This is a genomic window from Peribacillus sp. YIM B13481 (assembly GCF_042787985.1).
Classification (GTDB): Bacteria; Bacillota; Bacilli; order Bacillales; family DSM-1321; genus Peribacillus; species Peribacillus simplex_A.
Window position 1 is genome coordinate 1 of record NZ_JBHZPE010000006.1, and the last position, 57,671, is coordinate 57,671.

58 protein-coding genes and 3 pseudogenes (1 of these 61 running past the window's edge) are annotated in these 57,671 nt (G+C 40.3%); 43 read left to right on the forward strand and 18 right to left on the reverse strand.

The features are described from left to right. Positions 1–104 precede the first annotated feature (104 nt). Positions 105–1,022: an RluA family pseudouridine synthase gene (locus tag ACFX4X_RS05805; RefSeq protein WP_377382414.1), complete on the reverse strand. Its 918-nt coding sequence runs from the start codon at positions 1,020–1,022 to the stop codon at positions 105–107. 193 nt (positions 1,023–1,215) lie between these two features. Between ACFX4X_RS05805 and ACFX4X_RS05810 the strand changes: the two genes are divergently transcribed. Continuing rightward, complete coding sequence (locus tag ACFX4X_RS05810) at positions 1,216–1,635, forward strand: DUF5365 family protein (RefSeq protein ID WP_125163472.1); 420 nt, start codon at positions 1,216–1,218, stop codon at positions 1,633–1,635. Between the two features lie 67 nt (positions 1,636–1,702). On the opposite strand, the gene ACFX4X_RS05815 is transcribed toward ACFX4X_RS05810, so the two are convergent. Both ACFX4X_RS05815 and ACFX4X_RS05820 read right to left on the reverse strand, forming a co-directional pair. After that, positions 1,703–2,173, reverse strand: coding sequence for a thioredoxin family protein (locus ACFX4X_RS05815; protein ID WP_284471631.1), 471 nt, complete (start codon positions 2,171–2,173; stop codon positions 1,703–1,705). A gap of 91 nt (positions 2,174–2,264) precedes the next feature. Then, on the reverse strand, positions 2,265–2,516 hold the full coding sequence (locus tag ACFX4X_RS05820) for a disulfide bond formation protein B (protein WP_375166312.1): 252 nt from the start codon (positions 2,514–2,516) through the stop codon (positions 2,265–2,267). A 293-nt stretch (positions 2,517–2,809) separates the two neighbouring features. Between ACFX4X_RS05820 and ACFX4X_RS05825 the strand changes: the two genes are divergently transcribed. The 3 genes from ACFX4X_RS05825 (at position 2,810) to ACFX4X_RS05835 (ending at position 6,977) form a co-directional block, all read left to right on the forward strand. Next, a complete protein-coding gene (locus ACFX4X_RS05825; RefSeq protein ID WP_061461865.1) occupies positions 2,810–4,357 on the forward strand; it encodes a carbon-nitrogen hydrolase family protein in 1,548 nt (515 codons plus the stop codon). Between the two features lie 152 nt (positions 4,358–4,509). Next, positions 4,510–6,240, forward strand: a complete 1,731-nt coding sequence (locus ACFX4X_RS05830; protein ID WP_377382418.1) for a phospho-sugar mutase — start codon at positions 4,510–4,512, stop codon at positions 6,238–6,240. 209 nt (positions 6,241–6,449) lie between these two features. Beyond that, entirely contained in the window at positions 6,450–6,977 is a 528-nt protein-coding gene (locus ACFX4X_RS05835; RefSeq protein ID WP_061461867.1) for an NADPH-dependent FMN reductase, read from the forward strand. Between the two features lie 117 nt (positions 6,978–7,094). Here ACFX4X_RS05835 and ACFX4X_RS05840 read toward each other — a convergent pair whose 3' ends face one another. Continuing rightward, complete coding sequence (locus ACFX4X_RS05840; RefSeq protein ID WP_061461868.1) at positions 7,095–7,349, reverse strand: YhdB family protein; 255 nt, start codon at positions 7,347–7,349, stop codon at positions 7,095–7,097. Positions 7,350–7,480: 131 nt separating this feature from the next. Between ACFX4X_RS05840 and ACFX4X_RS05845 the strand changes: the two genes are divergently transcribed. From ACFX4X_RS05845 to arsC, 12 genes are all read left to right on the forward strand, one after another. Then, positions 7,481–8,449 carry a M14 family zinc carboxypeptidase gene (locus ACFX4X_RS05845; RefSeq protein ID WP_377382421.1) on the forward strand — a complete coding sequence of 323 codons (969 nt, stop codon included), beginning with the start codon at positions 7,481–7,483 and terminating at the stop codon, positions 8,447–8,449. A 48-nt stretch (positions 8,450–8,497) separates the two neighbouring features. Next, positions 8,498–8,818 carry a DUF3889 domain-containing protein gene (locus tag ACFX4X_RS05850; protein WP_377382423.1) on the forward strand — a complete coding sequence of 107 codons (321 nt, stop codon included), beginning with the start codon at positions 8,498–8,500 and terminating at the stop codon, positions 8,816–8,818. Positions 8,819–9,064: 246 nt separating this feature from the next. Further along, positions 9,065–9,946: a radical SAM/SPASM domain-containing protein gene (locus ACFX4X_RS05855; protein ID WP_089364698.1), complete on the forward strand. Its 882-nt coding sequence runs from the start codon at positions 9,065–9,067 to the stop codon at positions 9,944–9,946. Positions 9,947–10,151: 205 nt separating this feature from the next. Continuing rightward, positions 10,152–10,994 (forward strand): MurR/RpiR family transcriptional regulator, encoded by an 843-nt coding sequence (locus ACFX4X_RS05860; protein ID WP_284471627.1) that lies wholly within the window; start codon positions 10,152–10,154, stop codon positions 10,992–10,994. Positions 10,995–11,046: 52 nt separating this feature from the next. Further along, a complete protein-coding gene (locus ACFX4X_RS05865) occupies positions 11,047–12,201 on the forward strand; it encodes a M20 peptidase aminoacylase family protein (RefSeq protein ID WP_377382427.1) in 1,155 nt (384 codons plus the stop codon). Beyond that, positions 12,194–12,988: a GNAT family N-acetyltransferase gene (locus tag ACFX4X_RS05870; protein WP_377382430.1), complete on the forward strand. Its 795-nt coding sequence runs from the start codon at positions 12,194–12,196 to the stop codon at positions 12,986–12,988. Before ACFX4X_RS05865 ends, ACFX4X_RS05870 begins: the two co-directional genes overlap by 8 nt. Positions 12,989–13,001: 13 nt before the next feature. Further along, positions 13,002–14,111, forward strand: coding sequence for an o-succinylbenzoate synthase (menC, locus tag ACFX4X_RS05875; protein WP_377382433.1), 1,110 nt, complete (start codon positions 13,002–13,004; stop codon positions 14,109–14,111). 169 nt (positions 14,112–14,280) lie between these two features. Then, complete coding sequence (locus ACFX4X_RS05880; protein WP_318687655.1) at positions 14,281–15,360, forward strand: YkvI family membrane protein; 1,080 nt, start codon at positions 14,281–14,283, stop codon at positions 15,358–15,360. Between the two features lie 169 nt (positions 15,361–15,529). After that, on the forward strand, positions 15,530–16,945 hold the full coding sequence (locus ACFX4X_RS05885; protein WP_377382436.1) for a SpoVR family protein: 1,416 nt from the start codon (positions 15,530–15,532) through the stop codon (positions 16,943–16,945). Positions 16,946–17,251: 306 nt separating this feature from the next. Then, positions 17,252–17,599 (forward strand): ArsR/SmtB family transcription factor, encoded by a 348-nt coding sequence (locus ACFX4X_RS05890; RefSeq protein WP_377382439.1) that lies wholly within the window; start codon positions 17,252–17,254, stop codon positions 17,597–17,599. An 18-nt stretch (positions 17,600–17,617) separates the two neighbouring features. Beyond that, complete coding sequence (locus ACFX4X_RS05895) at positions 17,618–18,916, forward strand: arsenic transporter (protein WP_289338093.1); 1,299 nt, start codon at positions 17,618–17,620, stop codon at positions 18,914–18,916. A gap of 32 nt (positions 18,917–18,948) precedes the next feature. Continuing rightward, positions 18,949–19,368 carry an arsenate reductase (thioredoxin) gene (gene arsC, locus ACFX4X_RS05900; protein WP_377382443.1) on the forward strand — a complete coding sequence of 140 codons (420 nt, stop codon included), beginning with the start codon at positions 18,949–18,951 and terminating at the stop codon, positions 19,366–19,368. 229 nt (positions 19,369–19,597) lie between these two features. Here the strand turns inward: arsC and ACFX4X_RS05905 are convergent, their stop codons facing one another. Further along, positions 19,598–20,398 carry a SurA N-terminal domain-containing protein gene (locus tag ACFX4X_RS05905; RefSeq protein ID WP_377382446.1) on the reverse strand — a complete coding sequence of 267 codons (801 nt, stop codon included), beginning with the start codon at positions 20,396–20,398 and terminating at the stop codon, positions 19,598–19,600. A gap of 579 nt (positions 20,399–20,977) precedes the next feature. On the opposite strand from ACFX4X_RS05905, the gene ACFX4X_RS05910 reads away from it, so the two are divergent. After that, the gene (locus tag ACFX4X_RS05910) at positions 20,978–22,183 is read left to right on the forward strand and encodes a metallophosphoesterase family protein (RefSeq protein WP_377382449.1); all 1,206 of its coding nucleotides are present in this window, start codon (positions 20,978–20,980) and stop codon (positions 22,181–22,183) included. A gap of 325 nt (positions 22,184–22,508) precedes the next feature. On the opposite strand, the gene ACFX4X_RS05915 is transcribed toward ACFX4X_RS05910, so the two are convergent. The 3 genes from ACFX4X_RS05915 to ACFX4X_RS05925 are packed head-to-tail and all read right to left on the reverse strand — an operon-like array spanning position 22,509 to position 25,114. Next, complete coding sequence (locus tag ACFX4X_RS05915; protein WP_377382451.1) at positions 22,509–23,060, reverse strand: TVP38/TMEM64 family protein; 552 nt, start codon at positions 23,058–23,060, stop codon at positions 22,509–22,511. A gap of 1 nt (position 23,061) precedes the next feature. Then, the gene (locus ACFX4X_RS05920; protein WP_317777174.1) at positions 23,062–23,736 is read right to left on the reverse strand and encodes a response regulator transcription factor; all 675 of its coding nucleotides are present in this window, start codon (positions 23,734–23,736) and stop codon (positions 23,062–23,064) included. Then, positions 23,711–25,114: a sensor histidine kinase gene (locus ACFX4X_RS05925; RefSeq protein WP_377382455.1), complete on the reverse strand. Its 1,404-nt coding sequence runs from the start codon at positions 25,112–25,114 to the stop codon at positions 23,711–23,713. Before ACFX4X_RS05925 ends, ACFX4X_RS05920 begins: the two co-directional genes overlap by 26 nt. 869 nt (positions 25,115–25,983) lie before the next feature. On the opposite strand from ACFX4X_RS05925, the gene ACFX4X_RS05930 reads away from it, so the two are divergent. From ACFX4X_RS05930 to chrS, 3 genes are all read left to right on the forward strand, one after another. Then, the gene (locus ACFX4X_RS05930; protein ID WP_377382458.1) at positions 25,984–26,718 is read left to right on the forward strand and encodes a hypothetical protein; all 735 of its coding nucleotides are present in this window, start codon (positions 25,984–25,986) and stop codon (positions 26,716–26,718) included. Beyond that, entirely contained in the window at positions 26,715–27,443 is a 729-nt protein-coding gene (locus tag ACFX4X_RS05935) for a hypothetical protein (protein WP_377382461.1), read from the forward strand. The genes ACFX4X_RS05930 and ACFX4X_RS05935 overlap by 4 nt, the downstream gene beginning before the upstream one ends. A gap of 186 nt (positions 27,444–27,629) precedes the next feature. Next, complete coding sequence (chrS, locus tag ACFX4X_RS05940; RefSeq protein WP_377382464.1) at positions 27,630–28,106, forward strand: chromate efflux transcriptional regulator ChrS; 477 nt, start codon at positions 27,630–27,632, stop codon at positions 28,104–28,106. A gap of 37 nt (positions 28,107–28,143) precedes the next feature. On the opposite strand, the gene chrA is transcribed toward chrS, so the two are convergent. Further along, complete coding sequence (chrA, locus tag ACFX4X_RS05945; protein ID WP_284471612.1) at positions 28,144–28,695, reverse strand: chromate efflux transporter ChrA; 552 nt, start codon at positions 28,693–28,695, stop codon at positions 28,144–28,146. Then, positions 28,695–29,282, reverse strand: a complete 588-nt coding sequence (gene chrB, locus ACFX4X_RS05950) for a chromate efflux transporter ChrB (protein WP_284471611.1) — start codon at positions 29,280–29,282, stop codon at positions 28,695–28,697. Before chrB ends, chrA begins: the two co-directional genes overlap by 1 nt. Before the next feature lie 272 nt (positions 29,283–29,554). Here chrB and ACFX4X_RS05955 point away from each other — a divergent pair, with 272 nt between their 5' ends. Together ACFX4X_RS05955 and ACFX4X_RS05960 are read left to right on the forward strand one after the other, a co-directional pair. After that, complete coding sequence (locus tag ACFX4X_RS05955; protein ID WP_377382467.1) at positions 29,555–29,872, forward strand: gamma-glutamyltransferase; 318 nt, start codon at positions 29,555–29,557, stop codon at positions 29,870–29,872. Between the two features lie 31 nt (positions 29,873–29,903). Then, a complete protein-coding gene (locus tag ACFX4X_RS05960) occupies positions 29,904–30,047 on the forward strand; it encodes a gamma-glutamyltransferase family protein (RefSeq protein ID WP_260398863.1) in 144 nt (47 codons plus the stop codon). Positions 30,048–30,083: 36 nt separating this feature from the next. Here the strand turns inward: ACFX4X_RS05960 and ACFX4X_RS05965 are convergent, their stop codons facing one another. From ACFX4X_RS05965 to ACFX4X_RS05975, 3 genes are all read right to left on the reverse strand, one after another. Then, on the reverse strand, positions 30,084–30,242 hold the full coding sequence (locus ACFX4X_RS05965; RefSeq protein ID WP_377382470.1) for a hypothetical protein: 159 nt from the start codon (positions 30,240–30,242) through the stop codon (positions 30,084–30,086). Positions 30,243–30,611: 369 nt separating this feature from the next. Continuing rightward, positions 30,612–31,484, reverse strand: coding sequence for a DMT family transporter (locus tag ACFX4X_RS05970; RefSeq protein WP_377382473.1), 873 nt, complete (start codon positions 31,482–31,484; stop codon positions 30,612–30,614). A gap of 718 nt (positions 31,485–32,202) precedes the next feature. After that, the gene (locus ACFX4X_RS05975; RefSeq protein WP_284471608.1) at positions 32,203–32,415 is read right to left on the reverse strand and encodes a hypothetical protein; all 213 of its coding nucleotides are present in this window, start codon (positions 32,413–32,415) and stop codon (positions 32,203–32,205) included. Positions 32,416–32,610: 195 nt separating this feature from the next. Here ACFX4X_RS05975 and ACFX4X_RS05980 point away from each other — a divergent pair, with 195 nt between their 5' ends. From ACFX4X_RS05980 to ACFX4X_RS06000, 5 genes are all read left to right on the forward strand, one after another. Further along, positions 32,611–33,810: an amidohydrolase gene (locus tag ACFX4X_RS05980; protein WP_377382476.1), complete on the forward strand. Its 1,200-nt coding sequence runs from the start codon at positions 32,611–32,613 to the stop codon at positions 33,808–33,810. A gap of 484 nt (positions 33,811–34,294) precedes the next feature. After that, positions 34,295–35,650, forward strand: a complete 1,356-nt coding sequence (locus ACFX4X_RS05985; RefSeq protein WP_377382479.1) for an APC family permease — start codon at positions 34,295–34,297, stop codon at positions 35,648–35,650. Positions 35,651–35,677: 27 nt separating this feature from the next. Continuing rightward, on the forward strand, positions 35,678–37,303 hold the full coding sequence (locus ACFX4X_RS05990) for an amidohydrolase (protein ID WP_377382482.1): 1,626 nt from the start codon (positions 35,678–35,680) through the stop codon (positions 37,301–37,303). A gap of 33 nt (positions 37,304–37,336) precedes the next feature. Continuing rightward, entirely contained in the window at positions 37,337–38,242 is a 906-nt protein-coding gene (locus ACFX4X_RS05995) for a carbon-nitrogen hydrolase (protein ID WP_377382484.1), read from the forward strand. Positions 38,243–38,810: 568 nt separating this feature from the next. After that, positions 38,811–38,951 carry a hypothetical protein gene (locus ACFX4X_RS06000; RefSeq protein ID WP_155727232.1) on the forward strand — a complete coding sequence of 47 codons (141 nt, stop codon included), beginning with the start codon at positions 38,811–38,813 and terminating at the stop codon, positions 38,949–38,951. Positions 38,952–39,450: 499 nt separating this feature from the next. Here ACFX4X_RS06000 and ACFX4X_RS06005 read toward each other — a convergent pair. Both ACFX4X_RS06005 and ACFX4X_RS06010 read right to left on the reverse strand, forming a co-directional pair. Next, positions 39,451–39,687, reverse strand: a pseudogene (locus tag ACFX4X_RS06005) (2-oxo-4-hydroxy-4-carboxy-5-ureidoimidazoline decarboxylase); the annotation flags it as partial. 320 nt (positions 39,688–40,007) lie between these two features. After that, positions 40,008–41,624: a PucR family transcriptional regulator gene (locus ACFX4X_RS06010; protein WP_377382487.1), complete on the reverse strand. Its 1,617-nt coding sequence runs from the start codon at positions 41,622–41,624 to the stop codon at positions 40,008–40,010. A gap of 404 nt (positions 41,625–42,028) precedes the next feature. Between ACFX4X_RS06010 and ACFX4X_RS06015 the strand changes: the two genes are divergently transcribed. The 4 genes from ACFX4X_RS06015 (at position 42,029) to ACFX4X_RS06030 (ending at position 46,291) form a co-directional block, all read left to right on the forward strand. Continuing rightward, positions 42,029–42,244, forward strand: a complete 216-nt coding sequence (locus ACFX4X_RS06015) for a Rieske 2Fe-2S domain-containing protein (RefSeq protein WP_167555967.1) — start codon at positions 42,029–42,031, stop codon at positions 42,242–42,244. A gap of 111 nt (positions 42,245–42,355) precedes the next feature. Further along, positions 42,356–43,603, forward strand: coding sequence for an allantoate deiminase (allC, locus tag ACFX4X_RS06020; RefSeq protein WP_284471603.1), 1,248 nt, complete (start codon positions 42,356–42,358; stop codon positions 43,601–43,603). A 14-nt stretch (positions 43,604–43,617) separates the two neighbouring features. Then, complete coding sequence (locus ACFX4X_RS06025; protein WP_377382492.1) at positions 43,618–44,880, forward strand: pyridoxal-phosphate-dependent aminotransferase family protein; 1,263 nt, start codon at positions 43,618–43,620, stop codon at positions 44,878–44,880. 31 nt (positions 44,881–44,911) lie between these two features. Next, positions 44,912–46,291: an allantoinase gene (locus tag ACFX4X_RS06030; RefSeq protein WP_377382494.1), complete on the forward strand. Its 1,380-nt coding sequence runs from the start codon at positions 44,912–44,914 to the stop codon at positions 46,289–46,291. A 163-nt stretch (positions 46,292–46,454) separates the two neighbouring features. Here ACFX4X_RS06030 and ACFX4X_RS06035 read toward each other — a convergent pair whose 3' ends face one another. The 3 genes and pseudogenes from ACFX4X_RS06035 to ACFX4X_RS06045 form a co-directional block, all read right to left on the reverse strand. Beyond that, positions 46,455–46,901: a PaaI family thioesterase gene (locus ACFX4X_RS06035; RefSeq protein WP_377382497.1), complete on the reverse strand. Its 447-nt coding sequence runs from the start codon at positions 46,899–46,901 to the stop codon at positions 46,455–46,457. Positions 46,902–47,064: 163 nt separating this feature from the next. Continuing rightward, positions 47,065–47,601 (reverse strand): annotated as a pseudogene (locus ACFX4X_RS06040) (solute symporter family protein); the annotation flags it as partial. Next, positions 47,589–47,723, reverse strand: a complete 135-nt coding sequence (locus ACFX4X_RS06045) for a hypothetical protein (RefSeq protein WP_377382499.1) — start codon at positions 47,721–47,723, stop codon at positions 47,589–47,591. The pseudogene ACFX4X_RS06040 and the gene ACFX4X_RS06045, both read right to left, overlap by 13 nt. A gap of 278 nt (positions 47,724–48,001) precedes the next feature. Here ACFX4X_RS06045 and ACFX4X_RS06050 point away from each other — a divergent pair, with 278 nt between their 5' ends. The 12 genes and pseudogenes from ACFX4X_RS06050 to ACFX4X_RS06105 form a co-directional block, all read left to right on the forward strand. Then, the gene (locus ACFX4X_RS06050) at positions 48,002–49,330 is read left to right on the forward strand and encodes a phenylacetate--CoA ligase family protein (RefSeq protein WP_377382502.1); all 1,329 of its coding nucleotides are present in this window, start codon (positions 48,002–48,004) and stop codon (positions 49,328–49,330) included. Between the two features lie 533 nt (positions 49,331–49,863). Next, positions 49,864–50,102: pseudogene (locus ACFX4X_RS06055) on the forward strand (ferredoxin). 131 nt (positions 50,103–50,233) lie between these two features. Next, positions 50,234–51,190 carry a 1,2-phenylacetyl-CoA epoxidase subunit PaaA gene (gene paaA / locus ACFX4X_RS06060; protein WP_284471597.1) on the forward strand — a complete coding sequence of 319 codons (957 nt, stop codon included), beginning with the start codon at positions 50,234–50,236 and terminating at the stop codon, positions 51,188–51,190. Positions 51,191–51,208: 18 nt separating this feature from the next. Further along, positions 51,209–51,568: a 1,2-phenylacetyl-CoA epoxidase subunit PaaB gene (paaB, locus tag ACFX4X_RS06065; RefSeq protein ID WP_061461908.1), complete on the forward strand. Its 360-nt coding sequence runs from the start codon at positions 51,209–51,211 to the stop codon at positions 51,566–51,568. After that, complete coding sequence (gene paaC, locus ACFX4X_RS06070; RefSeq protein WP_284471596.1) at positions 51,558–52,358, forward strand: 1,2-phenylacetyl-CoA epoxidase subunit PaaC; 801 nt, start codon at positions 51,558–51,560, stop codon at positions 52,356–52,358. Before paaB ends, paaC begins: the two co-directional genes overlap by 11 nt. A gap of 25 nt (positions 52,359–52,383) precedes the next feature. Beyond that, positions 52,384–52,881, forward strand: coding sequence for a 1,2-phenylacetyl-CoA epoxidase subunit PaaD (gene paaD, locus ACFX4X_RS06075; RefSeq protein WP_176432024.1), 498 nt, complete (start codon positions 52,384–52,386; stop codon positions 52,879–52,881). A 19-nt stretch (positions 52,882–52,900) separates the two neighbouring features. Continuing rightward, positions 52,901–53,206 (forward strand): EthD family reductase, encoded by a 306-nt coding sequence (locus ACFX4X_RS06080; protein ID WP_289320898.1) that lies wholly within the window; start codon positions 52,901–52,903, stop codon positions 53,204–53,206. Then, positions 53,203–53,979 carry an enoyl-CoA hydratase/isomerase family protein gene (locus tag ACFX4X_RS06085; protein ID WP_377382507.1) on the forward strand — a complete coding sequence of 259 codons (777 nt, stop codon included), beginning with the start codon at positions 53,203–53,205 and terminating at the stop codon, positions 53,977–53,979. Before ACFX4X_RS06080 ends, ACFX4X_RS06085 begins: the two co-directional genes overlap by 4 nt. Before the next feature lie 10 nt (positions 53,980–53,989). Continuing rightward, a complete protein-coding gene (locus tag ACFX4X_RS06090) occupies positions 53,990–54,763 on the forward strand; it encodes an enoyl-CoA hydratase-related protein (RefSeq protein WP_318686398.1) in 774 nt (257 codons plus the stop codon). Positions 54,764–54,786: 23 nt separating this feature from the next. Next, on the forward strand, positions 54,787–56,304 hold the full coding sequence (locus ACFX4X_RS06095; protein ID WP_061461913.1) for an aldehyde dehydrogenase family protein: 1,518 nt from the start codon (positions 54,787–54,789) through the stop codon (positions 56,302–56,304). Positions 56,305–56,424: 120 nt separating this feature from the next. Next, a complete protein-coding gene (locus tag ACFX4X_RS06100) occupies positions 56,425–57,297 on the forward strand; it encodes a 3-hydroxyacyl-CoA dehydrogenase (protein ID WP_061461914.1) in 873 nt (290 codons plus the stop codon). Continuing rightward, positions 57,294–57,671 carry the 5' portion of an acetyl-CoA C-acyltransferase gene (locus tag ACFX4X_RS06105; RefSeq protein ID WP_377382511.1) on the forward strand. It continues 834 nt past the right edge of the window, so 378 of the gene's 1,212 nt are visible here — the first part of the coding sequence; the start codon lies at positions 57,294–57,296; its stop codon lies off the right edge, out of view. The genes ACFX4X_RS06100 and ACFX4X_RS06105 overlap by 4 nt, the downstream gene beginning before the upstream one ends.

Below are 57,671 nucleotides of genomic sequence, written 5' to 3' on the forward strand. Positions count from 1 at the left end.
AATCAACGGCCAAATTGTACAACTCATAAAAAATAGACAAACTCGATTTTCATCGAGTTTGTCTACAGTCTGAAACACCGTTCCAATGGAACGGTGTTTTTCTATTATATGTGAAAATTGAATATTTCAGGTCGATCCAGGAAAGGAGCTTCAATAATCAACTTTTCCTCGGAAATGGGGTGGATGAATTCGATTTTTCGTGCATGCAGGGCTTGACGTGGGAAAGTCCTTCTTCCTCCATAAAGGGTATCTCCGGCCAAAGGGTGATTCAGATGGCTGAAATGTACCCTGATCTGGTGGGTTCGGCCGCTTTCCAAAGTACAGCTGACGAGTGTCAAGTTTTTCTTGGGATCGCGATTGAGCACCCGGTAATGGGTAACTGCGGTCTGACCTGAAGGGGAAACCCTTCGTCTCGTGGCATGGTGGCGGTCCCGGCCAATTTTTTCTTTGATTTCGCCTTCATCCTTTTTTATGTTTCCTTCGACTAAAGCAAGGTAAGTCCGTTTGATTTCCCTTGCTTCCAACATTCTATCCAGCATGGACCCAATGAGGCGGTTTTTGGCAAAAAGGACCGCACCGGTGGTATCTTTATCAAGCCTATGAATATGCTTGATCATACAGGTCTGGCCGGTTTGCCGAAGGTGGTGCGCAACTCCATTGATGAGGGAGTGTGCTTCACCTGGGAGAGAAGGGTGAGTATCCATTCCAGCCGGTTTATTGGCTATCAACAACAGGTCATCTTCATATAAGATGGATATTTCTAAGTCTGCCGTTTTAACAGTTTCATTTTCAGTTTGATCCAGCATGGGGATGCTGACCGTATCTCCTTCAGTAAGGACAGTTGACCATGTGACGGAATTGCCGTTCACTGTCACTTCTTTACTCATCCTCCACTCATGCACCAACTTCTTTGGGGCTTTCCACCGCTCCCTAAAAAGCTTTTCCAATGTTAATCCATTCCAGCTGTCCAGTACTTCTATTAATAAATGTTGGTTAGTTATATTGAAATTTTCCAATTTCATTCCTACTTTCGCCTTGTTTGGTTGTGGTTAAATGAAAAAAATAACCTTTGACCTATTGCTAAGATTTTCGTGGTGGAAATTACCACATATTTTTTACAATTTTTATGTTATTCTATTGGGAAAGAAATCGCTTGTCCTAGAGTATACATATATTAGATAGGTCTAACGGATCTGAAAAAAGGTGGTTTTTTTAGTGAAGACGGTCTTTTCTTCAACTGAAGAACAAGAGCAAGAAATAGCGAGTCTCGTTTCTCGTTTCTACGAATCTGTATTTCCGAAATACTTTACGGAAAGTGAAATCCTTCATTTTCGTGAGATTGGCGTTTTGAAGCCGAATCAGGGTTCTTTTACTTACTTAGCAACATTAAGAGATGCATTTCAAGTTATGACATGTCTTCAAATCCTCATGTCGATATTGGATAAACAGAAGAGAGAAGATTCTATAGTGATGGAATCTAAGTCTGAAGAATTGTTCCAACATAACATCACTCTATTGAATGAATGCGGAATATTCTTCCCTTTTTATTATGACCATTTTTCACATATACATCATGAAGCGGGTAATGAGATGCAGATGATGGATATCAAGGTGGCCAATCAATATTTAGTATAAGTCAAAAAAAATGAACCGGCTATAACGGGTGAAGATTTCCGTTAGGGCCGGCTCATTTTTTTCATCCTTAATTAATATCGTGGTCCTCGAACCATTTCTCGAAGGTTTCCTCTTTATTAAAGCCAACGATCCGTTCTTGTTCCTGTCCATTTTTATAGTGAACGATGGTCGGCTCCTTTTTGATGCCATAATCGCTCCAGCCTTGTTCAAACTCCAAAAGGTTGTATTGAACTAGATCGATTCCCAGCTTTTCTGCCAAAGGTGCCACGACGGGTGTGGTTTTTTGACTGATCGAATTCGAAGGACTATAGAAATAAACGGTCACATCTTTATTATCTTGAAGGTCCTGCTCCAATTCTTCAGGCAGGATCAAGTTTTGATAATTGGGATCATCCAGCTGATCGACAGTAGCTGATTTGAGCTTATCTTTGCCGTATGGATTTCCTTTTGATTTTTCTTCTTTTTTCATGTTTGTAAATACGCCGAGCAGGACAAATAGCGCGACGATTATTACTAAAATTATAGCCATTTTCTTCATTAAGCTGCAACCTCCTTGGATCTTGTCCATACGATGTAACTGCATATAAAAATAATGACGAATGCAGTCAAGGCTAGGAATGGGATGGTAATTAAACCCAATACGTTAATATATTGTACTGTACATGAAACCCTTCAGCATGCAAGGGTGTGGTCAGAAAGGATGAGACCTTTTGTATCAAATTATGGTAAGTGGAAATGAATGCACCCGATTCGGATAGTATCATGGTATAAAAGCTGATCCAATAATCTTTTCGAATGATTGCAATTCCTAAAATGATTGTAAAAGGATACATGATGATCCGCTGATACCAACAGAGCGAGCATGGTTCATATTGCTTCATTTCAGAAAAATATAAGCTTCCTGAAAAAGCAATGATGGAAGCAGCCAGGCTACAAACATAAGTTTTCCACACTGCGTTTTGTATTGTTCATGGTTCCTCTTCCCCATCTCTTTTTGCTCTCATGAAAAGTATAGTATGTATGGACTGCGTCTGTAAAATATATATTCTTTTTCTGGGACATTAAGAATGATTTTTATCAATGGAATTTTGAAAACCTTGGGTAGGTTCAGTTGTTTTAATTTTTGAATAAGGGGTATAATTCTTACGGAAGAGATTAAAGGAGTCTGAGGAAAATGCCAAATTTAGACCTGCATAAATATGAAAAAATAATGGAAATACGTAATATGAGGCTAGGAGATATAGATGAAATAATTGCTCTACAGTCGAGTTGCTTTCCTGGAATGGTTCCCTGGAAGCGAGATCAGCTTGAGAGCCATCTGGCGATTTTTCCAGAAGGACAGTTTGTGGCTGAATATGATGGTAGAGTGATTGGCTCATGTTCCAGCCTCATCATTAATTTTGACGAATATGATGATCGCCATACATGGGATGATGTAACTGATAATGGATACATCACGAATCATAATCCGGACGGTTATAATTTATATGGAATCGAGGTCATGGTCCATCCTAAATTCCGCAGGATGAAAATTGGTCAAAGACTATATGATTCAAGGAAAGAACTTGTTGCCCAATTGAATTTAAAAAGCATCATTATAGGTGGCAGGATCCCCAATTACCATAAACATGCGGAGGAATTGCTACCAAGGGAATATGTCAAAGAGGTGCAATTGCATAAAATATATGACCCAGTCCTTTCGTTCCAGCTTTTAAATGGCTTCACGCTAATGAGGATCAATCCGAATTACTTGCCGGATGATCTGCAATCCAATAAGTATGCTACTCTCATGGAGTGGAATAACGTCGATTATCAGCCGAAAACAAAACGTTATTATAAAACATCCGAACCGGTACGGATCTGCGTCGTACAATACATGCTGCGTAAAATCGATTCATTCGAGGACTTCGCGAACCAAGTTGAGTATTTCACCGACGTGGCTTCGGATGCTAATGCGGATTTTGCCGTATTCCCGGAATTGTTCACTACCCAGTTGATGTCTTTCTTAAATGAAAGATCACCAAGCTTGGCTGTACGGAAACTGTCCGATTTCACGGAGCAGTACATTGAATTGTTCACCACTTTAGCAGTAAGGTATAACGTCAATATCATCGGCGGTTCCCATTTCGTAAAAGAAGATGATGATAACATCTATAATATCGCTTATTTATTCCGTCGTGACGGGACGATTGAAAAGCAATATAAAATTCACATCACACCGAATGAAAGAAAATGGTGGGGCATCAACGCTGGTGACCGTGTTCGTGTCTTTGATACGGACTGCGGGAAAATCGCGATACAAATTTGTTATGATATTGAGTTTCCGGAACTTGCCCGGATTGCTACCGATATGGGGGCAAAAATCATATTCACTCCATTTTGTACAGAAGACAGGCAAGGCTATCTGCGCGTTCGTTATTGTGCCCAGGCCCGTGCTGTGGAAAATCAAATTTATACCGTCATCTCCGGAACGGTGGGGAATCTGCCTCAAACGGAAAATATGGATATCCAATATGCTCAATCGGGAATCTTCGCTCCATCGGATTTCGAATTTGCACGTGACGGCATAGTCGGAGAAACCAGCCCGAACCTTGAGATGGTCCTGATTGGCGATGTTGATTTGGAGATCTTACGGCGAGAACGGCAGTCAGGTACTGTAAGGCAATTGAAAGACCGCCGCCATGATATTTATAAACTGCATTATCAAAAAGGCGGAAAATAAAAGGTATACGGGCTCGTGATGTGATGAACGCTGATGCGGTTCTATTCATTACGAGCCTTTACTTCATTTATTGGAATATATATGATAATTTTGTATATGTAAGCTAGCTACATAATAATAACAAATAAGGCGTTTGGGAGGAGATGTTGGAGATGGATTGGAAATCTTTATACACCACTTGGGCAGGGTACCAGAATTTAAATGGGGAATTACGTGTCCTCCTTGAGGAAATGCAGCGGGATGAAGCAAAACTCGAAGATGCCTTTTATAAGAATTTAGAATTTGGAACAGGCGGAATGCGTGGGGAAATCGGAGCTGGAACGAACCGGATGAATCTTTATACTGTAAGGAAGGCAACGGTTGGGTTGGCCCAATATATCTCTTCGTTTGGGAAAGAGGCAAAAGGAAGAGGGGCTGTGATTGCATATGATTCGAGACATAAGTCTCCTGAATTTGCACTAGAAGCAGCTAAAACCTTGGCGACATTTGGGGTGAAGGCTTATTTATTCGATGAGTTGCGTCCGACACCAGAATTATCATTTGCCGTTCGCGAGCTGAATGCTTTTGCTGGAATTGTCATTACGGCAAGCCACAATCCGCCTGAATATAATGGTTACAAGGTTTATGGACCAGATGGGGCACAATTGCCACCGGAAGCAGCGGATCAAGTGATCAGCTATGTGGATGCCATTGAAAATGAGCTTGAAATTCAGGTTGAAGAAGCGGAAGTTCTTAAAGGGCAGGGCCTCATCGAAATGATTGGGGAGGAATTGGATGCAGCATATAATCGAGAGTTGCTCACTGTTCCCGAGAATCCAAGGCTTGCCGAGGAAATAGATGTGTCAATCGTCTTTACGCCGCTTCATGGAACGGCAAATAAATCCGTCAGGCGGGCACTGCAAAGCTTAGGGTATCAAAATTTGCATATAGTTAAGGACCAGGAACTGCCAGATCCTGATTTTTCGACAGTCAAATCTCCAAATCCAGAGGAACCAGCTGCATTTGAAATGGCAATCGAGCTTGGAAACAAAGTGGAAGCGGACTTATTGATAGCAACGGATCCAGATGCCGATCGGCTTGGAATTGCTGTGAAAAACGAGATGGGTCAATATGTTGTCCTGACTGGAAATCAAACAGGCGCCCTTTTCCTTGATTATTTACTGTCCCAGAAAAAAGAAAAAGGGAATATTCCCCAAAATGGAGTCGTCTTAAAAACAATCGTCACCTCGGAAATCGGGCGGACGATTGCGGAGTCCTATGGCTTGCAGACGATTGATGTACTTACCGGGTTTAAGTTCATCGCCGAGAAAATAAATCAGTATAACGAAAGCGGGGAACATAGCTTTCTGTTCGGATATGAAGAAAGCTATGGTTATCTGATTAAAGACTTTGCACGTGATAAAGATGCCATTCAAGCGGCTGTGCTGGCTGTTGAGGTCTGTGCTTATTATAAAAAGCAGGGTTTGACGCTTTATGAAGGGTTACTGAATGTGTTTGAAAAATATGGATTCTACCTAGAAGGGTTGCGTTCATTAACTTTAAAGGGCATTGAGGGAGCGAAACAGATTCAAGGAATCTTGAATCAATTCCGTCAAAACCCGCCTGCTCGTATAGCTGGAATCGCGGTGGTCGTTGAAGAAGATTATCAAAGAAGCAAAAAGCGTACGTTACTTTCCGAGGGTGAAGAACTGATCGAGCTTCCGAAATCAAACGTATTGAAGTATTTCCTTGAGGATGGTACATGGGTATGCCTCCGTCCTTCAGGTACTGAACCGAAAATTAAATTCTATTTCGGTGTCCAAGGTAAATCAATGCCAGAAGCTGAGTCCAAGTTATCGGGAGTCATGGCAGATTTCATGGGCAAGATTGAAGCGTTAGTTTAAAGGTATGAAAAGCTAAACGAAAGATTTCCGGTCTTTCGTTTTTTTCGTGTAAAAGTATCTTAAAGTGGCCTCTGGGAAATTTGAATGAGCAAAATTCAAGGAAATTCGGTTTCGGTTTTGGTATACTGTATTGGCAAGTGACCTCGGAAAACATCGGTAAATTATTGAATTTAGAGTGAGCGGCAATAAGGGATAATGGAGGAATATTCATGAAATTAGTAATCATTAATGGTTCACCACGTAAACAAGGGCGTACAGGGATAGCCTCACGCTACATTTCCAAGAAATACGGAGCGGAACTTATTGATTTAAGCAATAGTGAGATCCCTTTATATTCAGGTGAAGGTGAGCAATATCAATTGGAAGTGATTCAAGGCCTTCGGAAAAGCATCGGGGAAGCGGATGGTGTGATCCTGACCACTCCGGAATATCATGGTTCCATGAGTGGAGCTTTGAAAAATGCCTTGGATTTTCTAAGCAATGAACAATTCACGCATAAACCAGTCGCTTTATTGGCTGTCTCCGGCGGAGGAAAAGGTGGGATCAACGCCTTAAATTCAATGAGAACAGTGGGCCGCAGCCTTTATGCAAATGTGATCGCCAAACAATTGGTTCTGGATCCACATTGCTTCGATTATGAAAATGATGGTTTACTTGAAGAGTCTGCCGTACTTGTGGAAGGTTTACTTGAAGATCTTAAAATGTATGCAGCTGCGTATGCAACAATGAAAAAATAATGAAATGAGGGTCAGGTATTTTCATACCTGACCCTTCCTTGTTTTATAGGGTTCACCAGCCAAAGTCAAATCCCCGAAAATCAATCTTCTTGTATAAATTTTCCCGTTTTGCAAAAACTATAGTTGATTTAAGCTTGGAAGTTCACTTAAATAATCACTTGTTTTTTCTGCCGCATGATCTAGATAACGAAGCAGCGCATACAACTGGGATTGAACAATTTGGTAATCATGCTCAAACCGGTATGCGTGCAAAAAATGTTCTATTTTTTTTGAAAGAAAATGATCTTTCGTCCGAACCATCAATACTAACAAGCTGTCCCAATCAGAACGGTGTGTGTGAAACAATGCCTGATCATAATCCGCAATCCTCATGTAGTTCTCCCCCTTAATAAGGAGCTATTTGTATTTTGTTCAGATCGGACAGAACATTTCCTTACAATAAGTGGTGATGTATTTGGACCGCGGTTGTTGCTTTTTACCTGAATAAAAAAAAAGGTGAGTACATGAGAGAAATAATGGTAATTGGAGTAATTGTCCTGCTTTTTTTTCCTGAAACCACACTCGCAGAAGAGGTGTATTCTCCTGAGCGGATGGAAATGGATCTGCAAGGAATCCAACACCAGTATGAATTGGACGTTCAAATAATCGGTCAAACTGAAAAGGGAAAAGATATAAAAGCAGTCAAGTTAGGAAAAGGAAAAAAATCGATTTTGTTTGTGGGGTCGCATCATGGGCGGGAATGGCTCAGCTCCAAACTTTTAATGAGCATGCTTGAAGACTATGCAGCCGCTTATCGAGCGGGCAAGCCTGTTGGAGAATACCCGTCGGGATCATTGGATGAAGTAAGCATCTGGTTCATCCCGATGCTTAATCCAGATGGAGTCAGCATCCAGCAAGGAGATTTATCAAACTTAAATATACTTGAAAAGGCAGCAGTATGGAAAATGAACGGATATAGCAAGAATTGGTCGCGATGGAAAGCCAACGCCAAGGGCATTGATTTAAATAGGCAGTATCCGTCTGGATGGAAAGAAGTCATGAGTCATGAAAAAAAACCATCTTATCAATTTTATAAAGGGGAAAAACCACTTGAAGCAGCTGAAGTTAAAGCGCTTGCGGATTTTACAAGGGAAATCGATCCCCTTCTTGCTGTTGCCTATCATACCTCAGGAAGGGAAATCTTTTGGCATTACAAAAATAAACGGGAAAATATGGTGAGGGATTATGGGATTGCCAAAAAAACATCGGAATTGACTGGGTATGAACTGACCTTTCCGGAAAAAGAAGCGGTAGGAAGTGGATTTACGGATTGGTTCATAACTGAATTCCACCGCCCGGGAATGACAATCGAACTTAGTTATTTAGTGGATGAAACCAATCCTCCATTGAGTGTATTTCCTGAGGAATGGAAAAGGAATCGATCAGTTGGAATCATGCTTGTTAAAGAAGCGATGCAGCTGCATAACAAATGAACAATCTTACATAATAATATTAAGAGGAAAATATGAGGAGGAAGAATTTTGAAAAAAGTCATCGTGATGTTAATGGGGATTTTTTTGATTATACAAGCAGGGTCCATTTCAACACAGGCCCAAAAACCCGATTACGAAAAATACGGAAAGATTGCGATTGCCGTAGTTCAGGCAGATTATCCTGAAGTTGAGGTTACCGATTACGAATATAAGGGTAGGAAAACTGTAGCGGAAAGTCTTGTCGAAGATGCTTTCATCTTTTTAGTCGTGGATAAGGGAAATGAGTTCAATGTCATCGTGACCGTACAACATGATTTGAAAAATGAAAAATTACTTAGTTTAAAGGTCACTGAGCAAAAAAGAAAGTAAATTCAGGACAAAAATAAAAGGTTTGAATTTTAGCCAACATCTTCACCTCGAGAAGATGTTTTTTTCTGATTTCTTTAAAGGATTGTCCGGAAAATGGTGGATATCGGATTAGTTGCCACGGTGAAGTGATACCTATCCGTTCCTTGATATCCGCTGCCATGAAGTTTTCATTGCTTTTATGAGCAGCTAACCAGTATAGTTAGTATCAGATTGAAACAATAAGCTTGATTGTAGGGGTATTAGAAAATGAGAAAGTTTAAGAAAGTTTATGTGGAAATTACAAATATATGTAACTTGAAGTGTAATTTTTGTCCAAGCTCCAGCTTGCAAAGGACTCTTAAATTCATGGATCCTGAAGGGTTTACACATGTAATCGAGAAAATCAAACCGCACACCGATCACATTTATTTTCATCTGATGGGTGAACCCTTTTTAAATAAAAATTTGGGTACATTCCTGGATATCAGTGCAGAAAATGACCTAAAGGTGAATATAACAACGAACGGTACTTTGATTCAAAAGGTCAAAGAAAAGCTGCTCTCCAAAAAAGCCCTTCGTCAGGTGAATATTTCACTTCATAGCTTTGAGGCAAACGATACGAGCAATAGTCTCGACTCATATGTCAGTAATATTGCCGATTTCATAAATGAGGCAAATGAAAAAAGTGAAATGATTTGTGCCATTCGTTTATGGAATATGGATACGGATGAACTAAAAGCGAGTAATGGCCTGAACGACGATATTCTCAGCATGTTGGAGGAGAAGCTTTCATTGGACATTCGTTTAAGTGAAGCTCTTCAGCAGAAGAATAATATTAAATTGAAGGACCGCGTTTATATAAACATGGCTGAAAAATTCGAGTGGCCAGAATTGGACCGTGACATTATCGATGAGAATATTTTCTGCTATGCTCTTAGAGATCAGTTAGGCATTTTGGTGGATGGTACAGTCGTACCTTGTTGTTTGGATAGTGAAGGGAAAATTCCACTGGGGAATATATTTGAAACGTCACTTGAAGATATTTTAAATGGTGAACGGGCTAAAAATATGTATGATGGTTTTTCAAGAAGATGTGCAGTTGAAGAATTATGTAAACGATGTGGCTATGCAAAGCGTCATAAAAAATAAATAAAGATAAGGAAACCATGGAGTTCATCTTCGTGGTTTTTTTGTGATTGAGGTACTTTGATATTTCTTTTTATTAAAAATTCTGAATATTATTGTTTTATTAAAAGTCCCATGATAAAATACTCTTTATTATTGATGAAGTAAAAACTTCATATTGTCATATTAGAAGTTTTGGATTCATATCTTGCTTCAGAGGGGATTTTTTATGGAATTACAGCAAAAAGTTAAAGAAGTATTCCCTGGTTTATCAACTGGCCAAAAAAAGGTAGCAAAATACTTGTTAGTACATTCACATACATTTGCAGTCACTTCAGCTCAAAAGCTCGGGAATGATATAGGTGTGAGTGAAACGACCATCATCCGCTTTTGTTATTCATTGGGGTTAAGTGGATTTGCGGAACTTCAAAAACTTATTCGAAATCAGTTGATATTCGAGAGCAGCAGTTTGAATGAATATCATTCTTCAAAACTTGAAGCTGCGAATCAACCAAACTTCATGGCTCAAGTGATGGGGCAGGATATCGTCAGTATCGAAAAGACAATCAAAAATTTATCAAATGAAGATTTTTCTAAAACGGTTGATAAATTGGCGGCAGCCGACAATGTTTTGATATCCGGACATCGGTTATCATTTTCTGCGGCACATTGGTTAACCTTTACACTGAGGCTTGTGAGGGAGGAGGTCCATTTATATAGGCCGGATACTGATGATATTTTTTTACTGATGAATAAAATGACTGAAAATTCTGTCTTTGTAGCCATTTCATTTCACCGTTATGTGAAAGAAACTGTGAAAATTACGGAAATGGCTAAACAAGCGGGTGCATTTGTAATTGGCGTAACGGATTCTGAATTGGCTCCGATTGCTGACTACACTGACATTTTATTGCCTATTTCAACACCAAGGACTTCCACTATCGATACGGCACCGGTTTTATTTTCATTATTGAATAGTATAGTAGCTGGTGTATCGATTAAAGATGAACAGGGTTTTAAAAAAAGAAAGGCCATATATGATGCGTTCAATCAAGACGAATATTTCTTTTGAAATAAAGTCATAAGTCAAGCCAATTAAGCCGGGAGTTAAGGGGGAGACAGAAATGGATATCAAACTAACAATAGAAAAATTAAGGCCGCGTATCATCGATATCTTCGACCAGTTACACGCAAATCCTGAAACGAGTTGGAATGAAGTGAGCACGACAGCATTCATTTCCAATATTTTAATGAAAAATCAATGCAAGGTAAAATCATTCGAAGACTGTACAGGAGTGATTGGGGAAATCGGGGATGGGAATTTCACAGTCGGGTTACGATCGGATATCGATGCACTTTGGCAGGAGGTGCATGGGACGTTTCAGGCCAATCATTCATGTGGACACGATGGGCATATGACCTTGGCGCTTGGTGTTTTCCTGGTATTGAAGGAAATGGACTTTCGACCAAGAGGTAAGCTGAAATTCATTTTTCAGCCTGCTGAAGAAAAAGGTACGGGCGCCTTGAAGATGATTGAAGAGAAAGTTTTGGATGATGTCGATTTCCTTTATGGAGTGCACTTAAGGCCAGTTGAGGAAGTGAAGGATGGGCAGGCGGCTCCAGCCATTGTCCATGGGGCTGCCCAGTTCATTAAAGGAGAAATAGCGGGGACGGATGCACATGGAGCCAGACCGCATCAAGGGCAAAATGCCATCGAGATAGGAGCAGCATTCGTCACTTTATTAAATGGTATCCATCTCAATCCGTCCATCCCTTATTCAGTAAAAATGACGCAGTTTTTTGCTGGGGGCGAAAGTTCCAATATCATCCCAGGGAGAGCCACTTTCTCATTGGATTTAAGGGCTCAGGATAATGCTGTCATGGAAGAGCTCACCAAAAAGGTGGAAAAAGTTGCCGAATCCTTGGCCATTGTCCATGGAGTTGAAATGAAACTCGAACCGGGAACCAACGTTGCTGCAGCAATCGTGAATGAACAAGCCCAGGAAATAATGGCTGAAGCGATAGTCGATACACTCGGAGAAGAAAATCTGGTAGCGCCTGTCATTACAACTGGAGGAGAGGATTTTCATTTTTATACGCTGAAAAGACCCAAGCTCAAAGCGACGATGCTTGGGTTGGGATGTAATTTGACACCAGGGCTCCATCATCCGAACATGACGTTCAACAAAGATGCTTTGTTATCGGGAATTGAAATCCTGACTAAGGCCATCATATTTACTTTCGAGAAATATGGCGAGGGGGGACACCTACATGACTGATGAATTAATCATTAAATCCCTAACAACACTAGAGGACTTACAAGAAGTACAGCGTCTTGAAATCCTTGTATGGGGCATGGATTGCGTTCCTACCCATCAGACGATTACCGCAGTCAAAAACGGAGGGCTTGTTTTAGGCGGTTACCTCAATGACCAGTTAGTTGGATTTCAATACAGTTTCCCGGGATTCAAGGATGGAAGGGTGTTTCTTTGTTCACATATGTTAGCCATCCATCCGGCTCATCAAAAGAAGGGCTACGGCAGATTACTTAAACTGGCACAAAAAGAAGAAGCGCTCAAAAAAGGCTACGATCTAATTACATGGACATATGATCCATTGGAAAGTGTGAACGCAAACTTGAATATCGGTAAACTAAAAGCGGTTTGTTCAACATATATGGAAGATTGTTATGGAAATATGAAGGATACCCTCAATGAAGGATTGTCCACTGATCGTTTCATGGTGGAATGGAATATAGGGCAGGGAGCAAAGGAAGAGACGCCACTTCCTGATAAAGCCATACACATTGTAACCACAGAAATGAATGACCAAGGCTTTCCTTACATCAAGGATTATCATTTGGAAACCAATGCCGACGTGGTCGCTATACCCATTCCGACAGATATTCAAAAAATCAAAAAAGATGATCTCCGCCTTGCGATTGATTGGCGGTCGAAAACGGGCGAATTATTCAAAACGCTTTTTGCCAAAGGATATGTTGCAGTCGGAATAGCACGGGAACAAGGTGAAACCATTCAAAACTACTTATTAAAAAAACAAGAATAAGAGGGGAATCGGGATGAAAATAACAGAAGTGCGTTTACGTCATTTAAATATGGATTTGGTAGCTCCATTTACAACAAGTTTTGGAACATTTGTGGATAAGGAATTCATACTTGTAGAAGTGAAAAATGGAGAGGGGCTTTCGGGCTGGGCTGAATCTGTGGCGTTTTCAGCACCTTGGTATAACGAAGAAACCATAAAAACCAATTGGACCATGCTGGAGGATTTCCTGATTCCGCTTGTATTGAATAAAGAAATAGAGCATCCTCGTGATGTATCGGATATGTTCTCGCATATTCGTAAAAATAATATGGCAAAATCGGCAATCGAGGGGGCCATCTGGGATTTATATGCGAAAGAAAAGAATATTCCATTAAGTATGGCTTTAGGCGGGGAACTAAAAAAAATCGATGTTGGAATCAGCATCGGCATCCAAAAAACGGTACCTGAATTACTGGCGAAGATAGAAGCTGGATTGAGAGATGGGTATAAAAGAATCAAAATGAAAATACAACCAGGATGGGATGTAGATGTAATCAGGGAAGTACGCAGTCGATATCCCGATGTTCCGATCATGGCGGATGCAAACTCCGCTTACCGGCTGAAAGACATCGAATTACTGAAACAACTTGATCAATTTGATTTAATGATGATCGAGCAGCCCTTGTCATCAGACGATATTGTCGATCATGCCACATTACAGGCGGAAATCAAAACACCGATTTGCTTGGATGAAAGTATACATTCCGTGGAAGATGCAAGAAAAGCCCTTGAATTGGAAAGCTGTAAAATCATTAATATTAAGATCGGCAGGGTTGGCGGTTTAACGGAAGCAATGAAAATACATGAATTATGTAAAGAAAGAAATGTTCCGGTTTGGTGCGGAGGCATGTTGGAATCCGGTGTGGGGCGTGCCCATAATATCGCATTGACAACACTTGATAACTTCACGATGCCTGGTGATACGGCGGCATCTGCGAATTATTGGCATAAGGACATCATTCAACCAGAGGTTACAGTGGAAGATGGAGTCATAACTGTGCCAAAGGGGGCAGGCATTGGCTATGAAGTCAATTACGCTGCGGTCGATGGATTCACTTCCCATAGTAAAAGATATTCCAAATGATAAATGAACAAGAGTTGGAATAATAGCTCTACCCAGCTTCATGGGCGATGGATCGTAAAAATTACTGAAGCTGGGAAGCTATTACGGATCAGGGATTGTGATGAACGGGAAGATATTTCATTTAATCCAAATTATCAGAATAATCTTTTAATTAGGGCGGGGGTCGGATATGAAAAACAGTGTAAATCTTGCAGGGGCATATATTGGAATCATCATTGGAGCAGGCTTCGCTTCAGGACAAGAAGTATTACAATTCTTCACTAGCTTTGGAATCTACAGTGTATTGGGAATTGTGGTTGCGACAGCTTTATTCGCGTTCTTAGGCATGCAGGTTACGCAATTGGGGAGCACTTTGCAAACGCGCTCCCATAAAAGCATCATCGAACATATTTGTGGCCGCTATTTAGGCAGGGTGGTCGATGTTATTATCACATTTTTCTTGTTTGGCGTTACTGTCATCATGATTGCTGGTTCCGGAACGATTTTTGAAGAACAATTCGGGATTCCCAGTATAGTTGGTGCAATTGTCATGACAGTGCTGACGATTGGCACGCTCTTACTTAATGTTAATAAAATAATGTCCATCATTAGTGCCGTCACACCGTTTTTATTTGTTATCATGATCATTATTTCAGGTTATTCATTTTTCACATCCGATCTAAGTTTCAATGAAATCATTTCATCTTCAAGTAAAGGAAATGCTGCAACCGGAAACTGGATAATGGGTTCATTACTTTATGTTTCATATAATATGACTGCCGGAATTGCCATGCTAGCCGTAATGGGAGGGACCTTCAAGAATAAGAAGGAGGCTGGTATTGGAGGGATTCTGGGAGGTATCGGATTGGGGATCTTGCTATTGTTAATCAATTTGGGGATGATGTCCGACTTGAAGGGCATAGAAGGCTCAGGAATGCCTACCCTTCATTTAGCGAATCAGATTTCTCCATGGTTGGGATATATCCTATCAATCATCCTTTTAGGAATGATTTATAATACCGCTGTCGGGATGCTGTATGCATTCACAGCCAGGTTGGTTCCTGCCGAAACGAGACGCTTTAAAATATCCGTGATAATGGTAGGGATCCTTGCCTTCCTTGCAAGTTTCGTTGGCTTCATAAAATTGGTTGGAACGGTATACCCCGTCACAGGATATTTAGGCTTTGTAATCATTGCAGCGCTTATCATTTCCTGGATTCGGTCAAAAGCGAAAAAGGGGGCAGTGAATACGGAATTCGCAAAATTATAATAGAGTAGGGAAATTAAGATAGAGTACAGAACTGCATGAATCATTTGAACAGACATCTTCTTCATGGAGGTGTTTTTTTTATTATCGAGGATCTTTACTCATGATCACGGCATTTTTCCTCCTTTTTTTCATACATTAGTTTAAAGGCGGAAGACAAGGGGGATATCGGATGAATGGAGCGGAGCAAAAGGCTCTGGAATATGCCATTAGTGAAATTACAGAAATAGCAACTGGATTCGGGTTGGATTTTTACCCGATGCGTTATGAAATTTGCCCTTCAGAAATCATTTATACATTTGGTGCCTATGGGATGCCGACCCGTTTTTCTCATTGGAGCTTTGGGAAGCAGTTTCATAAAATGAAGCTGCAGTATGACTTTGGATTAAGTAAGATCTACGAACTGGTCATTAACTCTAATCCTTGTTACGCTTTTCTGCTGGACTCCAATTCACTAGTACAAAATAAATTGATTGTCGCCCACGTTTTGGCCCATTGTGATTTTTTTAAGAATAATGTACGTTTCAATAATACTAAGAGAGATATGGTGGAAAGTATGTCGGCCACGGCAGAAAGAATCCGTGAATATGAAATCCTGCATGGCAAAAAGGAAGTGGAAACTTTCCTCGATGCACTTTTAGCCATTGAAGAACATATCGATCCGTCACTGATGAGACCGAAGCTTGCCTGGACGATGGAAGATGAGGAAGAAGAAGAGGAAGCAAAACCGACAGCCACACAATACGATGATTTATGGAATCTTGATAATAAGGATAAACCGAAGAAATCCAACATTAAAAAAAGAAAAAAATTCCCGCCAAGGCCAGAAAAGGATATTATGCTTTTCATTGAACAGTACAGCAGGGACCTATCCGATTGGCAACGGGATATCATGACGATGATCAGGGAAGAAATGCTTTATTTCTGGCCGCAGCTGGAAACGAAAATCATGAACGAAGGCTGGGCATCCTACTGGCATCAACGCATAATCCGTGAATTGGATTTATCCTCAGGGGAAGCCATTGAGTTCGCAAAACTGAACGCAGGTGTCGTTCAGCCATCAAAGACCAGCATAAATCCTTATTATCTCGGATTGAAAGTGCTTGAAGATATTGAAGAACGCTATGATAATCCAACCGAAGAAATGATCAAGCTGGGTGTCAAGCCTGGATCTGGCCGGGAAAAGATGTTCGAAGTCAGGGAAATCGAATCGGATATTTCCTTTCTCCGCAATTATTTGACCAAAGACCTGGTCATGCGGGAGGATATGTATTTATTCCAAAAGCAGGGCAAGGATTACAAAATCGTCGATAAGGCATGGGAACAGATTCGTGATCAACTCGTCAGTATGAGGGTTAACGGCGGATTCCCCTATATCACAGTAAATGATGGAGACTACATGCGTAATGGGGAACTTTATCTAAAACATTGGTATGAAGATATTGAACTGGATCTGAAATATCTCGAAAAAGTCATGCCATATATCCATCAGCTTTGGGGCCGCTCCGTGCATATGGAATCAGTCATGGAAGGAAAAGAAGTCATGTTTTCCTATGATGGAAAAAGTATTCACAAGAAATATTTGTAAACAAAAAAACTGCCGGTAACTCGGCAGTTTTTTTGTTTCGTATGATTCCTTCACGAATTGTCATACCCTCCAACTTCTCCTTTCGCTCTCCATAAACGATACTTTCTTAACAAAAATTCTATATTTGATTAACTGCTATTCGCTGAGCAAGAAAGGGACGTTTTTGGGTAGTCAAACCAGAGTAAAGTTATATTAAATAAGATGTATAGTTTTTACTTGAGTATATAAGAATATGCTTATATAATGATGAGGAATTGATTTCATATAAGCATATACTTATTTAACTATTGAATAAGGGGGGGCAGTATGCAAATGAATGAAGCTTTGGATTTGGAAACCACCGCAAACATACTTAAATTACTAGGTGATAAAACCCGTTTGACCATGGTTAAGATCATGTCTGAACATGAATGCTGTGTCTGTGAATTTGTGGACCTGTTCGAAATGAGCCAGCCAGCTATCAGCCAACATTTACGAAAGTTGAAAGATAGTGGAATCGTGAATGAAGAGAGAAGGGGACAATGGATTTTTTACTCGTTAAACAAAACATCCTCATATCATTCATTTATTCTAACGATCATCGGGGATTTGCCAAGTCAAAACTTTAAATTAGAAGAATTAACAGCACAAGGAAAACGGATTTGTTGGGACTGACTAGGAGGTACAACTTAAGTGGGATCAGTTATTTTGGCAGTTATCATCTTTTTATTAACACTCATTCTCGTCATCTGGCAGCCAAAGGGACTGTCGATCGGATGGTCAGCTTGTGGCGGTGCTGTTTTGGCTTTACTTGTGGGAGTGGTGGATTTTGCTGATGTCATTGATGTGACATCGATTGTCTGGAACGCGACACTCGCCTTCATTGCCATCATCATCATCTCGCTCATTTTGGATGAGATAGGATTTTTTGAATGGGCAGCACTAAATATGGCTAGGGCAGCCAAGGGAAACGGAGTGAGGATGTTTGTTTATGTAAGTATTCTGGGTGCGCTTGTTGCTGCATTTTTTGCAAACGACGGAGCGGCCCTTATCCTTACACCAATTGTATTAGCGATGGTTCGTGCCTTGAAGTTTAGTGATAAAATGATTTTTCCATTTATCATCGCCAGTGGTTTTATTGCCGATACAACTTCATTACCTTTAGTGGTAAGCAATCTTGTAAACATAGTATCTGCAGACTTTTTCAGTATCAGTTTTGCCGGGTTTGCATCGAGAATGATCGTACCGGACATCTTTGCATTGGTAGCTAGCATCTTGGTTTTATATTTGTTTTTCCGTAAAAGCATCCCAAAGAATTATGATGTATCACAACTTAAGAAGCCAGTGGAAGCCATTCGGGATCAAAGAATGTTTCGATTGTCCTGGATTGTTCTGGGAATTTTACTTATTGGTTATTTTTCAAGTGAATTCATTGGGGTACCTGTATCCATCATTGCAGGCATCGTCGCCATTTTCTTCCTGATCATGGCTAGTAGGAGCCCGGCAGTCAACACGAAAACGGTTATTAAAGGCGCACCATGGGCAATCGTATTTTTCTCGATTGGCATGTATGTTGTGGTTTACAGCCTGCGGAATGTTGGATTGACGAATGTATTAACGGATTTAATCCAAGTTGCCGCCGATCAAGGATTATTTGCAGCAACGATTGGAATGGGCTTCATTGCCGCCATTCTCTCTTCGCTTATGAATAACATGCCAACCGTGATGATCGATGCACTTGCCATTTCCGATACCAATACTACCGGCGTTATCAAGGAAGCCCTTATATATGCAAATGTCATCGGTTCGGACTTGGGCCCGAAAATCACTCCGATCGGTTCTTTAGCTACATTGCTGTGGCTGCATGTACTATCGTTAAAAGGCGTGAAAATTTCATGGGGAACCTACTTTAAAACTGGAATCATCCTAACCATCCCAACATTGTTCATCACATTAGTTGGTTTATATATTTGGTTGCTCATCATACACTAAAGATTACTCTACTCATGAAGGAGAGAAACAGCATGGCTAAAAAAACACTATACTTCTTATGTACTGGTAACTCTTGCAGAAGCCAAATGGCAGAGGCCTGGGGGAAGAAATATTTAGGTGAAGAATGGCAAGTGCTTAGTGCAGGGCTCGAAGCACACGGGTTAAATCCAAAGGCCGTAAAAGCAATGCGTGAAGCGGGATTGGACATCACCAATCAAACATCAGATACCATCGACACTGACATATTAAATAATGCGGATTTTGTGGTTACTTTATGCGGTGATGCGGCAGACAAATGTCCAATGACGCCACCGCATGTTAAACGGGAACACTGGGGCTTTGATGATCCGGCAAAAGCGGAAGGAACTGATGAAGAAAAATGGGCTACCTTCCAACGTGTCCGTGATGAAATCAGAGAAAGAATCGAACGGTTCTCTAAAACGGGCGTATAAAAAATGAAAGGCCGTGAGTGATGATTGTCGATAAAAAAGTATAAATTGCTTGATTCATTTCATTTCATCAGCACTTTTCTTCAAAAGGATTTGAGTCAATTTATCAGAATAGGGGACTTTGTTGCAGTTTTGTTAGTAGGATGTCCATTAATCAAAAAAAACTGCACCTCCAATTGTTAATGCTGTCTAACAATTGGGGTGCAGTTTTTTTTTGCAGCTCTTTTAGTCATTAAATCTTAATATCGACCTTAGCATTTTTCTTAAGTTCTTCCACACGTTTTACAAGCATTTCTTGTTTCTTTTGCTGCTTTAGCTGTTCCTTGATTTGCGGCTTCATTTCTTCAAGTTTCTGTACCTTCTGCCCGCTTGCCTTAGCTTGCTTCGCATACTGGTCGTAGGACTTTTCAATTTCTTCGTCAGTTGGTTCATCCACTTTAATCTCTTTTTCAACATACTTCGTATATGGAATATTCTCTGCGATCTGAGCATTCAACATTTTTGAATTCAGGCCTGCCTTTTTCATCGCTTCCTTGAATTTCTCTTCATTTCCATATTGGTCTTTGATTTGGGCAAGTTGCTTTTCGATTTCAGCCTTGGAAGCTGTATAGCCCTTTTTATCAGCAGCCTGAAGAAGCAATGTTTGCCCTACTAAAGAGTCGAGCGTTTGCTTTTTAATTTGTTTGGCTCCCTCTTTTGATGTTGGGTCTTGTCCGAATTGCTGCATCTGCATTTGTGTCGTGGACAAAACGGTATTATATTCCGCACCTGAAATTTTTTCGTCATTGACGATGGCCACGGTTTTCTTTTCATCCACCTTTTGCTTGTCTAGTTCCTTCTGCATTTCTTCCATCTTTTTTTGCTGTTCCTCAGTTGCTTTAGCCGTTTCTTTCTCATCATTCTTGTTTTGCTGTTCCTCAGTTGTTTTAGTCTCTTTCCCGCCACTTTTTTTATCAGCTTCATCGTTCGAACCACAAGCTGTTAGAACAACTGCCAATAATCCAATAACGATTGGGTACAATAGTTTCTTCATATTCAGTCTCCTCTCGTATTCAGTGCTAAAAAAATCATCTAATGCGCATTATAAAGGAATTCCCCATTAAAACACAATATATTCATTCTTTTTTCCAGAAAACAGGAAGATAGTATAGGCATTTTCTCATTATATTCGGTATAAGATTCAAGGAAATGAACCAATTTACCCTGCATCGATTCAATAGCTGAAAAGAGATAGTCAGACTGGCATACACGACAAAAGGGAAAGCACTTCGATCCATCCATAGCGGAGACAACCCTCTATTACCATATATCCCCGATGAACAGTAAGGATTTTTTGATATCTTACACATTCCTTCTTCTATTGTTTTTTTACTTATCTTTCATATAACATTAATACCCCACTAATACTTTCATCTTATTATGAAGTAAGAACTGACCTTTATAGGGTGATTTTCGAAAAAATGTAAGTTTGTAATCATATATATACAAATCCAATTTTTTGTTTACCATAATGGTTTTTTGAATTGGAACTACATAGTTAATTTGCTCCACCATCGTATCGATAGCTTGATCCCTATAAAACAGTTACTAGAAGAGAATGGGAGTTTTATTAATGAATAATCAAGAACCACATGAAGGGTTGGATAGACGGGATTTTATCAAGATAGGAGGAATGAGTACACTTGCCTTAACACTTGGATTCTCTGGACTTTCAGATGATTTATTTAGCACTGCAGCACTGGCAGAAGAAAAAGATGACATGGCTCTTCAATTTAATCGTAATGGAAAATTAAAAATCGTTCAATTTAATGATACACAAGATGATGAACGTATTGATCGTAGAACATTACAGCTTATGGAGAAAGTGCTTGATACAGAAAAACCTGATTTTGTTGTGATTAATGGAGACATTATTACGGGTGGATGCGATACATCTATGGAGATGAAGCAAGCCATTAACAATGTCGCACACCCTATGGAACAAAGAGGAATCAAGTGGGCCATTACCTTTGGAAATCATGATGAAGATTCTACCCCGAAGGGCGGTCTTAATGAGGAAGACATGCTCAAAATCTATCTTTCTTATAAATACAATATGAACAAGCCTACCGTCGAAGGTATTACTGGGACAGGTAACATGAATTTACTTATAAAGGATTCAAAAGGAAAAAAGGCAGCTTTCAACCTCTGGCTTCTTGACAGTGGAAGATATGCGCCAAAAACCATTGCAAATCAAGATTTCCAAGGATATCCGACTTGGGACTGGCTTCGTATTAATCAGGTGAATTGGTATTATGAGACGTCAAAAAAATTAGAGAGAAAATGGCAGAAAAAAATTCCTTCACTCGCTTTCATCCATATTCCTCTGTGGGAACATAGGTTTATGTGGTATGCGAGCGTAGATCAAAGAGCTGACTCCAATCATGAGGTAGCCGTTAAAAAGCATAATATAGTAGGAGAAAGAAATGAAGAAGAGTGTATGGGACCAATTAACGGGGGGCTGTTTTCAGCGATGCTGGAGAGAGGCGATGTCAAGGGCGTTTTTTGCGGACATGATCATATAAACACTTATGTAGGTAATTATTACGGAATCCTGCTTGGTTATGCGGGAAGTACCGGGTTCGGCGCTTATGGTCTGCCAGGAGCTGAAAGGAACAGACTGCGCGGCGCCAGAGTATTTAATTTAGATGAAAATACAGCTGAGGTTCTAGTAGAAACGCACATGGTATTCGCAAAGGACTACGGGATCGATTTGACAGCTAATGATCAGAGTATTGATCCTGTGCCTCTAGAAAACAATAAGAAAGTAAAAATGTAAAGCGGTAAAGAGGTTTTAAGAACATTGATTGCATTTACTAGATTTTGTACAGAATTGTGTATAAGGTAAATTTTACCGATTGGTTGATCGTTAAATAAAGTAGCAATTCTTTAATTTATATTTATAAGCTGAAAATCGGGCGCATTTCTTGAATAACGAAATTATTGATTTATCCGTGTCAAATCATAATGTTGTAATACTACAAATAAGGATAGATAAAGCTGATTAGGTTCAATTTTTATCTATCCTTATATAATGTTTAACATTATTTATTTTAATGAAAATATCAAATAGTCTTCTTTTTACATGGTCTTCTACTATTTCATTACATTTCTTTATTCTTACCTCTTTTAAAGTAATACAAGAGTGCGATGATCAAAATCAATAATACTAGAACGATCTTTACATCGTTTGAAGCCTTCATTGCTTGTGTCACCGAGTACGCCTCGACAAGGAGGGCAGGCAGTTTTCCGATGGATGTGGCGAGGAAGAAAGTCATCACGCCCGTCTCGCTTAATGCTGCTGTAAGGTTGATCACGCCGGATGGTATAAAAGGTAGGATTCTAAGCATCAGAATCATCCAAAATGCATGGTAGCCTTGTGACTTTTGCAGCTGCATGACCCACCGGTTCTTCATGAATTTGGGTTTGAAAGTTTGAAAGCCCTTTCGATATAACCAAAAGCTGACTACTGCTCCGGCAATTTCTCCCATGTAAGAAAGGATCAATCCCTTTTCAAATCCAAATGCGGTGATATTGGCAGCCGTGATGAATACGCTTGGAATAAAACCAAGAACGCTAATCAATATGTTCAATACTAAACTTACAGCAATGAAAAAGGGTCCGCTGGTTGCTAATGAGTCAGAAATGAAATCCATATCAATCCACAGAACTCCATTTATATCCGATGCCCCAGACCGTTTTCAAATGTTGGTCTACTGGAAAACCTGCATGGCGCAATTTCTCTCTAATATTGCGAATATGGGAATCGATTGTCCGATCTTCCGTATCCGTTTTAAATCCCCATATGGTCGAAAGCAGGTGATCCCTGGAATACACTTGGTCAGGGGATTTTAAAAACAAGCACAACATGGAAAACTCTTTTGGCGTTAATGGGATGGTTTTGGAATCATAATGCGCTTCATAAGCGGATTCATTTAAATGTATCCCCTTAAAGAACACACCTTGGTGATTATGTACTCTTCGTGTAACAGCTTCAATTCTGGCAAGTAAAACATCTTCATTAAAGGGTTTCGTTACATAATCGTCCGCACCCTTTTTCAACCCTTTCACCATTTCTTCTGCAGCATCCCGGGCGGTGAGCATGATTATGGGAATATTGGAAAAACCCCGGATCCCTTCACATGTTTCCCATCCATCCATCTCAGGCATCATTACATCAAGAATGACAATGTCAGCATGTTCATGCTCTAAGAACAGTAAGGCTTCATGTCCAGATTTCATCTTAATGCAAGTATATCCGTGAGGTATAAGGTATAGCTCTATAAGATCAAGCATTCTCTGTTCATCATCGACCAGAACCACTGTCTTCATATTTTATCTCCTTAAATGTGATAATGAAGCACGTTCCTTGCTCCAAATTGCTTTTAACGGAAATGGTTCCACCTTGAACTTCCACTAATTGCTTGACGATGGAGAGCCCCAATCCGAATCCACCGGTATCTCTAGCGCGTGATTTCTCGACACGATATAATCGGTCAAAGATATGGGGTATATCTTCACTTGGAATGCCAACCCCTTGATCGATTATAGAGATGGAAATACTGCTAAGCGATTCAGTGGCTTTGATGGTAGTGACTGTATATTCGTTCGAGTACTTCAGTGCATTATCCAGCAGGTTAAGAATAACTTGCTCAAACCTTGAGGGATCAATATCTAAAAATAAATGATCCTTGCATACCAGGTGCAATTGAATTTTTTTATTTGTAAAAGCTGGTAACACTTTTTCATGAATGGTTTGCAGGAATGTAGAGAGCTGTACGGTTTCTTTTGAAATCGTAAATGTATTTACATCCATTCTAGCCATATTGAATAGTTCGTCCAATAATCTATTTAATCGTTGGGATTCATCATGGATGATCTCTAAGTATCGTGATCTTTCGGATGCATCCAATTCTTTTCGGCGGGCAATATCAGCGTAGCCCTTTATATAAGTTAGCGGCGTTCGCAGTTCATGAGAGATACTTGCCAAAAATTCATTGCGTTCCTTCTTTAAATAGTTCAATTCATTAGCCAAGCTTTGAATGGATTGGGCAAGTTCCCCAAGTTCATCATGAGATCGTACTGGTACAGCCACTGAAAAATTCCCTTTACTGAGTTTGGTGGTCGATTCTTTCATCGCAATAAGCGGTCTAGTCAAAGCTTTTGAAAGAAAATAAATGGTGATAATCATGAAGAAAAGGAGCAAAACAATTGCAAAGAGGAAATGTCTATTCAATTGAGCGATTAAATCTTCAACATCCCTCGTATCTTTGAACATATAGATATAGCCTTCATTTTTTTTATCACTGATAAATGGCGTAACGGTGGCTATATACCTTTCATCCTTCCAACTTGATTGGATGATGAGACCCTTTCGTGGTACTTGGGGGAGGTTTTTTTCTAAGATTTTTTTCATTCCCCCATTTACCTTTTCGGAAGATATCAGAATATCTCCTCTTGTATTCATTATCACGACATCTGTATCTGTATGTGATTCCATCAGGGCGATATGCTGAAGGGTTGAGTTTGAATAAGTGATTTCCAACACATCACGATGACTATTGCCACGGGCCTTCAGTGATTCCAATTCTTGATTGATACGGGAATGGATCACTTTATTATGTAAGTAAATCATGGAAACGGTTTCCATCAAAAAAATGCAAACAAAAATACATAGTCCCAACTTAAAGGAGATTTTCAAAATATTCACCTTCTTATTTGATGGAGTAAGTTTAGCAAAAAAGTATGAAGAAAGTATGCAGTTTTTTTCAATTTCTTCGCATCCTCTTAAACAACGATAATCCGAATGATGACAGGTTGCAAGAAGGACTTTAATGGACCCGAACCGCCATTTTTTTGTTTTGATATATGGACATGGGAATCAGTTTGTATTTGGGCACTTCCTACAAATAACAAACTATGAATTTTTTTGTGCAAAATCTACTGGGGAATATATAACACTTTGGATAGTAACGGACCATTATCTTCCATGCTATCATTCATTATTTTTAGAATCGGTGAGAAACCTTCTACAGCAAGGGGAATTCGAGAGCCGAATTTTAGAAGAAGTTTCACAGCTTTTTCAGGTTCAAGGTTACCACGGAACAGGTTTGAATAAAATTTAAAAGAACGCGGCGAACCTTATTTTAATCACGTATTACTGCCGATAAAAAACGGCAGTTTTTTCATTTTAGTCTACACAAAATGTTTTGTGTATAGGAAACATTTTGTTGCGATTGAATACTATGTAAAAAAAGGAGCTGATTCATATGAGTTGTACAAACCGTACACAAAAAAAAATAATGGCTTATTCCGCAATATTCAAAAAAATGGGCATTCTCAATGATGAGGAATACAAAAATATCACGAAGACCTTTCAAACAAAGGATTGATGATGGGTACATTGATATTCATAAACTTTTATCTCGCATTAAACGGGCTGTAAAACCCCCGCCTTAAATTGATGAGGAGGGGGTTTGCAGTCATACTTTATTGCCCTTTAGTTACAAAAAAAGGGATATATGGTATAGTTAGGGGTTCGTGTGAAGGAAGTCGATTAAAAGGAGAGTATTAGATAGAATGAATGGAATATTTGACGCAGAGAAATATATGCATGCACCCTCTTTAATCCTTATTGCATTCAGTTGCATGCTGATTGGTATAGCATTTGCCATTATTTATAAAAAACAAGAAAGTTCTCCTAAGGCATGGAAGGCTCTCGTTGTGTTTGTACTAGGAATGATCACTTTTAGTTTTACTTTTAATCTATCAGATGAGGTGGTTAGTGTACCCATTATCCCTATAGGAGTTGCTCTCTTATCATGGTTATTGAGAAGGAAAGGAAATGAAGGGCGGTGGCAGCGATTCCGTCGATTTGCCTGGCTCGGATTCTTATCGAATTTCATCTTTTTGGGTGCTTCACTTTTAGCCATACCGCTGGATGAAATGATGTATCCTAAGGCTGACATATCTACATATATGATGGACATTAAAAGGGCTTCGCTGATGGCGACGCATCCGAACTCCAAAGAAGTCACTTTGAATAAAGAAGAGCTGGAAAGACAAATGAACAAGATGAAACAAAAAAAGACCGAGAGTGAATCTTGGTATTACGGAATCAATGAAGATAGCGGGTACAAAGAAATGTTCCCTTATATTTTGACAGGTACCGTTCCTAAAAAAGGAAGAGGTCTTGAAACACTCATTTTCATTGAAGAAGATGGAAAGGGTCTACTGATTACACCTAATAAAGGGCATCAGGTTTACTACAGGCTAGAGGAATCCATTTTGACTGGAGGTGCGTTAGAAGGATGACTAAAAAAACAAAAATGATTGTTTTCATTACAGCTGTTATATCGATTGGAGGTATCCTTTTATTTGTTCGATTTCCAAAAGAGCCGGAACCCTTCATATCGGACAGACAAGTCATCGAACGAATAAACTCAAACTTCTCTGAGGCTCAGCCTAGGGTCATACAAGATCAAATATTTTTGGATAATACACATGTGTTTGTCCCCTTTATTAACGTAGATAATGGGTATGGGATGAGCTTTTGGGTCTGGAAGGGCAATAAATGGAGAGTGGCTTCTGTGGAAAATAGCGGTCAGCCACAGGTTTGGAATGGAGAAGAAAAATCTTTGATCATGTGGAATATGGATCCGAAAGATGACATTTCCGAAATCAGGGTTTTTATGAAAAAAGATAGAGGTTTTATGGTATCGGATGGCATAGCTACCTATCAACCTGGAATAGAAATGATGCACAGCATTGCGCTTAATGGAAAAACGTACGGAGTCGGGAGGTATCCTGAAAATTGGAGGGAGCTTATGGATCAGTATGTAAAACTTCAGGTAGAAGATCGGCAGAGTGACTTCCCTGAATTTAACAACCTGATACAATTGGCTATAAATTTTTATGATAAGGATGGGAATGAGACATTTCCTGAGCACTCCTTAAACGGAAATGGCTATATGACAGGAGATAACTTTGTGGATGTTCCTTTCCTTGTTCAAGCGGATGAGTTGGAGGGAGCCTATTGAAAAGGGGCTGCCAAAATTAGCTTGCCATTACACGTATCAGTTTTTATATATTTGGCTATTGATCATTCATAAAATCCGCCGTTTTCATAATGAAGCTTAATTTTGAAAGTAAAAAGGAAGATTGTTGTGACCCGCTGGTATTCTCTGCGATAATGGAATAAAGAAATCGAAAAGGAGCTACGTAGGATGGCAGAGGACTTTAAGATTCCCAGCTTGAAAGTTGATGAGATCGATAAGAAAATCATATCGGTTTTACATGAAGATGCGCGAATTTCGTATACCGACTTAGCGAAGAAAGTGGAGCTCTCCAGGGTTGCGGTTCAGATGAGAATCAATCATCTTGTTGAAAACGGTGTGATTGAGAGGTTCACTGCGGTCATAAATCCAGCTAAGGTCGGCATCCATGTTTCGGCATTCTTTAACGTTGAGGTTGAACCTAAATATCTGGAATCAGTCGCACAGCAATTAGAAAGTGAACCGGCTGTAACGAGTTTATATCATATGACCGGTCCGAGTAAACTCCATATGCACGGAATCTTTACTGATAACCAGGAGATGGAACGTTTTCTCAATCAGAAGCTGTATGCGGTCGGCGGTGTTGTCAGCGTTGATTGCCAAATTCTCATTAAACGTTATAAAAGCCGGATGGGCATGAAGCTTTAAATGAAAAAATCCCCCTATATAGGTGGATTTTTTATTATTATGTGAGCGGGATGATAAAGCCGCCGTACGCAAAGGCAAGTATGATTACGAAGGCGGGGTGGATCTTGAATTTACCTAGGGCCAAAAAGGCCAATCCAGCGATGACGATTGAATGGATGTAGCCGATGGAACCTACGGCATCCTCGGCCATATTCCAGGTGAGCAATAACATCATGATCGCGATCACGGGCTGTACGAGCAGGGACATGCCTTTTACGATAGGCGATTGCTTGTATTTTCGTAGGATTTTTAATAAATATATCAAAGCCACGGCTGAAGGGATGATCGTGCCTGCCAATGCGACTAGAAATCCTGGCCAGCCATATACATCATATCCGACATATGCGGCTATTTTCGTGGCGATCGGCCCTGGGAGTGAATTTCCTAAAGCAAGCATTTGTGAGAACTCGGCATTATCAAGCCAGCCATAACGGGTGACGATTTGATCATACATAAGCGGAATCGAGGCTGGACCTCCGCCATAACCAAGAATATTGGCAATGAAAAACGCTAGAAAAACAGCAACTCCTATTGGGATAATAAGACCCATTAAGCGGATTCCTCCTTCCTATTAACCTTTTTATTTTTCAATCTTTCCTTTAATTTAAAATGGAACGCCCCATATAAAAGGAAAATCATAATGACGATACCCGGATGCAGGGAAATGACCTGCAGAAGCAAAAAGGAAATCGCAAAAAAGGTGATTCCGAGCACCTTTCCTAACCCTTTTACCGCCTTTTCGCCAAACTCATAAGCCATTTGACCAAGCATGACAGCGACAACCGGCATTACAGCAGCGATCATATTACTGATCATTGCCGAATTACTTAAAACATTAATGAATGCAATCAAGAAAACCATCGCAATGCATGAAGGTAAAACGTGAGCGGCCACGCTGACGATGGCTCCAGGCCAGCCTTTTAATTTATAACCAAGATATGCTGCCATCTTAGTGGCAATCGGTCCTGGGAGTGTATTGGCAATCGCCAAAGTGTCCCCGAATTCATCATCGTCGAGCCAGTGATAACGGGAAACTGCTTCGTGGCGGATGAGCGGGATGACAGATGGCCCGCCGCCGAAACCTAAAATCCCCGTCCTCATCATCCCAACAGTTAATTCCTTATATGGATTTTTCAAAACGATTCCTCCATGTTTTAAAATTTAGGATTTATTTCCAGGATCATGGATTAATGATAACAAAAGTGCTTTCGAAATGTATATAAAATTTTAATAATAATTACGTAACGAACGAAATAACTATCTTTTTTTAATAAAATAGGCTGATGAATTTAAAAAAACGCACTTTTTGTCTTGGAAACTAAAATTTGAATTACGTAAGAACAAGAACAAGATATAATACAATTGTCATAAATTTTCCAAAATATAAAATAAATAAAAAGAATAAATGCATGACCCAATCGATAATTGGGACGAAAATTAAGGTGGAAAGCCCTTTTGCATCGATGGCAGGAATTAAAATTCTTGAAAAAGGGGGGACTTTTAATTCGGCAGTGGCAGTCAGTGCCTGTTTGGATGTAGTTTATCCGCATATGACCGGGCTTGGTGGAGATACTTTCTGGCTTATATATGAAAAGAAGGACGGAAAACTCGTGCTAATAATGGAAGCGGACGCTCCAGAAGAAATGTCAATCTTGAAGCATATAGAGGGGAAAAGAAGATCCCTTTTCGCGGGGGAAGAAGCGCACTTACAGTTCCTGGGATGGTAGACGGTTGGGGTGAGATATTGAAGGAACACGCATGTTAGCTGAAGTTCTAGAGCCGGCGATCGAGTATGCTGAAGATGGTTTTCTGATTACGAAAAATCAAGTAATGTGTACCGAAAGAAATTGGGATTGGCTTTCGAAGGCACCGACGTTAAAGAAGGGAGTCTATAAAATATAAAAGAAACAACGGTTGTTTTTAATGAGTACCATTGTTTTATTTTCGTGAAAATAAAAGAGTGCTTAAGGCAATAAGTAAAATCAAGCCCCCTAGAGCTGCAGGGATCATTCCGAAACTGCCGCTTAAATAAATAAAGGTAAATACGGGAAACACCAAAACCAAAAACACTTTAAAAACATACGTATTTTTTGTCATAAAATACCTCCCTCTATAGAATATCACAATAATAGGGGAATATAAGCCAATTAGCAATATCCTAAACTTTTACAAGCAGTATGGACTTACCCCCATCAAATAGATAGCTTAAAAAAAGACTAGGCTACCCTCATTATTTAATAATTTTGGACAACCTGAATCTTGAATTCTTTGAATAAGTTTGAAATTTATCCCCTTTTTTAGCCATAATTAAAATCCCCTCCAAGTAATAGTGTAACATCCATGTTTTTTCATGGACTTTTTACACTGTCTACTTTAAGGGGATAATATCAATAGGCAGCCCTTTTTAAAGTGACTGCTCTATAGGGTACATTTTAAAATATAACTTCTAATAAACTTTTTAATATGTCATTCTTCCCGAATGACTAATAACACACCAATAAAAATTAATATTGTACCTATCCAAAAAGACAAGCCGATTTGTTCACCTAGTATTAACCAACCTAAAAAAGTTCCCACTATAGGTTGTAAAAAGAAAAATAATCCACCACTTGATGCGGTAAGCATTTGCAGTCCGCGATTCCACAGTAAAAAGGCACATGCTGTAGAAATAACGCCCAAGTATAAAAGACCGGCCCATATGGATGGATGCATGATTGCTTGAAAATCAAGCTCATCTAATCGACTAATCGTAATAGGTGTTAAAATGACAATTGCCACAAGCACAGCATATGTCGTTATAACAATTTGTGAATATTGCCCAGGTACACGTTTAATTAGAACAGACATGAGTGCCCAAGTTAATGCAGCAAAAAGCAGTGATACGCCCCCAAGTTGGTGAGATGAGCCGATATGGGCATTTCCGACAATGATACCGACACCGATCGTCGCTAAAATAACAGAAATTGATTTTTTAAAAGTAATCTTTTCTTTTAAAACGATACGTGCAAATATCACCATAAATGCAGGTGTTGTTGAAGTAATGATGGCTCCCATTTGTGCAGTAGATAGTAGCGTACCGACTTCCTGGGTTACGATAGATATTGTGTTTCCAACAAGTCCTATAATGAAAACCAAAAGCCAGTCTCGTTTTTCAATCCGCCAAGATTGTTTTGTTATGAAACCAATAGTTAGCAATGCTAAAATCGCAATTACATATCGTAATAATACTAATTCAAGTGGTGGAACAACGTCTACCACAACTTTTACCACAACATACATCCCGCCCCAAATGCTAGCAGCGAGTGATAAATATAAAGAACCTAATATAGTGTTTTTCATTTTGCACCCTCCGTTTTAACTAAACATTCCCAGTCCTTAACGGAGATGCAATTTTCTACCGTTAAGGAAGAATAACTGCAGGTACATCATTTTCGAATAGCGGTGACCACAACATCGGCTTTCAGCTCTCTTTCAAAAATATTTACATTCAATGATTTTAGTTAATTATGAAGCTATTCCGAGCTGTTACTGATCATTCGATTCAATAATCAGTAAGTTATATTAAATATACAAGATTTTAGTGATTTATAAAACAACAAATAATAGTTTTAGACACAGCGTACCATAAAAAAACAACTCCCTTGAAAATCTTCCATTAAAAAACTACTTTACACATTGAACCCATTTTCTCCGGCATGATTGCAAAAGAGGAACCTCCCGGTTGACGTAGATGTAGAAACCCCACCAGTGGTTAATAGGAAAAGGTAGGGTTTTGTCAGGTGTTTTAAGCTTAAGTATACTGTCTTGATTGACGAATAATCTTTTCTTTTATTTTAATGTAAGATTGAAAAATGGATTATAGTTGGAATGAAAAGAAGGATTTATAGGGAAGGAAAACAAATGGTACAGTTGATGTTAGTCAAATTGTCGGCAGCGGTAATGATGAAGTAATAAAGCTGGAAAGAAAAAACGTGGATTAGGATTAAAAGGCTCCCTTAAAGAGTTTAATCCTAATCCACCATTAAGTTGAATTTTTTAGTGCATGAGCTTTCCAGCATCACAATCGGTTATATTTTCGTTCGATTTTCCTGAACTCATCTGATAGTTCAAATAAGGTGTGTAATACTGCTGTTTGAATATATAGATTCATATAATTATCATTGCTCTTCTTTTGAAAAGATAAATCATGTTTTTCATTAATTTTCCGAGCTATACATTCATTAATTTCGCTCCACATTTCTTTTGTTCCTTCTTTAATTTTAGTCTCCATAATCTCCCACTCCTTTTTTATTAGTTTATCCAATCTATTACATTCTTATACTTATTTTTTTGCCAAGCTGGTAACTTTTTTATCTTAAAATTAATATCTACTGTTCAAGTTATGATTCTTTGCGTTGAAAAGGAGAGAGAAGCGACTATAGGGTTAGTCCACAATTAGTTTTTTGTAGAAATTAATAACCAAGATTTGCTTAAAGCATTTGAAGATCTGGACAATGCAGGGAAATTGACCTTAAGATACGATTTAGGGTTATGGGCTGATGAAACCAAAGGGACAGAGCAGATTGGGAGATTTAAAGAAGCGCGTGACAAATATCAAGGAGAGTTGTACAAAATAGATACAATTAAAATATTTTCTGACGGCGTCGGTGACAAGCAATTGGTTTGGGATCAAGAAATCTTAGAGGAGACCGTGGCTGCTTTAGATAAAGAGGGTTTCCGCGTCTATATCCATGCGATTGGCAATCAGGGATTTTACCCCAGTGGTAATTCTTTGGACGCTTTTGAATATGCAGCTGAAGTAAATGGAAAAAGAGATTCCCGACATGTGATTACCCATCTCGACTGGGTTCGGGAAGATGATGTTTCCCGGTTTAAGGACTTAGGGGTAATACCTGTTCCTCAGCCCGCTTGGTTTGGTAATGATTGGTATGGTGGTATAAGAGTTGAAGAGTTGAAGAATCTTAATCGGATGAATAGCTATTTTGAAGCCGGAATACCCGTTGCTTCATCAAGTGATTTTCCTTCCACCAGTGAATTTCTAAGTGACTTCCGGCCTTTTACAGGAATAGAGGTAGGGATAACAAGATTGGATCGGGACAAAACTGATCAAACCGATCTAAAGAAAGTATTATGGCCTAAGGAAAAAGCATCTCTCGAGGAGATGATTACTAGCTATACAATCAACGGGGCTAATGTGATTTTCGCAGAGGATGAAAGAGGCTCTATTGAAGTGGGCAAAAAAGCGGACTTGGTCGTTTTGGATAAAAATCTCCTCGAGATTCCAGAAACGGAAATTAATGAAACGAAGATCTTGTTGAATTTGTTCGAAGGGAAGGAAGTATTCCGTGATCCCACGTTTATAAATGCATCCTATATAAAGACACTTGTTGAGCAATTCGAAGAAGATGGGGAAATTGTCAACCATGGTGTTGCCCGTTCACTACAGGCACATTTGGATACAGTGGTCCGTTTTGAAAAACTGGAAGCAGCCAAAAGGATTGTCAAGCACCTTCAAAGGTTTAACAAGTTACTTGACAAGCATAAAAAAGATGGGTTGATATCCGAGGATGCGTATAACACCCTTAAAACTTGTACTGATTCTTTAATTAAGAAGTGGCAAAAAGATTGCAATAAAGGCTTGGGTTACCAAGTTGATGTCGAATAATGTAGTTTCAAGGGGAGGGATGTTGTTTGATTCGGGGTCTCTTTCTCATAAATAAATAAGTTTTGAGGGTTTTTCTCTATATGTGAGAATTCGGGAAATTAAAATCTAATAATTTGAATCGTCCTTCTTAGGGCTATTTCAATGGAAAAATGTCGCAATAAGCATTAATCCCATCTTAAACAATCGCGAGATTTGCGTGTCATACCAGATACAATTTATTGATGACGCCATTACGGCACGTAGCTTATTTCGAACCTTATTCGTATCAACCAGAATACACGGTGAGACATCTTCATAGCTAACGAGTATTTATGCAACCTTAAATAATTGGTGCAATATTGCATAAAACTATTAATCTATTAAAAAATCTGTATATTGTAAATATTTAAAATATACCGGTAATTAAATCGTTAAATAATCAATCTCCGCTTGGTATGGTATTTGCATATTAGTTAATTAATCACGAATAAGGGTGGAGTGATACATGGAGAATGCAAAATTAAGACGTACGTTAACAGTATTTCCTTTAGTGTTATTTGGATTGGCTTATATGGCACCTACAACAGTTTTTTCTACTTATGGGGTGGTTGCGGAAATAACGAAAGGGATGGTGCCAGCTGCTTATATTATAGCTTTAGTTGGTATGTTGTTTACAGCCTATAGTTATGGTCAAATGGTTAAGGCCTATCCTGTTGCTGGTTCTGCATATACATTTACTCAAAAGGCTCTAAACCCTCATCTTGGCTTCTTAGTAGGCTGGGTTATATTATTGGACTATTTATTTTTGCCAATGATCAATGGATTACTAATCGCCATTTACTTAAACGCATATTTTCCATCCGTTCCTTTTTCCGTCTGGTTAATTGGCTTTGTAATTTTAATCACCACTGTAAATATAATTGGAGTGAAAATAGCAACAAAAATAAATCTTTTACTAGTTGCCTGTCAATTCTTAATAATAGTTATATTTACATTCTTGTCAATTAAAGGGTTACTTAACGGAATGGGTTCAGGAACATTATTCATGAGTTCTCCATTTGTGAATGGTGATATACCACTATCTTTAGTATTAGCGGGATCTTCCATTTTATGTTTATCCTTTTTAGGATTTGATGCTGTTACTACATTTTCAGAGGAAACCATTAATCCTAAAAAAATAATACCAAAGGCTATTTTCCTCGTCGCATTAATAGGGGGAGGTCTGTTTGTCACCATCTCATACATCAGTTACCTTGTTTACCCAAATTTCCAAGCCTTTAAAGATGCAGATTCCGCCTCCTTGGAAATTGCTATGTACATCGGGGGTAATTTATTTCAATCTATTTTTCTAGCAGGTTATATTACCGGGGGGCTGGCGTCTGGTTTATCAGCTCATGCAAGTGTTTCGCGACTTTTGTATGCGATGGGGAGAGATGGAGTTCTTCCAAAGCGAATTTTTGGTCATATTCATCCAAAATTTCAAACTCCAACACACAACATCATCTTAGTGGGCATTTTTGCTTTATCTGCGTTATTTATTGATTTAGTGACAGCATCATCCTTTATTAACTTTGGAGCGCTCGTGGCATTTACGTTTGTTAATCTTTCGGTTATTTCCCATTATTTTATTAAAGAAAAACAGCGAAACGGAATTAACACACTGAAGTACCTAATATTGCCGCTGATTGGTACTGGTTTTACAATTTGGTTATGGACTAGTCTTGATTCAAAGGCACTTTTACTCGGACTAGGATGGTTTGGAATTGGTTTCATCATGCTCCTTTCTAATACGAAAATGTTTAGTAAACGGCCACCAGAGCTTTCTATTGATAGTGCGATTAAAAAAGAAATTCAAGCATAAAAGCTATATTCATTGAGGAGGATAAAAATGGTAAATGCAGACATCATTCTTTCTGGTCAACATGTTTTCACTGGGTTACAAGATGAGCCAATAAAAGCAGCTATCGCTATTAAAGATAATAAAATTATTAAAATCGGTTCTAAAGAAGATGTAATGTCATTCCTTGGAAATCAAACAAAAGTGTATGACATGGATGACGGACTAATTATTCCGGGATTCCATGATTTTCATATGCACATTATGATGGGAAGCATTTTACAGAAGGACAGTGCCAAATTATTTGATGCAGATTCAGAAGAAGATGCAGCCAAAATAGTAGGTGAATTTGCAGAAACGAGACCAAATGATGAGTGGATATTCGGCGTGGGTTGGGATCATACCAATTGGAAGAACAAAGTGCTGCCACATAGAACAACACTAGATAAATATATTAGTGATCGCCCTGTTTTATTATTCAATGCAGAAGTGCATTACGCATGGATCAATAGTAAAGCAATGGAAATGATTCAATTAACGAAGGATACCCCAGATCCGGAATATGGAGAAATTGGAAAAGATGAAAATGGGGAACTGACAGGCCTCCTATTTGAACAGGCAATTGGGTATGCATCAGAGCATGCATACAAATTACCGAAAGATAAACGTGTAAAACTATTCCAAGGTTTCCTTAATGAAACAAAAAGATTGGGAATTACATCCGTTAATGATTTATATGGAGCTAAAATTGCGCCAAATCCATTAGACGATCTTAAAATTTTTAAGGAATTTGAGCGAGAAGGGTTACTTACAACCAGAATTCACTTTTCGCCGGAGTTAAAAATGGATTTAGCTGCCGCAAAGGAATTACAAACAAATTATCAGTCAGACAAGCTCACCTTTTCTGGATTAAAACAATTTATAGATGGTGTTGTGACAAGTCATACTGCTTTTTTATTGGATCATTACAAAGACCGTCCAGATACAAAAGGCGGAACAACTTATCCAGCTGAAACAATTAAACAATTAGTAAAAAAGGCAGATAAGGAAAATTTTCAAATTCGTTTCCATGCAATTGGTAACGGTGCAGTCCGCTTAGCATTGGATGCATTTGAAGAAGCGAAAAACGTAAATGGAGAAAGAGACGCTAGACATGTCATTGAACATGTGGAGGTATTGCATCCGGATGATGTTCATCGCTTTAAGGAATTGGATGTAATCGCTTCCTTTCAACCTAAACACATTGAATTAATGGAAAGTGAGGCATATACAGCCAGGATCAGTGAAAAACAACAACCTCTCTATTATCCTATCAAAACACTAGTGGATACTGGTGCTAAAATTGCCTTTGGTACAGATTTTCCTGTAGTGCCCCTAAATCCTATGATGGGTATTTATCAGGCAATCACCAGAAAAGATTTAATCGGGAAGGCGTGGCAAGAGTCGGAAGGAGTAACATTGGCACAAGCGTTAAAATACTACACGGCCATACCGGCATTCGGGTCATTTAGAGAAAATGAATTAGGCACATTGGAAGCAGGGAAGATAGCGGATATCGCTGTATTAAATAAAAATTTATTTAGCATATCAACAGAGGAAATTCTTGAAACAGAAGTGAAGATGACGATCATGGATGGAAAGATCGTATATGAAAACCAGGTCGTTCAAACTGTATAAGATAAAAAATAATAAAAGTGAGGTAGTGAGAAGATGTCAAAAGTAAAAGTTGGCCTTATTCAAATTCGTTGCGGAGAATCCATTGAGCAAAATATTCAAAAAACGATAGAGAAAATAAAAGAAACAGTAAATAAAGGTGCACAAATCGTTTGCTTACAGGAATTATTTTCTTCGCAATATTTTCCGCAAACGGTCAGTGTGAAAAATTATGATTTAGCTGAAGACGTAGATAGCGGTGGATTAGCTGAAATGGTTGAATTAGCAAAGGAATTAGCAATTGTCTTGATTGTACCTTTTTACGAAAGAGCAGGTGCCGGTATTTATTTTAATAGTGCAGCTGTATTTGATGCTGATGGAGAATGTTTAGGAATTACAAGAAAAAATCATATTCCGGATGGTCCCCAGTATCATGAAAAATATTATTTCGTTCCAGGCAATACAGGGTATCCTGTCTATGAAACGGCTTATGGAAAAATAGGAGTCGGGATTTGTTGGGACGAGTGGTTTCCAGAAGTAGCCCGAATTTTGAGCTTACAAGGTGCAGAGATATTATTCTATCCTTCCGCTATTGGTTCAGAGCCAGATCATCCCGAGATATCAACAAGATCATCCTGGGAAAAGGCAATTTCTGCTCATGGCATTTCTAATGGTGTATTTGTTGCTGCGACAAATCGAGTGGGCCAGGAGAAGGACATGAATTTTTACGGCGGTTCATTCATTAGCGATACATTCGGGAATATTTTAGCTTCACTTGATGATGAAGAAGGAATTATTGTGCAAGAAATTGATTTAAAAGAGATAGAAAAGACTAGAAAAATGCTGCAATTCTTTAGAGATCGACGTGTCGATACATACGGACCTATATTACAAAAAGAAATACTTCCAACCCCATCCCTTCAAAAAAGGGAGCGAACAGGGCGCTGTTCAGTTAATCATTAAAAGGAATAGCAGGCCGGAGTACCTGCTTAGACTGTAGACAAACCTGATAATGATCGAGTTTGCCGGAATCATTATTTTGCATGCCAGGCACTCACTTTCCACGGGCGGTAAGGGAGCCTTCCCGTCGCCCTTTGCCCCTGTGGGTTCTCCCTTGGACGCGCTAAATTTTAGGTGGAGTTATTCGTGGTACAACTGAAAACACAGGTGTACCTGGTGTGCTTGCAGCAGTTACAAAACCGACTGCATTGTTTAGATAATCTATAGTTCAAAAGAAAAAAACCAATTTTCCTTTATGGAGAGTTGGTTTTTTACGCTGTTCGAATGGCCGCTAATGTAACAGCATTCTATTTCTTGCTTTAAAGAAATAACGTGTGAATTAGCTTTTGATCGGGGCTGTCGCTAAGGCGGCTTTTCCTTTATAGGACGGTTAGCTAAGAACAATATGGGAAATACTAAAAGAATGAAAATCTTACCGAATTTTCAGAAAAATACATTGACGGGAAATTACAGTTGTTATATATTATTAATAAGTTAAATTTATTGTTATATAACAGAAGGAGGAGTCAAGATGATGAATATTCAGGATAAAGCCTATGAAAGTTATTTAAAGATTTGTGAAAGGTATGAAATAGAGTCGATAAATTTCGACCACTTCATCAAAAACTTAACTAAAGATCAGTTGGATGAATACAGTAAATTAGCCGTATAAACGAAAGGGCGTGATTGCACAAGATGGACCTCCAGGTTGATGTAGATGTAGAAGCCAGTTAGAAACCCCACCAGTTGATATTGGGAACAGGTGGGGTTTTGTTATGTGTTTTAAGAGGTTATTTTTAATTACTCTACTTCATTAAGTAGAGGGGGGAAATCAAAATTGATTTTAGTTGGAATGATAAAGAGGTATTTATTCGGAAAGCAAGGAAAAAATGGAACAGTTATAAAGTTGGGTAAATTGTTGGTATCGGAAATGATCATATTACATAGTAAGGTTAAGAGATGGAAAGCAAACGTGGATTAGGAAAGATAGGATTATACTTTGGTATTAATGGGTTCCCTAAGGGGAGTTTTTTATCCTAATCCACAATAATGGTTAAATTTGTAACAGGCCTTTCCGATAAATATTACAATTCGGTATATTTCCTTTCAATTTTCCTGAACTCTTCTGAATGTCCAAATAAGGTATCCAATACGGCTGTTTATAAGTCCTATTAATCCGCGCCGCGCTGTTCCTTAATAGAATCATCACTCATTTCAACTTTGTCCCCAAAATTCGGGTGCTTCCTGATTAACATTAACTTTTCTTCCTTTGATGAATTGCTTACAATGTCCACCATGCATCGATGCAGGTTGATTATTGGTGAAAAGTGCCTATTGGCAGCCGATTTTTCTGCAATCCAAGGTGAATGTTCAAAAGTATCACCAAGGAACTTCGTGAACTCCTTTTCGCTTAGTGCATTTAGTGACTAAGGGGAATCATCTTCCAGGATCCTTTTATCTACTTTTTGCCATTTGTATCGGCACCAGGAAGGCATCAACATACATGGTAAGAACATGCTGAAGACCCAAGAAGGCCTTGGACTTATTAATTCTTTCATTCATAAAAAAACTCCTTTCCTAACGTGTTGTCGTATTATATCGCGCCGTTTTGTTTTGATTAATATTATCAAAATTAAAAATCAGAAAATTGTTATTGGTTAGATTATACAATTTTTGGCTGTTGATATAGACAACTTGCATAAAGTGAAGGGAGGTGAGACTGATGTTTTTATAGATTGAGTAAGGATTTAATGCGAAGGGCAAGTCGTATCTGGAGTGTGGTCTCTGAATCTTTTAAGCTCTTGCCGAGTAGCTCTTCACATTTCTCGAGTCTGTACACAACGGTGTTCCGGTGAACGAATAATCTTTTGGCAGTTTCGGATATTTGGCAATGCGTTTCGAGATAGACGGATAATGTCTCTAATAAGGATTGCTCCTCCTCGGTGAAAATCTTTGGAAATCCCTGTAGTGCAAAAAGATAAAAGTTCTTTAAGTCTTCTTCGGGGAGGATTCTCAATAATTCCATAATATCCCTCGTCCGGAAAGTTTGGATATATTCTGTCCTTTTCGAACGACCTCCTTCCAGAAGGGAGTCGTTCGCTTCTTTGTAAGAGTTTTTTGTTTGTAAAAAACTCGGGCTCATAAGGCTCACTCCGAAAGAAATCGTGCAGTCGAACTGGCTGGATATTATCTTCTGCAATGATTTAAGCGAGATTTCGACAGTTTGGAGAACATCGGCAAAGACTTCACTCACTTCGTATAAAAGAATGCATTTCTTACCTTTTGTAAAGAGATGGATGGGATTAGGTGATATGCGAAGCTCATCTTCTAAAAACTCGTATATCGAATCAGCCCTTCGTTGCAGCTGTGTGTAACTTTTGGCCGATTCGGATTCATCGATTTTTCCGACTGCACATATATAGGCTTGTTCATTATGTAAGGAAAACTCTTTTGCCCGGTTTATGATTTCCTCTTGTGAGGAGAAACTGCCATCCAGAAAATGAAGGAAGAAATCATTTCGGGTATTTCGATCATGCTGTTTAAGGGCATGCTCTTTCATCAAGGCAAAAGAAATGACATTAGTTGCCTGCTCTATCGTCAGTGTTATGAGGTTATCACCAGTCTTGATTTCCCCTGATATCGTCAAATAGCCGATTTTTTCTTCATACATACAGATGGGGAATATTGTATAGGTTCGTTTATTGGATAGAGATGAAAAGGAAATGAATGAAGTTTTGGTTTTATGAAATCGGAATCCTTCATCACTCATTTTTTTGATTATTGGAATAATTCCGGATGTTGAAATTGGATGGAATATCGGATTAAGATACTGGTCAATTAATATGATGGGGTATCCAATCATATCCGATAAATGATCAAGGAGCTTTTGTATTCCTTTCCCCCGCATAATTAAGTTTGTGAATTGCTTATGTGTTTCCATTGCAAATGTCAATTCCGCTGCCCGTTGATCCAAAATCCCCCGTAATGTATGGTTGATAATTTCCCCAAGTGACATTTCTGCCGGGAGATCAATGATTGGAAGGGATAATTCATTGGCAAGAACTAGTACGTCCTCAGGAATTTCTTTTAGAAATCTACTTGTCTTTATCCCGAGGGCTGCGCAACCCTGGTTTGCCATCGCTTCGACGAGTGATGACAAAAGGCGTGGGTTATCCTTTACGTGATAAGCCGTGGTCACAAGGAATTCATTTGGTTTTAAAAAGTTGATGATATCTGGAGCATCCATCATGTTGACTGTCTGGACTTTGCGTTCGTTCCCTGTTTCTCCGGCAATTATATTCATGCCGGTTAAAGCGGGCATTGTTAAAAGATCTGTTACCTTCATCTGAAACACCTCATTTGGGGAAATTAAATTATTGAGTGTGATTTTATAAATACAGCTGTATATGAATCCAATGAATTAAATCGGGTTTTACATGTCCTGTATATCTTGAATCATTACGATTACACACATGCTTTGCGGATTTTAATTATCATATCATACAAATCCTTTGGCATATCTTACGAACTTCATTGTTTGGTTTATTGTTAGGGTGTATAAAAATAGGTTTTTGTGTAAGGTTTTATAAAAATTAACGTGAGAATAAGGGCGGCGATAAAATGAGTGAAAGCACAGTTACTTCAAGTAAGAAAAAAAGAGTAACGCCGTTTTCGAAAGAATGCAGATTCAGCTATGATTAATAGGATGTATTATCGCAATATTGGTTTCGTGTGGCTGCAGTGGGGGAAGTGTCGGAAAAACCGATAGGCATTAAACTTCTGGGTGTACACCTTGTCCTTTATCGGGCCAGTGGGAAGATTATCGTTGCAAGGGACCTTTGTCTGCATCGTGGTGGGCGGAGAGTGATGAAATCGTATGCCCTTACCACGGTTTTCTGCACCCTCTTCCTTTACAGGCATTATTTGATTGCTTTTCGTTGGTTATTTTGCACAAAAATACCCTGAAATACTAACAGAATTGTCAATGAAGTTATATGCGAAAGCAAGTAAAATAATAGATAACATAAATTTGTGAATATTCATAACATGAGTGGATATTGGAAGGGAGGCGATGGGATGGGCATTCAAATCGAACAGTCCATAAATGAAAAGGACGAAGTTGCTTCGATGATTGAATGGTTAGCATCTTTCGGGGCAACGGAGAGTGATGGGGTGACCCGGTTATTATATTCCAAGGAATGGATGAGCGCTCAGCAGGCAATGAAAGCTGAGATGGAAAAAGAAAACCTTATTACATATTTTGATAGTGTAGGCAACTTGTTTGGCAGGCTTGAGGGAACGGGCCCCTCCGGTGAAACCATTTTGACCGGCTCTCATATAGACACTGTCAAGGATGGAGGGAAATATGACGGTGCATATGGGGTCGTCGCTAGTTTCCTGGCAGTTAAGAGGTTGTATAAAGCCTATGGAAAACCGCGGAAGACGATTGAAGTCGTTTCCTTTTGTGAGGAGGAAGGAAGCAGATTTCCTTTAACGTTTTGGGGATCGAGGAATATTAAAGGAGTCTATAGTCTTGAGCATGTCAGGGATTTAAAGGATACTGAAGGAATTCCTTTTTTGGAAGCCATGAAAAAATCAGGGTTTGAACCTGAAGATTATATAACCCCAGTCCGGGATGATATTGAACGGTTTGTCGAAATTCATATAGAACAGGGGATGGTACTTGAAAAGAATGAGAATACGATTGGGGTCGTCAGCCATATTGTCGGGCAGCGCCGTTATGCGGTCAAAATCATTGGTGAGAGCGATCATGCGGGCACCACTCCCATGTCCTATAGGAAGGATGCAGTCGGTTTTGCTTCGGAATTCATCTCTTTTTTAACGAAAAAAGCGAAGGGGATGGACCCGGGTTTAGTTGCGACTGTCGGCAGAATGAATGTTAAACCTAATGTTCCGAATGTCATTGCTGGTGAAGTGGAGTTCAGTCTGGATATCAGGCATCACAAGGAAGTGATTATTGAAAAGTTTTGTAAGGAGATCTTTTCCACTCTCGATTCCTTGGCGAAAGAAGCTGAAATGAAGCTGGAGGTTTCACAATGGATGGATGTCAAACCTGTCGCGATGGATCGGGAAATGAATCGCCTTGCCCGAAAGATAGCTGAAGATAAAAATATACCTTACCAAGATATGGTCAGCGGAGCCGGGCATGATGCACAGGTATTTGGTTCTTATTGTCCGACTTGCCTGCTGTTCGTTCCAAGTAAGGGTGGGATCAGCCATTCGCCTAAGGAGTTTACGAGTGTTGCCGATATGGAAAAGGGAATCGACGTTTTAAGTGAAATACTATATAAATTAGCTTATTAAAAGGAGTGGTTAAAATGGCATATTCAGAATTGAATGCACCGATGAGAACGATCATGACACCAGGCCCGGTCGAAGTGGACCCGCGTGTCTTAAGGGCGATGAGCACACCGATATTAGGGCAATTCGATCCTGCATTCACTGCTATCATGAATGAAGTGATGGAAATGCTGCGTTTGGTTTTTCAAACGAAAAATAAATGGGCGTTCCCGATAGATGGCACCTCAAGATCGGGGAATGAAGCGATTCTATGCAGCATCATTGAGCCGGGTGATAAAGTACTGGTTCCGATATTCGGAAGATTCGGTCACTTGTTGGTGGAAATTTGTGAGCGATACGGAGCTGAAGTCCATACGTTGGAATGTCCTTGGGGAGAGGTGTTCGAACCTCGGGCTGTCATCGAGGAAATCAAGAAAGTCTCCCCTAAAATAACAGCAATCGTCCATGGGGAAACCTCCACTGGTTGTATGCAGCCACTGAAGGAAATCGGGATGGCCTGCCGTGAATTGGGTGTCCTGCTTGTGGTGGATGCGGTTGCTTCCATCGGGGGAACGGATGTAAAGGTGGATGAATGGTGTATTGATGGATTGATAGGCGGGACTCAAAAATGTTTGTCCGTTCCTTCAGGTATGGCGCCGATTACGTATAATGAACGAATAGAAGAGATCATCCAGTCCCGCAAAAAGGTGGAACGTGGTATTGCGACCGATGAAGACAACCAAAAGGTTTCGCTCCGCCGTCCGATCACCAGTAATTATTTCGATTTAAGCATGTTGCAGGATTATTGGGGACCGCGCCGTTTGAATCACCATACAGAAGCTACTTCCATGATTTATGCGTTGCGTGAAGGATTGCGCCTTGTGCTTGAAGAAGGTCTGGAGACGCGTTTTGCCCGTCATGAACTCCACGAAGCTGCTCTCGTTGAAGGGATCAAGGCGATGGGACTAACGTTATTCGGGGATGGGAAAAACAAACTTCCGTGTGTAACTTGCATCGAAATTCCAAAAGGAATCGATGGGGAAGCTGTAAGAGCCATGCTGTTGAATGAATTCAGTATCGAAATCGCTTCCTCGTTTGGTCCGCTTCACGGGAAAATCTGGAGGATCGGGACCATGGGATTCAGCTGTAGGAAAGAAAACATCCTCTTTGTATTGGCCTCCTTGGAAGCTGTCCTTTTGCGCCAGGGGTTCCAAGTGAATCGGGGAGAGGCTTTGCAGGCTGCACTCGATGTGTATGTGGGAAAGACGGAGAAAGTGGTTGCATCCAGGGGAACTCTTTGATTTTATAAAACTATTTTGGAGGAGTTGTCGTATGTCAATATATGATCTTATTATCCGCAATGGGTATGTAGTTTTTCCTGATGAAGTGAAGAAGGCTGATCTTGCAATCCGGGATGGGGTGATTGTTAAGGTTGGGGATCATCTGGATGGTAAAGCGAATGAAGAGTATGAAGCGGATGGCCAGCATATCTTTCCTGGTATGATTGATGTCCATGTGCATTTTAGTGAACCTGGCCGCGCTCATTGGGAAGGCTTTGAAACAGGATCGCAAATGATGGCAGCGGGAGGCTGCACCACATATTTCGATATGCCCTTGAATGGAATCCCTTCAACCATCGATCGAAAGGCTCTCCTTGAAAAGGGCAAAATCGGTGGGATGAAGTCGGTTATAGACTTTGGATTATGGGGAGGACTGGTTCCGGGAAATATCGATGATTTAGAGGATCTCGCCAAATCCGGAGTGATCGGATTTAAAGCTTTTCTCTCAGCGACGGGAAATGAGGAGTTTGAACGAGCGGATGATTTCACCCTTTTACATGGAATGAAGAAAATTGCAGAATTGGGCAAGGTATTGGCCCTTCATGCGGAAAGTGATCCGATCACTCAGTGGTTTAAGCAGGATAAAGAGAAGAATGGACTATTCAGTGCGAATGAATATGCTGCTACAAGACCTGTGCAAGCGGAAGCGGAGGCTGTGGGACGTGCCATTACATATGCAGAGTTAACAGGCTGTCCGCTGCACTTTGTCCACATTAGCAGCAGTTTGGCCATCGGAAAAATTGAATCGGCCAAACAAAAGGGACTGGATGTGACGGTTGAGACGTGTCCGCATTATTTATTATTTAATCAGGATGATTTAATAGAAAAAGGCGCGGTTGCAAAATGTGCTCCACCACTAAGGGAAAGAGAAGAACAAGAAAGATTGATTACCCATTTAATGGAAGGTGAATTCGATATGATTTCTTCCGACCACTCACCATGCCCTCATGAGCTGAAAGATCCTGCCATACATAATATTTTTGAAGCGTGGGGCGGAATAAGCGGAGGGCAATTTTCGCTAATGTCGATGATAGAGTTGGCTGTATTACACGATATCCCGCTTCATAAAGTCGCTATGTGGACAGCTTCAGCCCCGGCAAAAAGATTTGGTCTCTCTTCTAGAAAAGGACAAATTAAGCACGGGATGGATGCGGACCTTGCTATCGTTTCCCTTAATGGTACGCATGAAGTTTCGGAAACGAATTTTTTCGCGAAACATAAGCAAAGCGTTTATATGGGCCATACCTTTCCTTGCCAAATCACGGCTACCATTAATAGAGGGAAAATAGTTTATCAGACTGATGTAATAAGTGAATGGGAGCGTGGGGAATGGTTAAAAGTGATAGATTCCGGTATTGCGGTCAATAACTAGGGAGAAGGCTTTGCAAATAAGGTTCGGGGCAATTGAATTCATTATAAGGGAGGGTGATTCCGAATCGGAAATCCCCCTTTTTTAAATCTCTGAGTATGTATCCTTGGAAAATCAAGGGGAAGGAAACCGGACAAATGGATTGCTTGTACGGTTCAAACGTTACTTATTCAACCTGGTCAACGAAATATTGATTTTTCCTGAATACCATCGCTTCCATGGACGCGATCAATTCCCTTTCATTTACCACGTCTATTTTATACCATGCCAGTTTATGGTTTTTCTTGATCTCTTCCGCTCTGGCAGTTAAAGTCTCACCCCGTTTGCCAGCTGATAAGAAATTGATGTTGTTTGAAACGCCAACTGCTATTTTTCCATATGAATTGCTGGCTGCTGCGAACACGTAATCAGCGAGTGAAAAGATAATCGCCCCGTGAACCGTTCCGTGTGAATTGAGCATATGGTCAATTGGAATCAATTCTGCTTCAGCTGTGCCGGGACCGAGTTTCGTCAACTTCATCCCGAGAAAAGAAGCATATGGTTCGTCGACAAGTACCTGTTTGATTTGGTCGTAATGCAATTCGTGAATATCCTGATCTAAATGAGTGGTCATGGAAATCTCCCTTCCTTTAATGGTCTTTTGCTGAACTTATTCCATATCCGGTGTTGGATTTGAACAGTACTTCAGGAAAATTGTTTTCCTCACCTTTTGCCGTTGACAGGATTGTACCTAAATAGGCTCCAATAAAGCCAAGCGGCACGGTGAAAATGGTAGGTGTTGCAGTTTGAACATGATGGAACATCTCTGAAATGTTGAAATTAAAACGGGAAAATACGATGAACGTCAGCACAGCGGAACCGCCTAGTAAGAGAACAGCTTTGGTGATCTGCACCCAGCTTGTAGCCCTCATCCCGCCGAAAATTACATAAATCGTCATCAATATACCGACAAGAAGGACGGAAAGCCAATAATCGATGCCGAGCAATAGTTTAATTAATCCCCCTGCACCAACAAGTTGTGCAATCATGTAAAAGACTGAAATGACAAGTGTGTTAGCCGCAGCTATCCCACGCACTTTTTTTGATTTAAAGCGTGCTGAAATCATGTCTGCCAGCGTAAACTTACCTAAATTACGAAGTGGTTCCGAGACAAGATAAAGTAAGACAAGAAAGGCAACAAGGTTCCCGATGCTCATATAAAAGCCATCAAAACCAATCAGTGCGATGGCACCTGTAATTCCCAGGAAAGAAGCGGCTGACATAAAGTCACCTGCGACGGCCAAACCATTTTGCCATGCTGTCAATCCGCCGGTACGATGAAAGCATTTTTCTTTTGAATCAGTTCCTTGAATTCTTCCGTTTCAATTAATTGACGATACTTGTTTCCACTGTCATGACCTGCGGGTGAATGCCCCGCTTTAACCGGCGATTCCATAATAACCCCCCTTTTCGTTATAGTACAAATTTAAAACGTCCGTAGTTAAAGTGAAACATCACTGTTAAAGTTAACATAGTCGGAAAATTTAGTAAATTAGAAAATGTTTTTTGTTTATTCTGTCATTTTTTGCAGAATTGAAAAAAACATTATTGACAACGTAGAAACGACGTATTAATCTTGAAAATGAATCATAACGATAATTTGATACCCGTTTTATAAACGTTATGAAAGAGGGGTCGGATGGGACACGAGCAAAATTAAGGGGGACTGAAACAATGTACAATCCGGAAGTTGAAACGGCAACGCGTGCTGAAATGGAAAGTTTACAATTGGCACGTCTTAAGAAAACGTTAAGCCATGTATATGAAAATGTTTCTTATTACAGAGAAAAATTTGAAGAGCTGGGCCTTGATCCAGAAGGTATTCAAACTCTAAACGATGTGACAAAGCTTCCATTTACAAAAAAACAGACTCTTCGTGATCATTATCCATTCGGTTTATTCGCAGTTCCAATGGCGGAAGTAACGCGTATTCATGGTTCATCAGGAACAAGCGGAAAGCCTACAATTGTCGGGTATACAAAAAACGATTTGGAAAACTGGGCAACGATCGTCGCACGTGGAATTGTAGCCGCTGGAGGTCAAAAATCAGATATTTTCCATAACGCATATGGATATGGTCTGTTTACGGGCGGACTTGGCCTCCATTGCGGTGCAGAAAAGCTGGGGGTAGCCACCGTACCAATTTCAGGGGGGAATACCGATCGCCAGATTACGATCATCAATGATTTTAAACCGCGCGGCATTTGTGGAACCCCTACTTATATTTTGAATCTCGCTGAAAAGATGGAGGAGATGGGGATTGACCCTGCTGATAATGGGCTTGAGTATGGTATTTTCGGAGCTGAGCCGTGGTCAGAGGCAATGAGGGCAACACTTGAAAGGAAACTGAATTTGAAAGCGATCGATATTTACGGACTAAGTGAAATCATGGGGCCAGGAGTTGCGATTGAATGCCATGAAGCACAGGATGGACTGCATATCGCAGAAGACCATTTTCTTGTCGAGGTCATTAACCCGGACACGCTTGAACTAGTTGAGGACGGCGAAGATGGGGAACTTGTCTTTACCAGCCTTACAAAGGAAGCGTTGCCAATCATTCGTTATCGGACGGGTGATATCGCCTCCATTACCCATGAACCTTGTAAATGCGGGCGTACCACAACAAGAATGTCCCGTGTGAAAGGCAGAACGGATGATATGATCATAGTCAGGGGAGTGAATGTATTCCCTTCTGAAATAGAGCGTGTGTTATTCCAAATGGAGGGAATTGTGCCTCATTATCAGATTCATCTCGTTAAGAAGGGGAAGATGGATGGTGTTGAACTGCACATTGAAATTGAAAGCGGTTTCTACAAGAAGATTGAAGAAGACTTAACGCATGGAGATGTAGAGATACTAAGGAAAACGATTCAGCATCATATGAAATCTGCATGTCTTGTAACGATGGATATTGTTGTCAACATTCCAAAAAGCATTCCGCGCTCAGAAGGAAAAGCCATTCGGGTCGTTGATAAGCGGAAAGATGAAGTGATTAGTTTATAACTGGCTGGAAAGGAGGGTGCCATTAGTTGGGTTTTAATTGCTCGAGCCTTTCGCAAATCTTGTAAAGATTGCACACCGGAGGGGGAAGTTCCGTGCTCATGAACATAGCGTTGAAAACCATGCGAATTCTGACGTTCAGTTTATGACTCCATCTGGATTGAATTACGTGGAGCAGAAGAAATCGATGTGATGCTCGAAAACGTGATTGAAGGGGAAGAAGAGATACATAAAGCGGATGCCGCTGACTACGGGCTTTGAGTCCGATTAAAGTCTGGAATCTTGATATTGAAAAAAATGCGATTGTCGTTAATTCAAGAATGGAAATGAACATTCCGGGGATTTATGCCGCTGGGGATATCTGCATTTATGAAGGGAAAGTAAAGTTGAGCCAGTGGGTTTGGAGAAGCATCTACTGTAATCGGCAATGCAAAGGAACTTATCGATCCATTTTCAAAGGTTCAGCCCCTTCATGGCACAAGCTTAATGGAAAAGAAGAAGGATCTAATCATGAAATAGAGAATGAGGAAGGCATCTTGGCTAAATATACAGTTGTGGATCAAGAAACTTGCATTGCTTGCGGTGCGTGTGGTGCCGCTGCACCGGAAATCTTTGATTACAATGATGATGGAGTGGCATTTGTCATCTTGGATGAACATGAAGGAACTGCAGTGGTCGCAGAAGATTTATTTGATGATCTGGATGATGCACTGGAAGGCTGCCAACAGAGTCAATTAAAGTGGAATCTTCACCGTTTAAAGTTTTAGTTGATTAAAAGAATCGTAAAATCCCCTTATAATTTCCTTTTATTTTGAAAAAAGAGACGGAATAGTCTTGCATTAAATATAACAGTAAAATATAATAACGTTATATAAACGTTACATTGATATATGAGAGGTGAATTGGATGAACGTTCTTTTAAATGATATGGCAGAACAAGAAAAACTAAACCAATTTATTGCCAGAATCGAAGCAGGAGAAAAGATAGAAGCGGATGATTGGATGCCGGAAGATTACCGTGGCACACTCATCAAGTTAATATCGATGCATGGCATCAGTGAAATCATGGGAGCGCTTCCGGAAAAGGAATGGGTACCTAAAGCCCCGACTTTAAATAGGAAACTTGGAATCATGGCAAAGGTGCAAGATGAAATGGGGCATGGACAATTATTGCTTCGAGTCGCCGAGGATTTGCTAAAGCCGTACAGTAAAAAACGGGATGACCTTATGCAAGATTTATTTAATGGAGATTTAAAGTTTCATAATGTCTTCCATATGGAAGCCAAATCCTGGGGCGATGCGGGATTGATTGGGTGGCTGGTTGATGGGGCAGCCATCATTTCCCAGACGAACATGCTTGGCGCTTCATACGGACCTTATGCCCGAGCATTACAGCGAATTTGCGCGGAAGAAGTTTTTCACGCTCAGCATGGTGAAGCGATAATCATGGCTTTGGCTGAAGGAACGGAAGAACAAAGGGAATTGGTTCAAGACTCCATCAATTATTGGTGGGAATCTTTATTACTCTTCTTTGGACCTCCCAGTAAAAATGAAGTGGGCACATCCAAACAGGATATAACGATTAAGTACAGAATCAGGACAAGTACTAATGAAGAGCTTCGCCAAGCCTTTTTTTCTAAATATGTGAAGCGGATCCTTTCACTTGGCTTTACCATTCCCGATGAAACACTAAGGTTTGATAAAGAATCGAAAACCTGGATTTACCAACAACCGGATTGGGGGAAATTGAAAGTGTTCGCAAGGAATGAAGGCCCCCGTTCACAGGACCGCTTAAGTCTTCGAAGGATTTCTTATGAAAATAATAAATGGGTACGCGAGGCGTTAGCGCCAAAGATCATCTAAGGGAGGGGGAAGGACGATATGGAAACTAGACAAGAAAATTACTTTGAAGAATTTGAAGTATTTAGCCGTAAAACGCAAACTTCACCCGTTCAATACCACTTCAGCCTGCTGGCCCCCAATGAGGATATCGCCATCATGATGGCACAAGAAAATTTCATGAGACGTGAAGCAGTTGATGATATCTGGGTCGTGAAAAGACAGAATATACGGAAAATGACGATTGAGGAAAAGAAAACGCTTCAACGTATTGATAATAAAGATTACAGGACCACAAAAGGGTATGGATATTTAAAGAAAAAATGGCGGAAGTATGAGCAGGGAATGCTCGATGAAAAAGAGATAATGTCTTGGGCTGGAGGCGTGAAAAATGAAGAATGAATCATTGAAGAACATCGCAATCAAGGAATTGCTACTTCAACTGGCGGACGATGACTTCATCCATTCATACAGAGGTGCAGAATGGCTTGGACTCGCACCGCATATCGAAGAAGATGTTGCATCCGCTTCGATATCTCAAGACACGATGGGGCATGCAGCCATATATTATAAGTTACTTGATGAACTCGGTGAAGGGGATGCTGATAAGCTGGCTCACGACCGTCCCGCCAAGGAACGGCGCAATGCGATCATTCTCGAATTGGTCAATGGACCTGGTTACTATATGAAAGACCCGGATTATGATTGGGCGTTTGCGGTAGTGCGGAATTATTTTTATACCCAAGCCAAAGCTATTAAGGTTCAATCGCTTCATTCATGTTCATATGAACCGCTTGCTGAAGTGGCACAAAAGGTACAAATGGAACTTTACTATCATTTGATGCACTGGAAAACATGGTTCGTCCAATTGCTGGGTTCTGGTCACGAAGAAGCGGTTTTGAGAATGAAGGCTGCGATCGGGAAAACGATGCCGGATTTCGCTGGCGTATTTTCACTTGGACAATATGGTGAGGAAATGGTGGAGCTTGGCTTGATAGAAGGCGAAGCTGACTTACAGAAGAAGTGGATCGAGGCTATCACCCCAATTTTTGAAAGTGTTGGCTTGGCAGCAACCATTGAAATAGGCATGGCAAGAGGTGATGGTCGTAATGGCCAGCATACGGAGGATTTGGAAAAGGCGTTAGAAACGTTAAGCGAAGTTTACGCTACAGATAGAGCAGCTTCATGGTGAATCAATAGAAAAGGGGAGGGGTATCATGTCGACCGTACAGTTAAACACAGAAGAAATATATAAACTCCTGGAAGACGTTAAAGATCCCGAAATCGATACAGTAAGTATTCTGGATTTAGGGATGGTTGAAGACGTGACGGTTTCAGGCCAGGACGTTTCGGTGAAAATGCTGCCAACTTTTCTTGGGTGCCCGGCATTGTCAATCATTCAAAAAAATGTGGAAACAGCCCTTCGACAGCTGCCTGCCGTAAAAAATGTAAGTGTGGAATTTTTACGTTCCCCTTCCTGGACATCCGATCGAATTACGGAAAAGGGGAAAGCTGGATTGAAGGTTTTCGGAATATCCCCTCCTCCTCGACAAATGAAAAGTGATGGATCATGGCATGTGGATTGCCCATATTGTGAATCGACATATGTCACGATGGAAAATATCTTCGGTCCAACGGCCTGCCGCAGCATTTTATATTGTAAAGCATGCAAAAATCCGTTCGAAGCGATGAAACCGATGATAAAAATAATCTAATAAATGGAGGTTCTATAAAATGGTAAAGTTAATCGCCCTATACAAACAACCTGAAAACAAGGAAGAGTTCGATGAGCACTATTTCAATGTACATGGTCCGATAACGGAAAAAATTCCCGGTCTTCAAAAAATGGAGGTCACTAAAATTGTAGGGACCCCAATGGGCAAAGACTCTGAATATTACATTCTTTGTGAAATGTATTATGAAGACCATGATGCACTGCAACAAGGAATGCGTTCCACGGAAGGAAAAGCATCAGGGAAAGATTTAATGGGGTTTGCCGGGAAACTTGTAACGATGATGATCGGCGAAGAAATAAAATGAATGCGCTTCAATTCATTGAAACGTCAATCGCGGATGGCATTGGTTATATCTCTTTAAATCGGCCGAAGCAACTGAATGCCCTTAACAGGAAAATGGTTAGGGAAATAGTTTCAACCATGGAAGAATTCGACCGGGACACACAAGTGAAGGTGATCTTGCTATCGGGAAATGGAAAAGCGTTTTCCGCTGGAGCTGATATTGACGAGATGGTGAACGACAATCCAATCAGTATGGAGTTAACGAACCAATTTGCCGATTGGGATCGAATAAGCCTAGTCAAGAAGCCTGTGATTGGTGCGGTGAAAAGTTTTGTATTCGGTGGTGGTTTTGAACTTGCTTTATCCTGCGATTTCTTGATTGCCGCCAGCGATACCCAGTTTTCCTTTCCGGAAGTGACACTAGGGGTCATGCCTGGTGCAGGGGGGACCCAAAGGTTGACGAAATTGGTAGGGAAGACGAAGGCACTTGAATGGATATTGACGGCTGAAAGGATAAAGGCCAAGACAGCCCTGCAATATGGTTTCATTAATAATATCGTTGCTCCTGAATTGTTAATGGAACAAGCGGTTGATTTTGCTAGAAAGATAGCGAAGCAACCCCCGTTAGCTGTAAGGCTGATTAAAGAATCCGTCAATAAAGCCGTTGATTACCCCTTATATGAGGGCATGCAATTTGAACGGAAGAACTTCTATATTCTTTTTGCATCAGAGGACCAAAAAGAAGGAATGAAAGCATTTGTAGAAAAAAGAGAGCCGGATTTTACAGGCGGATAAGGGGTGCTCTATGTACGAAACCATTAAATATAGGGTTGGAAATGGAGTGGCTTGGCTTACTTTGAACCGTCCTGATAAACTAAATGCCTTTACGTCCCAAATGAATAAGGAAATACAGAAAGCGATCAAAATATCTGCGGGGTCAGATGAAGTGCGGGCCATTATCATTACAGGAGAAGGCAGGGCCTTTTGTTCGGGGCAAGATTTATCGGATGTTGATGAGGGCATGAATTTAGGCCAGATGCTGCGCGAAAACTACGGTCCGATGATGCAGCAAATAGCAAACTGTGAAAAACCGATCATTGCAGCTGTCAATGGAGTGGCTGCAGGGGCTGGCTTCAGCCTGGCACTGGCATGCGATTTCCGGCTTGTTTCCGAAAAAGCCAGTTTTTTAAATGCTTTTGTCAATATCGGATTGATACCTGATTCGGGGAATCTGTATTACCTTTCGCGGATTGTTGGTCATGCGAAAGCCTTGGAATTATCTTTATTGGGGGAAAAGGTCACGTCTAGCGAGGCGAAAAATATCGGGCTCGCTACAAAAGTGATCGGTGTGGAAGAATGGAATGAGCAATTGAAAGCCTTTGCTGAGAATATCGCAAACAAACCAACGAAAGCAATCGGTTTAATCAAAAGATACTTAGAGGCGTCCTATCACCTTTCATTGGACGAATACTTAAAAGAAGAAGCGGAGGGTCAGCGAATTGCTGGCTTAACGAAGGACTATGCAGAAGGTGTGGCAGCATTCACTGAAAAAAGGAAAGCTCAATTCATAGGCAAGTAATATAGAAAAGGGAGTGGGATTACATGGTTAGAGTTCAAGAGGCGGCATTTGAAAAAGCGGAAATGAAGCGTGATTATTATCATCTGATCATTAATGGAGAAAGAGTGGAAAGCTCTGATGGTACCACGATTGATGCGTACAATCCTGCAACTGGTGAAATCATTGCCAAGGTTGCCAAGGCTACAAAGGAAGATGCAGAAAAAGCTGTTCAAGCTGCACGTGAAGCATTTGATAACGGGAAATGGAAGAAAACTCCGATTAATAAACGGTCTCGTGTTTTGAACAAAATTGCAGCAATCATGCGTTCACGCTTTAATGAATTGGTAGAATTGGAGGTTCTGAACAGCGGCAAATCCATTTCTGCAGCACAAGGCCAAGTCATGCAGGCAATTGAAGATTTCGAGTTTTATGCAGGCGCTTTAGTTGCACACCGCGGATCTGTCAATAATGTACCTGGTCAATTCCATAACTATACGGAAAAAGAGCCAGTAGGTGTTTGTGCTCAAATCATTCCTTGGAATTACCCTATGATGATGGCAGCTTGGAAAATTGCACCTGCAATTGCAGTTGGCTGTTCAGTCATTGTCAAGCCAGCTTCGTTAACGCCGCTGACTGCCATTGTATTAGGGGAAATCTGTTTAGAAGCTGGTGTTCCTTCCGGTGTGGTCAATGTCATTCCAGGTCCTGGATCGGATGTAGGGAATTACCTTGTCGAGCATCCGAAAGTGAATAAGGTGGCCTTTACAGGTTCTACGCCAATCGGCAGGGATCTCATGGGCAAAGCTTCACAAACATTAAAAAGGGTGACATTGGAGCTTGGCGGAAAGTCCCCTAATATTGTCTTTGAAGACGCGGACCTTGAAGCAGCTATCGATGGATCACTATATGGAATTTTCTACAATACTGGGCAATCTTGCGAAGCTAGATCCCGTTTATATGTACACGAAGACATATACGATGAGTTCGTTGCCAGATTCGTAGAAAAAACAAAAAAATTGAAATTGGGCAATCCACTCGACAAAGAAACACATGTTGGTGCAGTCATAGATCAAGGGCAATTGGATGTCATCGACAATTATGTACAATCTGCCATTGCTGATGGAGCGGAAATCCTGACAGGAGGAAAACCAGCGGTTATTGAAGGCTTCGAAAGCGGTTATTGGTATGAGCCGACCGTCATAGCGAATGTCAATCATGAAATGAATGTAGTGAAAGAGGAAATATTCGGACCGGTCGTTGTCATTATGAAATTCAAAGATGAAAAAGAGGCCGTAAGACTCGCGAATGATACCGAATTCGGTTTGGGGTCAGCGCTTTGGACAAAGGATGGCGGGCGTGCGACTCGAGTGGCAAATCAAATCGAAGCGGGAATCGTCATGGTGAATTGCCCATTCTCCGCATTTCCTGGAACACCATTCGGAGGCTATAAACAGTCAGGATTCGGCCGGGAACTTTGCATTGAAACACTTGATCTTTATACAGAAACGAAAAGTATCATTTCCTATCATGGTAGCCGTCCCTTAAATCCCTTTGGAATTTAATAAAACATAAAATAGGCGGCTGGCTGAACGGTATGTCGGAGAAGTAATTCAGAAATAGATGAATGCTGATCTGATTCACGGTAGCCAGCCCCTATTTATTTTTGAAGGAGGAATGAACGAATGATTAGAAATCTAGTGATTGTCGGATCTGGTGTCATGGGCAGGGGAATAGCCTATGTAGGAGCAACAGGAGGCTTCAATGTAGTATTGGTGGATGTGAATCAAGATGCACTGGAAAGTGCAAGAATAGAGATCGATACCATTTTTGAGAAGGGTGTGCGCTACCAAAAAATCACCCAGGAAGAGGCGGCAGCAGCAAAAAGCAGATTTTCGTATTCTTCCAATTTGAAAGAATCAGCAGCATATGCCGACTTAATCATAGAAGCAGTTCCGGAAAAGGCAGAAATTAAAAGGGCCGTCTTCGAAACGATTGAAGAGCACGCAAAAGAGGACTGCTACTTTGCAACCAACACTTCCACGATGAGCCCTACGGAAATTGGTTCTTATGGAAAGCGTCCCGAAAAAACGATTGCCATGCATTTTTTCAATCCTGTACAAAAGATGCCACTCGTTGAAATTGTACGTGGTCTTGAAACCAGCGATGAAACGGCAGCCATAATAAAAGAGGTTGCCGGGAAAATGGGAAAAGAAACCGTGGTCATTAATGAATTCCCTGGGTTTGTAACCAGCAGGATCAGCTGTTTGGTTGGTAATGAAGCGTTCTTTATGCTTCAAGAAGGTTTAGGTACACCAGAAGAAATCGATAAGGCAATAAAGTTAGGGCTGAATTACCCAATGGGACCATTTGAGCTAGGTGATTTGGTGGGATTGGATGCCCGTTTGAATAATTTAAAATATTTACATAGTAAACTTGGTGAAAAATACCGCCCGGCCCCCCTTCTTGAACAGTATGTTAAAGCTGGCAGGCTCGGCCGTAAGACAGGTAAAGGTGTGTACGATTATACAAAAGATGGCGAGCTGGTGAAGAAATGAAGGATGTTGTGATTATTGATGCTGTGAGAACACCAATCGGAAGATATAAAGGAGCTTTGAAAAGCGTTCGCCCGGATGACCTCGGTGCAATTGTAATCAAGGCGCTGACCGATCGCAATCCAGAGCTGCCGCCAGATCAAATTGAAGATGTCATCTTCGGGAATGCAAATCAAGCAGGAGAGGATAATCGCGATGTGGCCCGGATGTCCGCCCTTTTAGCTGGTCTTCCGGTGAATGTGGCTGGAACGACAATAAATCGTTTGTGTGGATCAGGACTGGATGCCGTCATGTATGCTGCACGCTCCATTGCTGTAGGTGAAGGCGATATTTATATCGCAGGCGGTACCGAAAGCATGACAAGGGCGCCGTACGTC

Excerpts from the sequence above, each read along its gene's own strand:
- ACFX4X_RS05930 (WP_377382458.1), top strand. The coding sequence starts at position 25,984 with ATGAATGGAATATTTGACGCAGAGAAATATATGCATGCACCCTCTTTA.
- paaC (WP_284471596.1), top strand. The coding sequence starts at position 51,558 with ATGAAGAATGAATCATTGAAGAACATCGCAATCAAGGAATTGCTACTT.
- ACFX4X_RS05825 (WP_061461865.1), top strand. The coding sequence starts at position 2,810 with ATGCCAAATTTAGACCTGCATAAATATGAAAAAATAATGGAAATACGT.
- ACFX4X_RS05865 (WP_377382427.1), top strand. The coding sequence starts at position 11,047 with ATGGATATCAAACTAACAATAGAAAAATTAAGGCCGCGTATCATCGAT.
- ACFX4X_RS05955 (WP_377382467.1), top strand. The coding sequence starts at position 29,555 with ATGACCCAATCGATAATTGGGACGAAAATTAAGGTGGAAAGCCCTTTT.
- ACFX4X_RS05920 (WP_317777174.1), bottom strand. The coding sequence starts at position 23,736 with ATGAAGACAGTGGTTCTGGTCGATGATGAACAGAGAATGCTTGATCTT.
- ACFX4X_RS05820 (WP_375166312.1), bottom strand. The coding sequence starts at position 2,516 with ATGAAGCAATATGAACCATGCTCGCTCTGTTGGTATCAGCGGATCATC.
- ACFX4X_RS05935 (WP_377382461.1), top strand. The coding sequence starts at position 26,715 with ATGACTAAAAAAACAAAAATGATTGTTTTCATTACAGCTGTTATATCG.
- ACFX4X_RS05910 (WP_377382449.1), top strand. The coding sequence starts at position 20,978 with ATGAATAATCAAGAACCACATGAAGGGTTGGATAGACGGGATTTTATC.
- ACFX4X_RS05915 (WP_377382451.1), bottom strand. The coding sequence starts at position 23,060 with ATGGATTTCATTTCTGACTCATTAGCAACCAGCGGACCCTTTTTCATT.
- ACFX4X_RS06035 (WP_377382497.1), bottom strand. The coding sequence starts at position 46,901 with ATGACCACTCATTTAGATCAGGATATTCACGAATTGCATTACGACCAA.
- ACFX4X_RS05855 (WP_089364698.1), top strand. The coding sequence starts at position 9,065 with ATGAGAAAGTTTAAGAAAGTTTATGTGGAAATTACAAATATATGTAAC.
- allC (WP_284471603.1), top strand. The coding sequence starts at position 42,356 with ATGGGCATTCAAATCGAACAGTCCATAAATGAAAAGGACGAAGTTGCT.
- ACFX4X_RS06025 (WP_377382492.1), top strand. The coding sequence starts at position 43,618 with ATGGCATATTCAGAATTGAATGCACCGATGAGAACGATCATGACACCA.
- ACFX4X_RS06000 (WP_155727232.1), top strand. The coding sequence starts at position 38,811 with ATGATGAATATTCAGGATAAAGCCTATGAAAGTTATTTAAAGATTTGT.
- ACFX4X_RS05985 (WP_377382479.1), top strand. The coding sequence starts at position 34,295 with ATGGAGAATGCAAAATTAAGACGTACGTTAACAGTATTTCCTTTAGTG.
- ACFX4X_RS05885 (WP_377382436.1), top strand. The coding sequence starts at position 15,530 with ATGAATGGAGCGGAGCAAAAGGCTCTGGAATATGCCATTAGTGAAATT.
- paaB (WP_061461908.1), top strand. The coding sequence starts at position 51,209 with ATGGAAACTAGACAAGAAAATTACTTTGAAGAATTTGAAGTATTTAGC.
- ACFX4X_RS06010 (WP_377382487.1), bottom strand. The coding sequence starts at position 41,624 with ATGAAGGTAACAGATCTTTTAACAATGCCCGCTTTAACCGGCATGAAT.
- ACFX4X_RS05965 (WP_377382470.1), bottom strand. The coding sequence starts at position 30,242 with ATGACAAAAAATACGTATGTTTTTAAAGTGTTTTTGGTTTTGGTGTTT.
- ACFX4X_RS05960 (WP_260398863.1), top strand. The coding sequence starts at position 29,904 with ATGTTAGCTGAAGTTCTAGAGCCGGCGATCGAGTATGCTGAAGATGGT.
- ACFX4X_RS05905 (WP_377382446.1), bottom strand. The coding sequence starts at position 20,398 with ATGAAGAAACTATTGTACCCAATCGTTATTGGATTATTGGCAGTTGTT.
- paaD (WP_176432024.1), top strand. The coding sequence starts at position 52,384 with ATGTCGACCGTACAGTTAAACACAGAAGAAATATATAAACTCCTGGAA.
- ACFX4X_RS05845 (WP_377382421.1), top strand. The coding sequence starts at position 7,481 with ATGAGAGAAATAATGGTAATTGGAGTAATTGTCCTGCTTTTTTTTCCT.
- ACFX4X_RS05890 (WP_377382439.1), top strand. The coding sequence starts at position 17,252 with ATGCAAATGAATGAAGCTTTGGATTTGGAAACCACCGCAAACATACTT.
- ACFX4X_RS05970 (WP_377382473.1), bottom strand. The coding sequence starts at position 31,484 with ATGAAAAACACTATATTAGGTTCTTTATATTTATCACTCGCTGCTAGC.
- ACFX4X_RS06030 (WP_377382494.1), top strand. The coding sequence starts at position 44,912 with ATGTCAATATATGATCTTATTATCCGCAATGGGTATGTAGTTTTTCCT.
- ACFX4X_RS06090 (WP_318686398.1), top strand. The coding sequence starts at position 53,990 with ATGTACGAAACCATTAAATATAGGGTTGGAAATGGAGTGGCTTGGCTT.
- ACFX4X_RS05880 (WP_318687655.1), top strand. The coding sequence starts at position 14,281 with ATGAAAAACAGTGTAAATCTTGCAGGGGCATATATTGGAATCATCATT.
- ACFX4X_RS06050 (WP_377382502.1), top strand. The coding sequence starts at position 48,002 with ATGTACAATCCGGAAGTTGAAACGGCAACGCGTGCTGAAATGGAAAGT.
- ACFX4X_RS06100 (WP_061461914.1), top strand. The coding sequence starts at position 56,425 with ATGATTAGAAATCTAGTGATTGTCGGATCTGGTGTCATGGGCAGGGGA.
- ACFX4X_RS05840 (WP_061461868.1), bottom strand. The coding sequence starts at position 7,349 with ATGAGGATTGCGGATTATGATCAGGCATTGTTTCACACACACCGTTCT.
- chrS (WP_377382464.1), top strand. The coding sequence starts at position 27,630 with ATGGCAGAGGACTTTAAGATTCCCAGCTTGAAAGTTGATGAGATCGAT.
- ACFX4X_RS05860 (WP_284471627.1), top strand. The coding sequence starts at position 10,152 with ATGGAATTACAGCAAAAAGTTAAAGAAGTATTCCCTGGTTTATCAACT.
- chrA (WP_284471612.1), bottom strand. The coding sequence starts at position 28,695 with ATGGGTCTTATTATCCCAATAGGAGTTGCTGTTTTTCTAGCGTTTTTC.
- ACFX4X_RS05870 (WP_377382430.1), top strand. The coding sequence starts at position 12,194 with ATGACTGATGAATTAATCATTAAATCCCTAACAACACTAGAGGACTTA.
- ACFX4X_RS06045 (WP_377382499.1), bottom strand. The coding sequence starts at position 47,723 with ATGGAATCGCCGGTTAAAGCGGGGCATTCACCCGCAGGTCATGACAGT.
- paaA (WP_284471597.1), top strand. The coding sequence starts at position 50,234 with ATGAACGTTCTTTTAAATGATATGGCAGAACAAGAAAAACTAAACCAA.
- ACFX4X_RS06095 (WP_061461913.1), top strand. The coding sequence starts at position 54,787 with ATGGTTAGAGTTCAAGAGGCGGCATTTGAAAAAGCGGAAATGAAGCGT.
- ACFX4X_RS05990 (WP_377382482.1), top strand. The coding sequence starts at position 35,678 with ATGGTAAATGCAGACATCATTCTTTCTGGTCAACATGTTTTCACTGGG.
- ACFX4X_RS05975 (WP_284471608.1), bottom strand. The coding sequence starts at position 32,415 with ATGGAGACTAAAATTAAAGAAGGAACAAAAGAAATGTGGAGCGAAATT.
- ACFX4X_RS05835 (WP_061461867.1), top strand. The coding sequence starts at position 6,450 with ATGAAATTAGTAATCATTAATGGTTCACCACGTAAACAAGGGCGTACA.
- ACFX4X_RS06080 (WP_289320898.1), top strand. The coding sequence starts at position 52,901 with ATGGTAAAGTTAATCGCCCTATACAAACAACCTGAAAACAAGGAAGAG.
- menC (WP_377382433.1), top strand. The coding sequence starts at position 13,002 with ATGAAAATAACAGAAGTGCGTTTACGTCATTTAAATATGGATTTGGTA.
- ACFX4X_RS05815 (WP_284471631.1), bottom strand. The coding sequence starts at position 2,173 with ATGAAGAAAATGGCTATAATTTTAGTAATAATCGTCGCGCTATTTGTC.
- ACFX4X_RS06085 (WP_377382507.1), top strand. The coding sequence starts at position 53,203 with ATGAATGCGCTTCAATTCATTGAAACGTCAATCGCGGATGGCATTGGT.
- ACFX4X_RS05805 (WP_377382414.1), bottom strand. The coding sequence starts at position 1,022 with ATGAAATTGGAAAATTTCAATATAACTAACCAACATTTATTAATAGAA.
- arsC (WP_377382443.1), top strand. The coding sequence starts at position 18,949 with ATGGCTAAAAAAACACTATACTTCTTATGTACTGGTAACTCTTGCAGA.
- ACFX4X_RS05830 (WP_377382418.1), top strand. The coding sequence starts at position 4,510 with ATGGATTGGAAATCTTTATACACCACTTGGGCAGGGTACCAGAATTTA.
- ACFX4X_RS05995 (WP_377382484.1), top strand. The coding sequence starts at position 37,337 with ATGTCAAAAGTAAAAGTTGGCCTTATTCAAATTCGTTGCGGAGAATCC.